The 44,688-nt window shown below is 48.6% G+C and carries 38 protein-coding genes and 2 pseudogenes; 36 read left to right on the forward strand and 4 right to left on the reverse strand.

Features of this window, described 5'->3' with window-relative positions; translation table 11 throughout:
• Window positions 1–182 precede the first annotated feature (182 nt).
• The 16 genes and pseudogenes from FYJ45_RS21790 to FYJ45_RS21845 all read left to right on the forward strand — a co-directional run bounded on the left by FYJ45_RS21790 (window position 183) and on the right by FYJ45_RS21845 (window position 14,846).
• Window positions 183–965, forward strand: a complete 783-nt coding sequence (locus FYJ45_RS21790) for a nuclease-related domain-containing protein (RefSeq protein ID WP_235930950.1) — start codon at window positions 183–185, stop codon at window positions 963–965.
• Window positions 966–1,004: 39 nt separating this feature from the next.
• Window positions 1,005–1,262, forward strand: coding sequence for an HRDC domain-containing protein (locus FYJ45_RS31025; RefSeq protein ID WP_276893417.1), 258 nt, complete (start codon window positions 1,005–1,007; stop codon window positions 1,260–1,262).
• Window positions 1,259–1,868: pseudogene (locus FYJ45_RS21795) on the forward strand (class I SAM-dependent methyltransferase). The gene FYJ45_RS31025 and the pseudogene FYJ45_RS21795 overlap by 4 nt, the downstream one beginning before the upstream one ends.
• A 62-nt stretch (window positions 1,869–1,930) precedes the next feature.
• On the forward strand, window positions 1,931–2,293 hold the full coding sequence (locus FYJ45_RS32350) for a phospholipase D-like domain-containing protein (protein ID WP_235930951.1): 363 nt from the start codon (window positions 1,931–1,933) through the stop codon (window positions 2,291–2,293).
• A pseudogene (locus tag FYJ45_RS32355) lies at window positions 2,220–3,486 on the forward strand (helicase-related protein); the annotation flags it as partial. The gene FYJ45_RS32350 and the pseudogene FYJ45_RS32355, both read left to right, overlap by 74 nt.
• Window positions 3,487–3,783: 297 nt before the next feature.
• Window positions 3,784–4,329 carry a hypothetical protein gene (locus FYJ45_RS21805; protein ID WP_154467212.1) on the forward strand — a complete coding sequence of 182 codons (546 nt, stop codon included), beginning with the start codon at window positions 3,784–3,786 and terminating at the stop codon, window positions 4,327–4,329.
• A gap of 50 nt (window positions 4,330–4,379) precedes the next feature.
• Entirely contained in the window at window positions 4,380–5,801 is a 1,422-nt protein-coding gene (locus FYJ45_RS21810; RefSeq protein ID WP_154467213.1) for an FRG domain-containing protein, read from the forward strand.
• Window positions 5,802–5,962: 161 nt separating this feature from the next.
• The gene (locus tag FYJ45_RS21815) at window positions 5,963–6,403 is read left to right on the forward strand and encodes a hypothetical protein (RefSeq protein ID WP_154467214.1); all 441 of its coding nucleotides are present in this window, start codon (window positions 5,963–5,965) and stop codon (window positions 6,401–6,403) included.
• 78 nt (window positions 6,404–6,481) lie between these two features.
• Window positions 6,482–7,564, forward strand: coding sequence for an alpha/beta hydrolase family protein (locus FYJ45_RS21820; RefSeq protein ID WP_154467215.1), 1,083 nt, complete (start codon window positions 6,482–6,484; stop codon window positions 7,562–7,564).
• A gap of 261 nt (window positions 7,565–7,825) precedes the next feature.
• Complete coding sequence (locus FYJ45_RS21825) at window positions 7,826–8,944, forward strand: type 2 periplasmic-binding domain-containing protein (RefSeq protein ID WP_235930952.1); 1,119 nt, start codon at window positions 7,826–7,828, stop codon at window positions 8,942–8,944.
• A 24-nt stretch (window positions 8,945–8,968) separates the two neighbouring features.
• Entirely contained in the window at window positions 8,969–9,544 is a 576-nt protein-coding gene (locus tag FYJ45_RS31035; protein WP_235930953.1) for a type 2 periplasmic-binding domain-containing protein, read from the forward strand.
• A gap of 76 nt (window positions 9,545–9,620) precedes the next feature.
• On the forward strand, window positions 9,621–10,535 hold the full coding sequence (locus FYJ45_RS21830; RefSeq protein WP_154467216.1) for an ABC transporter permease: 915 nt from the start codon (window positions 9,621–9,623) through the stop codon (window positions 10,533–10,535).
• Between the two features lie 57 nt (window positions 10,536–10,592).
• Entirely contained in the window at window positions 10,593–11,453 is an 861-nt protein-coding gene (locus FYJ45_RS21835) for a carbohydrate ABC transporter permease (protein ID WP_154467217.1), read from the forward strand.
• Window positions 11,454–11,492: 39 nt separating this feature from the next.
• Window positions 11,493–12,131, forward strand: a complete 639-nt coding sequence (locus tag FYJ45_RS31040; protein WP_235930954.1) for a glycoside hydrolase family protein — start codon at window positions 11,493–11,495, stop codon at window positions 12,129–12,131.
• On the forward strand, window positions 12,053–12,505 hold the full coding sequence (locus tag FYJ45_RS31045) for a glycoside hydrolase family protein (protein ID WP_235930955.1): 453 nt from the start codon (window positions 12,053–12,055) through the stop codon (window positions 12,503–12,505). The genes FYJ45_RS31040 and FYJ45_RS31045 overlap by 79 nt, the downstream gene beginning before the upstream one ends.
• Window positions 12,506–12,584: 79 nt before the next feature.
• Window positions 12,585–14,846 (forward strand): helix-turn-helix domain-containing protein, encoded by a 2,262-nt coding sequence (locus FYJ45_RS21845; RefSeq protein ID WP_154467218.1) that lies wholly within the window; start codon window positions 12,585–12,587, stop codon window positions 14,844–14,846.
• Between the two features lie 237 nt (window positions 14,847–15,083).
• Here the strand turns inward: FYJ45_RS21845 and FYJ45_RS21850 are convergent, their stop codons facing one another.
• Window positions 15,084–15,494, reverse strand: coding sequence for a DUF5684 domain-containing protein (locus FYJ45_RS21850; RefSeq protein WP_154467219.1), 411 nt, complete (start codon window positions 15,492–15,494; stop codon window positions 15,084–15,086).
• A gap of 255 nt (window positions 15,495–15,749) precedes the next feature.
• On the opposite strand from FYJ45_RS21850, the gene FYJ45_RS21855 reads away from it, so the two are divergent.
• The 6 genes from FYJ45_RS21855 to FYJ45_RS21880 all read left to right on the forward strand — a co-directional run bounded on the left by FYJ45_RS21855 (window position 15,750) and on the right by FYJ45_RS21880 (window position 20,668).
• A complete protein-coding gene (locus FYJ45_RS21855; protein ID WP_021634164.1) occupies window positions 15,750–16,148 on the forward strand; it encodes a hypothetical protein in 399 nt (132 codons plus the stop codon).
• A gap of 69 nt (window positions 16,149–16,217) precedes the next feature.
• On the forward strand, window positions 16,218–16,547 hold the full coding sequence (locus tag FYJ45_RS21860) for a CheW domain-containing protein (protein WP_154467220.1): 330 nt from the start codon (window positions 16,218–16,220) through the stop codon (window positions 16,545–16,547).
• On the forward strand, window positions 16,540–17,346 hold the full coding sequence (locus FYJ45_RS21865) for a CheR family methyltransferase (RefSeq protein ID WP_276893001.1): 807 nt from the start codon (window positions 16,540–16,542) through the stop codon (window positions 17,344–17,346). Before FYJ45_RS21860 ends, FYJ45_RS21865 begins: the two co-directional genes overlap by 8 nt.
• Before the next feature lie 110 nt (window positions 17,347–17,456).
• Window positions 17,457–18,629 carry a class I SAM-dependent methyltransferase gene (locus tag FYJ45_RS21870; protein WP_154467221.1) on the forward strand — a complete coding sequence of 391 codons (1,173 nt, stop codon included), beginning with the start codon at window positions 17,457–17,459 and terminating at the stop codon, window positions 18,627–18,629.
• Between the two features lie 39 nt (window positions 18,630–18,668).
• On the forward strand, window positions 18,669–19,826 hold the full coding sequence (locus tag FYJ45_RS21875) for an aromatic amino acid transport family protein (RefSeq protein ID WP_021634175.1): 1,158 nt from the start codon (window positions 18,669–18,671) through the stop codon (window positions 19,824–19,826).
• Window positions 19,827–19,852: 26 nt separating this feature from the next.
• On the forward strand, window positions 19,853–20,668 hold the full coding sequence (locus FYJ45_RS21880) for an alkaline phosphatase family protein (protein WP_154467222.1): 816 nt from the start codon (window positions 19,853–19,855) through the stop codon (window positions 20,666–20,668).
• Between the two features lie 31 nt (window positions 20,669–20,699).
• Here the strand turns inward: FYJ45_RS21880 and FYJ45_RS21885 are convergent, their stop codons facing one another.
• Window positions 20,700–21,560, reverse strand: coding sequence for an AraC family transcriptional regulator (locus tag FYJ45_RS21885; protein ID WP_154467223.1), 861 nt, complete (start codon window positions 21,558–21,560; stop codon window positions 20,700–20,702).
• A 277-nt stretch (window positions 21,561–21,837) separates the two neighbouring features.
• Between FYJ45_RS21885 and FYJ45_RS21890 the strand changes: the two genes are divergently transcribed.
• The 9 genes from FYJ45_RS21890 (at window position 21,838) to FYJ45_RS21930 (ending at window position 36,078) form a co-directional block, all read left to right on the forward strand.
• The gene (locus FYJ45_RS21890) at window positions 21,838–23,226 is read left to right on the forward strand and encodes a family 4 glycosyl hydrolase (protein ID WP_154467224.1); all 1,389 of its coding nucleotides are present in this window, start codon (window positions 21,838–21,840) and stop codon (window positions 23,224–23,226) included.
• Between the two features lie 120 nt (window positions 23,227–23,346).
• Window positions 23,347–24,885, forward strand: a complete 1,539-nt coding sequence (locus tag FYJ45_RS21895) for a response regulator transcription factor (protein ID WP_154467225.1) — start codon at window positions 23,347–23,349, stop codon at window positions 24,883–24,885.
• An 84-nt stretch (window positions 24,886–24,969) separates the two neighbouring features.
• Window positions 24,970–26,730, forward strand: coding sequence for a cache domain-containing sensor histidine kinase (locus FYJ45_RS21900; protein ID WP_154467226.1), 1,761 nt, complete (start codon window positions 24,970–24,972; stop codon window positions 26,728–26,730).
• A gap of 173 nt (window positions 26,731–26,903) precedes the next feature.
• Complete coding sequence (locus FYJ45_RS21905) at window positions 26,904–28,520, forward strand: extracellular solute-binding protein (RefSeq protein ID WP_154467227.1); 1,617 nt, start codon at window positions 26,904–26,906, stop codon at window positions 28,518–28,520.
• 83 nt (window positions 28,521–28,603) lie between these two features.
• Window positions 28,604–29,554, forward strand: coding sequence for an ABC transporter permease (locus FYJ45_RS21910; protein ID WP_021634186.1), 951 nt, complete (start codon window positions 28,604–28,606; stop codon window positions 29,552–29,554).
• 86 nt (window positions 29,555–29,640) lie between these two features.
• On the forward strand, window positions 29,641–30,540 hold the full coding sequence (locus tag FYJ45_RS21915; protein ID WP_021634187.1) for a carbohydrate ABC transporter permease: 900 nt from the start codon (window positions 29,641–29,643) through the stop codon (window positions 30,538–30,540).
• A gap of 43 nt (window positions 30,541–30,583) precedes the next feature.
• A complete protein-coding gene (locus FYJ45_RS21920) occupies window positions 30,584–32,560 on the forward strand; it encodes an alpha-galactosidase (RefSeq protein ID WP_154467228.1) in 1,977 nt (658 codons plus the stop codon).
• Window positions 32,561–32,606: 46 nt separating this feature from the next.
• Entirely contained in the window at window positions 32,607–34,568 is a 1,962-nt protein-coding gene (locus FYJ45_RS21925) for an alpha-galactosidase (RefSeq protein ID WP_154467229.1), read from the forward strand.
• A 523-nt stretch (window positions 34,569–35,091) separates the two neighbouring features.
• The gene (locus tag FYJ45_RS21930) at window positions 35,092–36,078 is read left to right on the forward strand and encodes a diaminopimelate dehydrogenase (protein ID WP_154467230.1); all 987 of its coding nucleotides are present in this window, start codon (window positions 35,092–35,094) and stop codon (window positions 36,076–36,078) included.
• A 193-nt stretch (window positions 36,079–36,271) separates the two neighbouring features.
• Here the strand turns inward: FYJ45_RS21930 and FYJ45_RS21935 are convergent, their stop codons facing one another.
• Window positions 36,272–38,905 (reverse strand): InlB B-repeat-containing protein, encoded by a 2,634-nt coding sequence (locus FYJ45_RS21935; RefSeq protein WP_154467231.1) that lies wholly within the window; start codon window positions 38,903–38,905, stop codon window positions 36,272–36,274.
• A gap of 580 nt (window positions 38,906–39,485) precedes the next feature.
• Between FYJ45_RS21935 and FYJ45_RS21940 the strand changes: the two genes are divergently transcribed.
• From FYJ45_RS21940 to FYJ45_RS21960, 5 genes are all read left to right on the forward strand, one after another.
• Window positions 39,486–40,472, forward strand: coding sequence for a reverse transcriptase family protein (locus FYJ45_RS21940; RefSeq protein ID WP_154467232.1), 987 nt, complete (start codon window positions 39,486–39,488; stop codon window positions 40,470–40,472).
• A gap of 109 nt (window positions 40,473–40,581) precedes the next feature.
• Window positions 40,582–41,019 carry a VOC family protein gene (locus FYJ45_RS21945; RefSeq protein ID WP_154467233.1) on the forward strand — a complete coding sequence of 146 codons (438 nt, stop codon included), beginning with the start codon at window positions 40,582–40,584 and terminating at the stop codon, window positions 41,017–41,019.
• A 123-nt stretch (window positions 41,020–41,142) separates the two neighbouring features.
• Window positions 41,143–41,898 carry a MerR family transcriptional regulator gene (locus tag FYJ45_RS21950; RefSeq protein ID WP_154467234.1) on the forward strand — a complete coding sequence of 252 codons (756 nt, stop codon included), beginning with the start codon at window positions 41,143–41,145 and terminating at the stop codon, window positions 41,896–41,898.
• 62 nt (window positions 41,899–41,960) lie between these two features.
• Window positions 41,961–42,695 (forward strand): ABC transporter ATP-binding protein, encoded by a 735-nt coding sequence (locus FYJ45_RS21955; protein ID WP_154467235.1) that lies wholly within the window; start codon window positions 41,961–41,963, stop codon window positions 42,693–42,695.
• The gene (locus tag FYJ45_RS21960) at window positions 42,682–43,425 is read left to right on the forward strand and encodes an ABC transporter permease (protein WP_154467236.1); all 744 of its coding nucleotides are present in this window, start codon (window positions 42,682–42,684) and stop codon (window positions 43,423–43,425) included. The genes FYJ45_RS21955 and FYJ45_RS21960 overlap by 14 nt, the downstream gene beginning before the upstream one ends.
• Window positions 43,426–43,469: 44 nt before the next feature.
• Here FYJ45_RS21960 and FYJ45_RS21965 read toward each other — a convergent pair whose 3' ends face one another.
• The gene (locus FYJ45_RS21965) at window positions 43,470–44,540 is read right to left on the reverse strand and encodes a methyltransferase domain-containing protein (RefSeq protein ID WP_207708443.1); all 1,071 of its coding nucleotides are present in this window, start codon (window positions 44,538–44,540) and stop codon (window positions 43,470–43,472) included.
• Window positions 44,541–44,688: the final 148 nt, after the last annotated feature.

Here is a 44,688-nt window from a genome sequence, read left to right on the forward strand (position 1 = left end):
TTTTGTTAGCTCATCATCCGTTAATGAAATTATGTACTTTTTAGGTCTTGCCATAGAAACCACCGCCGTTTCTTCTTAATTTACCAGAAATCAGCATGAATAGCCAGTACTAATTTAGCTAAATATCGTTGATACAGTACACTAGAAATTATTAAATAAATGCGTCTTACAAGGAGAAAAACATGTTTAACAGCCTAAAGTCTCCAATCTTTTTAAAATCAACCAGCAATGCAGAACTCCAGCTACAAAAACTTTATGAAATAGAGCCTAAACTAAACCCAGAAGGAAAAGCCCTGATACAGCAGGACATAAAATTCCTTGAATATGGTATTGCCGGTGAAAAGAATGTAGCATTTGAGCTGAAGAACAGCGGTATGCCAATGTACATACTTCATGATATTTATTTGACAGACGGAGATCTAAGTGCACAGATTGATTACATGGTATTCACTAGAAAGCTATGCTTTGTTATTGAGTGTAAAAATCTTTTTGGTAATATAGAAATTAATAGCACAGGTGATTTTATACGTTCGATGAGTGTGGGAGGAAAAATAAGAAAAGAAGGAATTTATTCTCCAATAACTCAGAATGAGCGGCATCTCCAGGTAATAAAGAAAGTAAAGGCAGAATCCAGAAATAATTTTCTGACAAAATTTCTGACAGAGCGATATTTCGACAGCTTCTATCACTCTGTTGTTGTTCTGGCGAACCCCAGGACAATTTTAAATGCGAAGTATGCCAAAAAAGAAGTTAAACAAAAGGTTATTCGTGCTGATCAGCTGATTTCCTATATAAAAGAGGCTAACAGTCAGTCAAAAGAATCAAATAGTTCAGATAATAATATGAAAGAATGGGCAGATTCCTTCCTGCAGCTTCATAAGGAACAAACTTGTGATTATACTGCGAAATATGAAAAGTATTATATTGCTAACCAGACATCAACAGTAGCAAGTGATCCGGTATAGACAGATGCGGAAACTACCAAAGAAATAACACCGAAGCCCGTGCTGTATAGAGCTTCTGAAGAAAAGATCGAGGATACAGAAATTTTCAAGGAACTAAAAGCTTACCGCCTTAAAAAGAGCCGCGAAGAAAACATCAAGCCATATTATATTTTCAACGATGCTCAGTTAAAAGAATTAATATCAAAAATGCCGGCTACTGGAAATGAATTACTCCTCATCCCCGGTTTCGGTGAAAAAAAGGTAACCCAATACGGCCCTGCAATTCTTTCAATCCTGGAAAGGTACCGAAAACAATGAATAACCAACACACCACTCAAACCCTGAGCTACTACAACCAAAACGCCGCCCAGTTCCAATTCCACCCAGTCCCTGGACTTTACCTCCGTACAGGACAAATTCCTTACCTTTTTACAGCCCCAGGCACACATCCTGGACTTCGGCTGCGGCCCTGGAAGAGACACGAAATATTTCCTGTCTCACGGCTGTAGCACAGATGCTATCGATGGTTCGGAGGAATTTTGCAGAATTGCTTCCGAATATACCGGAATCTCTGTAAAACAGATGCTTTTCAAGGAACTGAATGCATCAGAAGAATACGATGGCATCTGGGCCTGCTCTTCAATCCTTCATTCCACCTATGATGAGCTTAAGGATATTCTGAAGAAGCTTGCCCGTGCATTAAAAAAAGAAGGCATCCTGTATGCATCCTTTAAATACGGAGATTTTGAAGGAATGAGAAACGGCAGGTATTTTATCGATATGACAGAGGATAAACTGCAGAGAATATTACAGGAAACAGATGTATTTCAAATAAAGGAAAAATGGATAAGTTCAGATGTACGCCCGGGAAGGGATGATGAAAAATGGATGAACATGATTCTCGTAAAGAAAAACTGTATCTGATAGGCAGATCCAGTAATAACTTATGGACTGAGGGCTCAGAATACAAGGGCCGCGGAGCCAGTATGGGAGGAGACATTCCGGCCAACCATCTGCTTACATATTTGGAAAAGAGCATAAAAAGTGCGGACAGCATTGATATCATCGTATCCTTTCTGATGGAATCAGGCGTCCGGCTTTTACTTCCTGCGCTTAAAAACGCGCTGGACAGAGGCGCGGCAATACGCCTTCTTACCGGGAATTATCTGGGCATCACACAGCCCAGTGCCCTTACCCTGCTCAAGTACGAGCTGGAGACAGAGTCTGTGTCCATCTCTATCAAGAAAAGAACCGTTCCTTTCACCCAAATATGGCGTGGATTACTCCGGTCTGCCTGTAGTCAGGGGAAAATATTTGCAGAAGGATCTGGATATCAAGCTGATTGTTAAAGAAAGATGCGATCTGATTTATAAAAATTACAGAAAATATGGTTCGCAGCGCGCACTGGGCTTTTGCTGTTCCAGGGCACATGCGGAGAGGATGGCTGAGGAGTTCTGCGCGGAATGTGCCGGCATGTGCAGTGTACAGCGATGCGGATGGGAATTTTTCGGAAGATAGGACAGCTGCAATTGAAAAGCTGGAAAAAGGGGAGCTGAAAGTAATTTTTTCAGTGGATATGTTTAATGAGGGTGTGGATATTCCTTCTCTGGATATGGTGATGTTCCTGCGCCCCACGGAATCGCCGGTGGTTTTTCTTCAGCAGCTGGGCAGGGGACTGCGGAAGGAGGCAGGCAAGGAGTATCTGACGGTCCTTGATTTCATGGGGAATTATGAAAAAGCCGGGAATGCGCCGTTTCTTCTCAGCGGGGAGTCTTATTCCAGAGAGGCGGCGGAGAGGAAGGAGCAGAAGGATTTCGATTTTCCTCTGGATTGTGTTGTGGACTTTGATATGCGGCTGATCGATTTGTTTAAAGAAATGGCTGCCAGGAAGGAAACAAAGAAAGAGCGTATCCGCGGGGAATATTTTAGGATTAAGGAATTTCTTGGAGGAAAGGTTCCTGCGAGGATGGATCTTTTTACTTATATGGAGGAGGAAATATATCAGCTTTGCTTAAAGAATTCGAAGGAAAACCCCTTTAACCATTATCTTGATTTCCTGAAGGAACTGAAGGAATTAACTGATGAGGAATGGAGGCTTTCACAGGGGCCGGGATGGGAATTCCTTCATATCGTGGAGACAACCTCCATGTCCAAATCCTATAAAATGCCTATACTTCTCGCTTTTTATAATGATGGAGAGATTAGAATGGGAATTACGGAGGAGGATGTTTATCACAGCTGTAAGGCTTTCTATGAGAAGGACCAGAACTGGCGTGATATGGAAAAGGATAAAAATACAAGGGATTTCAGAAGCTGGGATAAAAAAAGATATGTCAGCGAGGCCCGGAAGAATCCGGTTCATTTTCTGAAGGAGTCGGGAAGCGGTTTCTTTGTGGATAGAGAGGGATTTGCGCTGGCTTTGAGGGATGATCTGAGGGATGTGGTGACGGAACCGGCTTTTGTGCAGCATATGAAGGATATTATAGATTACAGGACAATGAATTATTACAGGCAGAGGTATGAGAAGGGGGAACAGGGGTGAAAAAGAAAAATAATCAGCCGCTATATGATTTTGTATTTTATATTTCTGGTTGAGAGATTTTTTCCCGAAGGTATTGTTAATAATCTGATTTGCATTGCGTTGCTTATCTGGTTTTTGTATTATTTATTAAAGGCCTTTTCGGAAGATTCAAAAAGATTACTTTTATATGAAGACTATATTGAAATTATTGAAGGAATCCTGGAAAGCCGTAAGATATCAGAAAGTAACCAGATATTAGTAATTCATTAAACAATACCCAAAACCCTCATACAACAAATAACAAAGGAGCCCCACCAAATGAAAAAACAACTAAACCGCTACAAATTCGAAAAAATCTCCAACATGATGACCAAGGAGTTTGGAAAGATCGCCAAAGGTGAAGAAAATGCCTACGCAATGCTCTTTGCCCCCATGGAAGGAAACCTGCTGAAGCTTCATCGGGAAAACCCGGACAGAAACGGACGAAGGGCAATGGAGGCAATCCATGTATGCCTACTGCTCGTAGACGGATACCTGACAGATACGGAATATGATTTAAATGGATACCGCACCCCTGAAAACGAAGCCTTTGTCAATGGGCTGTTAATGAGCTTTGATCCCTTTACAAACGATGAGGTCAGGGAAGCCGCCGCAGGGTATTGGGATCTCACATCACCTTTAGATTTAAGGTCATATTTCAGGGAACCTGTCCTTTGCCTGCTGAGAATTGAGAAATCTATTGCATTATGGACGGAGGAAGGGGGCGCAAACGGCTATTTCGCCTATCTGGAACAGACAATCGGAGCAGTTACCCCCAGGGACCTGAAAATGAACTTTTCCGTTCAGGTAAAACAGCAGCCTTAAACCAAATATTCTTCGCACCAGATCTTCTCTGCTGAAAGCATGGTGAAAATATGGAAAAATACAAAGAAAAGCTGCGCAGCGACGCACAACAGCTGGCAGAATACGCCGATACCTCAGAATATCTTACCCGAGCCTTCTTCCATATCTTCGGGAAAAAACTTCTGGCGGAAGGCTACGTGGACTGCAGTTATATCTTGGGCGCTTTGGGAAAAGGCACCTATTATTCCCGCCTGAAGGCGCAGGATTCCGCTCTTTATACCCTGTATGCAGGCAGCTGCATTACCTCCGAAAACCTGGAAATCATGATAAATTATATGTCTTCCATCATCGGGACACAGGACAGGGAACTGACGCCTCTCGAAGAGGAAGCGCTGGTTTTCTGGATTTTTCTTCCCTATCTTGGGGTGTCAAAGCGGGAAAAACGTCTTGAGTATCTGAAAGCAGTTCTCAACCGTTTCATTCGGGAATGGGATGAAAAATACACCGATACCACCCCTCCTTCAGAAGAAAAACCTCCTTCAGAAGCAAAAGCAGCTGCGGAACCCTCCGTACAGAATCCGCTTCCCGAAAGGAACCTTCTGGAAAAGAACGGCGTCATATACGATGCCAATTCCTGTGAACTGGAGCTGATAGAAAACGTAAGCAGCTACGTAAAAGACATTTCCGACATGAGGCAGTCAAATACGAATCACATCCTCTATTTCCGAGGCCATTCCAGGCTATCCTACGAATTGCTCCCGGGAATCAAACGCAGCCGGAATTGGATGGTAAATGAAAACCGTATGTATCAGGAGCTTATCCTCCGCTGCACCCAGGATTTTGCGCAGTGCCAATCCCATCTGGACTATCTGGTGGAAATGCAGCATTACGGCCTTCCCACCAGGCTTCTGGACATTACGGAAAATCCGCTGGTTGCCCTGTACTTTGCCTGCTGTAGCAGCAGGGACAGTGTGGGGGAGGTGATCGTTTTGCAGACGGAAACAGCATCCACCAAATATGCCAGGAGTGACACGGCGGCCATTTTGGCTGCGATTCCGGTATTTGATTATGCTTTTCAGATAAAGCTGTATGAGTTATGCGTAAACGGCGTACCGGAGGAGCAGGACAGGGAATATCTCCAGTATGCGGCAAAACTGGCCGGAGAGGTAAAATCAAAGAATCCGGGCTTTGAGCCACGCATCAGAAAAAAAGACTTGCTCAGCCACGTATTTATCATGCCTCTGAGAAGTAATCCGAGAATTATGAAGCAGGATGGATCCTTTATTCTGTGCGGTCTGGGGGACGGCAGAGGGGAAGGAAACAGCCTTCGCACCCTGCGTTACCGGAATAAGTCGGGAAAGAAGCTTATTTTTATCGTGAAAAATAAGGAGAATATTCTCCGTGAGCTGGATTTGTTCTCTATTAATAAAGCGGCGCTGTTTCCTGAAATCGACGATGTTGCGGAATACATCAAGGAGAAGTATACCAAGTAGAAAAACAACAGGTAGAAATACACAAAGGGAAAATACATCAGGCAAAAATAAAGCAGTGTCTGACTTTTTATAACAGTATAAGTATCTCATATTTTGGGGCATCGGCTTCTGCGTTAACGGTTTAAAAACCGCGGAAACCGGAACAGGAAGGGGGACATAAGATGAAAGTGAAGCTTCTCACAGATCTGACAAGCTATAATCCCAAATTTACCAGGGATGCGGTGGGTGAATCAAATATGCATGAATACCAGCGCGAAGGCCAGCCGTGGAGAACATATGTGAACGTGAGAATAGAAGGAGACATGCTTCCGGTGGGCGTGGACGGCATGGAATGTCTGGATAACGATTACATCCGGATGAAAGCGCTTCAGAAAAAAATCGAGGAAAAAGAGCTTCTCCGGCAGCTGAAGGAAGCGGAAAAGGTCATTCATGCCATCGGTCCGGCCGGCGGAAACAAGGGAATATACCTGAAAACGCCCTGGGACAGTTCCCTGGAAAAACTGGCATCGGATAATCAGGAATGCTGCAGCATTCTGTCTTTCTGTGAGAAAAAGAAAATCAAGGTAACAGAAGTACTGCATTCAGAGTTATATAAATTATAACACGCATTCCTGTTCGGAACATGTTTCAATAAAAATAAGTAAGAAAAAAGGCTGCAAACAGTGGGAGGCTGCAAAAAAATGGGGAAAGAAGCAATAAAAATAGAACTTGAAAAACGTGCGCTGCCGGAGGTCTTAAGACTTGCGGACAGCACGGCGGTGAACACACCGGAGCTTTGGGGAAAGCGCCGGGAAGAAATCCGCGAAATCCTTCAGGAAGAATGCTACGGGAGGATGCCGCGTACGGGCTGGGAAACCGAGTGGGAGACGGTACAGGAGGATAAAAATGCGTTTGGAGGAAAAGCCGTACTACGGACAGTGGAGGTGCGGATCCATACCAATAGCCGCTATACTTCCTATCCGTTTCAGCTTGTACTGCCAAAAAATGTGCAGAAGCCGCCGGTATTTGTATATCTGACCTTCCTGCCTTTATCTTCGGATGAATTGATGGAGGAGATTACCGACAGCGGCTATGCGGTAGCCAGGGTTTCTTATCAGGATATTGCTCCGGATCAGGGAGACGGCTATACGAACGGCCCCGGCGCCCTGTTCCCCGGCAATGCATTTGACGGCTGGGGAAAGCTTGCGGTATGGGCATGGAGCACCAGCCGCATTATGGATTACCTGGTGGATTTGGAGGAAATTGACGGTAAGCGTATTGCTGTAGCAGGCCATTCCAGGCTTGGGAAAGCCGCGCTGTTGTGCGGCGCCATGGATGACCGTTTTTCCATGGTGATTTCCAATGATTCCGGTGCGGGCGGCATTTCTCTTTTCCGGGGAAAGGAAGGGGAGAATGTGGCGGATCTGTGCAGGAATTTCCCCTATTGGTTCTGCGGCAATCTGAAGAAATATGCCGGTGGGGAGACAAAGCTTCCTTTTGACCAGCATTTCCTGGCGGCGCTGGTTGCGCCCAGAAAGCTTTATGCCGCAAGCGCCGTGGATGATCAGTGGGCGGATCCACGCTCTGAGTTCCTGTCCTGCGCGGCGGTGACGCCTGTGTATGAACTGCTTGGGGAGAAGGGGCTTGTATGCGATAGCCTGCCGGAAACAGGAGATGCATTTCATGAGGGCAGTGTGGGCTATCATTTAAGGCCAGGCACCCACTACCTTGGAAGGGAGGATTGGAAGCTGTTTATGGAGTACCGCAGAAGGCATGGTGTATAACACAGGTAACCGGCTGGCTTTGGAAAAGGCCGTAAAATGCATTCGTATCAGATGAAGTAACTTTATTAATTTCATTAAAAAACAAAATCAAAGAAATCAAACAAAATCAGCTTTTTTGCAAACATACTGCATAAAAAAGCTGATTTTGTTTCTTTATAATTGTGCAAAAACAACATATACTGATAACAGCAGTAAACCAAACCAGACAAAGGACCGGCCGGACTTGTCAGGAAAATACAAAACAGGAAAGGGAGTTACATTATGCGAAGGAAATTATTATCCTGCTTACTTACAATAGCCTGTGTCAGTTCCATGCTTGCAGGCTGCGGCTCATCCGGGAATACATCAGGAGCAGCGGATACAGCTCCTGCAGAAAGCAAAACAGAGACTGTAGAAGGCACAGGAACGCAGGCGGCGGAGGAATCAGCTCCGGCCGATACATCGTCTGTTAACGCAACCGGAACCGTATATGATTTAGGGGGACTCAAGCTTCCCATCTGTGATCCGGGTTCCGTCTCTCTTACTTATATGGGAAACGATACATGGTGTGCGGGTGTCAGCTATAATGACGGAACAGCGGTTCAGAAGGAAATAGAAAACCGTACCGGCGTTCATATTGAATGGGATACGTACAGCAGTGATGTGGAAACCGTTCTTCAGACCAGGCTGGCATCCCTGGAGGGGCTGCCTGACATGGTGGAAATTCCACCCTTTGATTCCAATGTAGGCGTGGATACCTATTCCAGCAACGGTGTATTAATTCCTTTAAATGATTTGATTAAGGAATACGCACCCAATATCCAGGCTTTATTTAATAAATATCCGGCCCTGGAGGCCATGTGTACCTCTTCTGACGGTAATATCTACGCTTTGGCAGGCTGGTGGGGAGACATTAATGATTATGTTCCCGATTATCTTTATATCAGACAGGACTGGCTGGATAATCTGGGACTTGAGATGCCTGAAACGGTAGATGAACTATATGATGTGCTGGTTGCATTTAAAGAGCAGGATGCCAACGGCAACGGGAATCCTGATGATGAAATCCCGATGGCAACCAAGAATGGGATCAAACAGCTTTATTATCTGATGACCGGTTTTGGCTATGACACTAACTCTTTATGGTATACGGATGATAACGGTGAAGTGCATTATGCCGCTGTCGAGGATCAGTATAAGGACATGCTGGCTTTTCTGAATAAATGTTATTCTGAGGGCCTGATTTCAGATGATTTGGATGGCACACTGCTGACACAGAATATTACGGAGGATAAAGTGGGGATTGTATGTCACGACCCTGCTGATAATATGGCGTCCTCTGATGATCTGGCGCTGACAAGCAATCCGGAGTGTGATTATGAATTCATGCCGGTGCTTTAGGCAAATGAAAATGGTACGGCGCGGATGACAAAGCGAGGCCTGACCTGGCATTATTATGGCATTACATCTGCCTGTGAAAATCCGGAAACAGCGATACAGTGGATCGATTATGTATATGCAAGCGAAGACGGTCTGATGCTATATAATTATGGTATTGAAGGCATGTCCTATGAGTATGATGCGGACGGAAATATTCAGTTTACCGACCTTATAACCAACAATGAAACCTATACCTCTGCATTCTCCGCTCTGAGAAGCATAGGCGCATGGCCGACCTACTTTATTAATGACTCCGGTGAGGCATTTATGAAGATATTCGAAGGGACCAAGGTGGAAACCGCATGTAAGGATGCCTATGGCAATATGGAGGATCCGTTCCCGGAGATGCTGGGTACAGCGGAGGAGTCTGAGGTTTATACCAGTGTATGGCCTGATCTGTCCACCTATCTGGATGAAATGTTTACCGCATTTGTAATAGGGACGGAATCACTGGATAACTTCGATAAATATGTGGAAACCGCCTATAGCATGGGAATGCAGGATATCATTGATATAAAGGGCGCACAGTACGCAAGATATCAGGAAATTGTAGGGAAATAGCTGTCATGTGCCGTTTTAAGGAACAAAAACAGTAAATGCATAAGGGTGCGTGACGCGCCTTCGGAGAGGACAACAGATGAAAGCGTTGCAGACATTGCAAAAAAATATCAGACGGGATTGGATGCTGCTGTTAATCATTCTTCCGGGAGTGCTTTATTTCGCCATCTTTTGCTATGGTCCCATGTATGGAATCCTGATGGCATTCAAGGATTACAATATATCCAGGGGCGTTTTGGGAAGCCCCTGGGCGGGACTGAAGCATTTTAAGGAGCTGGTGAATTCAGTCTACTTTGGCCGTCTGGTAAAAAATACATTTATACTAAGCATTGAACAGCTGCTGTGGTCGTTTCCCATACCCATAGCCTTTGCTCTGCTTTTGAATGAGCTGAAGCACAGCGGCATCAGGCGCGTGGCGCAGACGGCTGCGTATCTCCCCCATTTTGTTTCCGTAGTTGTCGTGGTGGGAATCCTGAAGGACCTGCTGGCATCGGATGGCGGCGTGCTGACGCAGCTGCTCGCCGGTTTCAGGGTACGGCCTAAAAATTATTTCAATATTCCGGAAGCGTTCCGCACATTGTATGTGGGCTCCGGCGTGTGGCAGGAATTTGGTTGGAATTCCATCATCTATGTGGCGGCAATTTCAGGGATTGATCAGGAAATGTATGAATCTGCGGCGCTGGACGGAGCCGGAAGGTGGAAGAAACTTATTTACATAACACTCCCTTCTATTGCGCCCACCATAATTCTGCTGCTGATATTGAATATGGGAAACATGCTGAATATCGGCTATGAGAAGGTTATCCTCATGTATAACTCGGCTACCTATTCCACTGCGGATATCTTTTCCACCTATGTTTACCGGAAGGGGCTTCTGAATGCACAATACAGCTTTGCTTCCGCGGTTGGACTGGCTAATTCGCTGATTAACGTAATTATTTTGCTGGGGGCCAATTTCCTTGCGAAAAAAGCGACGGATACTAGCATATTCTGACAGAAAGGGCAGGGGCTGTAACAGGACAAATTTGTACAGTCCCTGGGACGGAAGGCTATGAACAGAAAAGAAAGATTTGTACCTTCGGATATTCCGATATCGATAGCAACAATTCTCATCATTATCATCACCTTATACCCGGTTATCTATGTAGTGAGCATGTCCTTCAGTGAACCTGCGCATGTGCTGGCAAGGGATGTATATCTGCTTCCCAAAGGCTTTTCATGGAAGGCTTACCGTATGATTCTGGATAATGCCACCGTGCTGCGATCTTTTGCAAATACCTTGTGGTATACGGTGGTGGGAGCGGCCACAAGCGTAACACTGACCGCAACGACAGCATTTGTATTATCACGGCGGAGGTTTTTTCTGCGCAGGCAGCTGTCTTTTTTGATGACACTGACCATGTTTATAAGCGGCGGCCTCGTGCCCTTGTATATTCTGGTGCAGAAAATGCATCTGTATAATACCAGATGGGCAATCGTCCTTCCCTACATTATCAGTGCCTACAATCTGATAATTACCAGATCTTTTTTTGAGTCTTTGCCGGAAGAAATGGCGGAGGCTGTAAAAATTGACGGAGGTTCGGAATGGACAGTCATGACAAAAATCTTTTTTCCGCTGTCTAAACCAATTATATCCGTACTGATCCTGTTTTACGGCGTGGGATACTGGAACAGCTATTTTGCACCATTGATTTTTTTGTCTAATGAGAAGCTTCAGCCGATTCAGCTTTATCTGCGCAGCATACTGATTACAAGCGAGGTACAGGCCTCCGGAATGGGGCTGGATGCGATATTGATGAATGAACAGATGAAATATGCGGTCATTGTCATTGCCTGTTTCCCGATTATGGTACTTTACCCGTTTATACAAAAGTATTTTGAAAAAGGAGTTCTGATTGGGGCTGTAAAATAACGGCCCCTAAAGCTGCGGCAGAAAAAGGAGGAAGAACTGATGCATATCAAAGCGCCGGAAGGAATGAGCAGTGCAGAGCGTATTGCTTTTTATGATTGCGAGGAAAATATAAAATATTACCAGTACGGAACGTCGGCAGGCTGGAAAAAATATGAACATAATCCTGTTTTTGGTGGAATATATGAAACCTGCTTCGATGTCTCGCTTTTATTGGAAAAGGAAGGTACCTTGCAGCAGGTATTTAAAATGTGGTTTTCCTGGCGTCCGAAAAAGGCTATCGGCTATACGGAAAGCAGTGACGGTATTCACTGGAAGGAACCGCAGGTAGTATTGGCGCCGGTTCCCGGTTCTGAGTGGGAAGCGGATGAAATCAACCGTCCCACGGTCATCAAACATAATGGAAAATATATGATGTGGTATTCAGGGCAGATGAAGCCCTATCTGGAGGACGGGAGGTCCGTATTGGGTTTGGCGGTAAGCGATGATGGGATAAACTGGGAGCGAAGAGAATTACCTGTGATGGAGCCGGATCAGGCATGGGAGCTTCAGGCTGTCATGTGCCCCACGTTATATTCGATGAAGAGGAAGCTCGCTTTAAAATGTGGTATGCTGCAGGCTGCAACCATGAGCCGGATGCCATCGGCTATGCTTCAAGCCATGACGGCATACATTGGGTGAAGTTTGCGGGAAATCCGGTATTGGAAAAGAACCCGGATTGTCTGTGGGAGCAGCATAAGGTAGTGGCGCCCTGCGTTGTCAAGGAAAAAGGTTGGTATTACATGTTTTATGTGGGACATTTGCACGAAGAGCGGGCCCAGGTAGGGCTGGCCAGATCGGCGAATGGCATCAGCGGCTGGGAACGGCACCCGCAGAATCCGTTAATTTGCCCGACACAGGGGGAATGGGACAGTGTTGCGGTTTATAAGCCTTTTGTTCTGAAGGTGGGGAATAAATGGATGATGTGGTATAATGGAGCGGCATATGAGGAACCAATATGGGTGTTGGAGCAAATTGGCCTGGCCGAACTTGACGGACCGGAGCTTTTTGGCTAAACTCCATAAGATATGCGGCTTAAAGCAGAAGACAGCAGGCGGGGAAAGTGCGCGGCAAAACGCAGGGATGGGAGTAAATATGATAAGAGGCAGAAAATATCAGGCAAAGCATAAAATGTTTGTTTCTTATATTTGCATACCGATTGTTATTCTTACGGTTATATCCTGCCTGTTTTCCTTTGTTTATTATCGGATTTCAAGGGAACGGGTGCTGGCCTTTGAAAATGCGATTGCCGAAAACGTGGACAGCGAACTGAAAAATATTATGGATAACCTGCTTAGATCATCGGCGCAGTATTCCATGACGCCCTGGGTGACCAGGCTGAAATATATGCAGAAAACACCGTGGCTCATGGAACGCAATATCACAGCCTCGGATATTTCCGACTACGCGAGCAATCTTTCCCTGACGGAAATTAACGACAGCATGGTGGAGTCCATTTATATTTATTACAGCCTGGGCGGTTTCGGAATCAGCAGCATCGGCAGGGTGGGCTGGAAGGAATACGTAAATATTTACCAGATCGAATGCAGGGATACGGCGCTGCTGTCGGGTTCCAGGCTGGCGCAGAATAATCAGAAAACGATCAGTCACAATGCCAGCCTGATGAAAAATGGGAAACGAGTGTCTGGTTTTTTCATGCTTCAGACCATTCCCCTGGAAAATTCCTATTCCGGGGAGGTGAATATCCTGTTCTTCGTTCCCTATGAAAAAATATGTGCATATATTGAAAATTTCATGGATGACGGAACGGAGAGCTTTTATCTGACGGACGGAAGCCGGGTAGTTTATGCAAAGGATAAGGAAAACAGCCATTTCCGGATCGGCGATTCCGTAGAAAGCTTAAAATACGGAGGGAAAGAATATCGGTACTGCGGAGAACTGGGCGCTTATACGGCAGAATATACAAAGTATGGTATGGATATCGGTATTGTGCAGATTCTTGACAACAGCTTTCTGGAGAGAGACTTTTCACTTTTTGCAGAATGGCTGATTATGGGATATCTGGTTCTGCTTATACTGATTTTTCTCGTGTCTTCAAGAATGACCAAGTACAGCTATCAGCCGCTGGAACACATAATGAATATGCTGGTGGAGGAGGATCATGAGGGCAGCAGCATCAATGAGTATCAAATCATTGAAAAAGCGCTGGAGGAGCTGGACTCCCAGAAAAAGCGGCTGGAGGTAACGGTATTCGAACAGAACCCTCTGATTGAGCAGTATATTCTCCATACATTGCTTTGCTCCAATAAACCACAGGCCAATGAAGTAAAGTATGTGAATACCATGCGGCAATATTCGCTCTATCGCTGTCTGGCGCTCAAGCGAAGTCCGGAATCCGGACAATATATTAAAGAAATTGATACATGTCTGGCAATTTATCCCCAGATTCATGCCGCATTTGTTGAAGAGGGAAATTATCATATCTGGGTTCTGAGCTACGCTGAAGAAAGTCTGATGGAGGAAATTACGGAATTCCTTGCCCAGACCTTTGAGGATTCCGGCTATAAGGATGCGGCTCTGGGCGTGAGCCGGGTACATGAGAACATTCTTCATATTTTATCTGCCTTTAATCAGGCGGTGAGGGCTTTAGAATATCATTTCTTTTATCCCGATAAAAAAGTGATACGTTTGGAAGAGGATCGGATTGAAGAGCGTGATCAGAACTGCGTGGCCTTTGAAGTACCTGCCCTGCAGCAGGAAAAGATATCGGAAGCTGTGGAGACACTGCATGCGCAGCAGCTGTTTGATGCATACCAGGGGATACTTCTATATAATTTTGAGACACGGTTTCTTCATAAAGAGGCTTATTTCGCGGGAATTCATAAGCTGAATGACATGATTCTTGGACTGTTCGGAGAGAAAAAGCAGGGCAATCTTATTGAACAGATAGAACTGCTGGAGCCGGAAAGCTTTGCCAGCCTGGAAAGCTACCTGCAGACCTTCCGATTGAAAACCTTCCGTCTGATGGAACAGTGTGTGGCCAAGGAAAATCCGGTATATTACGCCAGAAATCAGATGATCCGCCAGTATGTGGAAGAACATCTGACGGATGCCAATCTTTCTTTGAATGAAACCGCACGGGTTATGCATTATACTTCCACCTATTTTGGAAAGTATTTTAAAGAGCAGTTCGGATGTACCTTCCAGAAATATGTGGCTACCAAACGGATAGAATGTGCAATCCGCTATCTGCGGCAGAAAAATATGAACGTGCAGGAAATTGCTTTGAAATGCGGATTTACCAATGATGTGACATTCCGGCGTACATTTAAGATGTATGTGGGGGTAACCCCCTCCCAGTTTGAAAAAGAACAGGGTGATGATGAGGTGAAATGACTGGTTTGGTATTGGCTGTGATGATGATATACAGAAGTTTCTCCGGTATCGAAATAAAGCCTCCATCCCGGCTATGAAGAAACCAGACAAATCCTGAATTACTTTCTTTCGGTCAGTGCGGTAAATGCGCTGACCTGCTGAATGGTTACATAGTAACAACACAAAAGGGAAAGACCCCCCGCATCCCGCGGCCGTCCTTTCCCTTTCTTAACGTCAATCATTACAACGGCTCAGCCATCAATCCTGCTTTCCCAGATAAACCGATCCCCCAAACCCAAGCATCAGAAGGAAAATGGGCCTGAGGAAGAAAAGCCCGACGGTGAAGCCCACGCCGTGGCCGAAGGCTTTTGAAAGCTTGTACAGCTGGACAATCATCAGCACCGTGGCCGCCAGGGAAACGAGAGAACCCAGCAGGGAGGGCAGAACCTCGCCAAGAGCGGTGCAGAGGATGTAAATCCAGAAGATTTTCGTATCCCAGGTGAACTTATAACAGGTATAAGTATTATAGATGGGAATGATTGACTTCCAGCCCGGCTCGTTTGCCTTTTCGTACATTTTCCAGCCTGCGGCGAGGATGAGAATGTACCATACCACGGACAGAACCACGCCGGTAAGGCCTGTTGTTTCATATAAATACTGAAATTGCATGGATAAAACCCCCTGTTCCGGACGGCATGGATACCGTCCTTTTTTATAGTATATTCTATCACGTATCTATTGGATTTGTAATACAATTTGTTCATATAATTTCACACTTAATTTCATGCAGTGCTTGAGTTTTTAACTCCGATAAAGTATTATTAGAATAGTATCAAAAAAACAGGAACGGCTGACGGAAATTTTGGATTCTCCGCAGTCCGGTTTGCAGACGGCTTTGACAGTCCAAGGCGGAAAGGAAATAAAATGGACGATGTGGATAACAGTTATCTTTTATTCGTTTCGGATGGTCTCTTTTTTTTGCTGCCGGTCTGCTGTCTGGACCGGGTGATGGATGCAGAAAAGCCGGAAGAGGAGGCGGAGGCGGCGGAATGTAACATACTGGCAGGGGCTTTGGGCGGAAACGGCAAGCGCAGGTACCGCATCCTGCTGCATAAGGAAGCGTCGGAAGAGAAGCTGTTGCTGCCGGCTGATGACATAATAGATCTCAGGGAAATCAATGATGAACAGATTTTAGAATTAACGGAACCGGTTCTGAATGAGAGGAACCGGTATTTAATTGCCGTTGCAGTAACCGAAACGCAAGAGGGAAGAAGGATTCCCGCATACATCCTGGATCCGGCCTGCCTGTCAGGAGAACAATAGAAGAATCGGTAAAAAGGAACTAAACATATATAAGCCAATAGGAATGAATAAAGGAACGGCGGGGGAACTATGGAATACATAACGGCACAGGCCGGGAAAAAGATGCTCTGTATAGAGAAGGAGCGGGTCGAAGCTATCCTGATGAAGCCGGAAATATGGCGTGTCCCGGATGTTTCGGAGGAAATTTTGGGAATTGCGGTATATAACGGAAAACTGGTGGTCTATTATCGCTTTGACTGTAAACAGGAGGCGCTCTGCGGTATTCTTGTCAGGGACGACGGCGGAGGGGTCTATGGAATTGCCGCGGCGGCGGTTGGGGAAGAAGGTCTTTCCCGGGAGGAGCTGGAGCCCGTAATGGCGGGAACCGTAAACGGGGTATGGGAGAAGAAGAGTGATTAGGCTGAGGGAAGAGGAATTCTCTGATATTGTGAATTACATGCGTGAGGCATACGGTATCAACCTGGATAAAAAGAAGGTTCTGATAGAATGCCGTATGACAAAGCTTTTGGAAAAAAGGGGACTTAATTCCTTTGGGAAATACCTGGATATGCTCCATCAGGACAGGACAGGAGATATGGCCGCGGAAATGGTCAACTGCCTGACGACAAATTATACTTATTTTTACAGGGAGCCGGATCATTTCAGGCTGCTGCAGGAACGGATCCTGCCGAAGCTTATGGAACGCAGGCAGTATGGCGGACTGGATATCTGGAGCGCTGGCTGCTCCACCGGAGAAGAATGCTATACCCTGGCCATGGTGCTGGAGGAATGCCGCCGGCCAAATAAATACATGGGAAATATACGGCTCCTGGCGACGGATATTTCAGGGGATGCCCTGGATAAAGCGCAGAAGGGCCAATATCCGGCCAAGGAACTGGAAAAGCTTCCACTGGAATGGCAGAAAAAATACTGTACGCATGTTGATGACAGAACCTTTCAGGTAAACGAAGAACTGAGATACAGAATACGCTTTGAAAAAAGGAATCTGCTGGAACCGCGCCCGTTTCTTGGATCTGGAGAAAAACAGGGACAACGTGGAGAAATCCTGCCTGCCGGAACCGCTGAAACGGTGGAAAGCCCCGCGGATATGGGCGATTCGGGTATCTGGGCGGGAAAGGAAATCTGCAGGCATGAAAAGGAAATCCTTTTTGTAATAGATATGGAGAAAACAGTGGAGGGCCTGATAATCTGCCAGTAAGGAAAAGCAGGAAAGTTTGAAAATATTTCCAGATAATGTGTAATACTATTAAAAGAGCGCGGCAGACAGGAAACGTCCTTTCTGCAAACAAACAAGTTAGGAGGAATAATATGCTTGAAGTGATGGAAGAAAAAGCAATGATACAATTTCTGGAAAAGTTTACAGACTACCCTTTCCTGGTGCGGTTCCAGGAGCATGAATACACTATTGGTGAGGGAGAGCCGTCCTTCACCGTTATTTTCAGAAATCCCATCCCTGTTTCCCGACTGATGACGAGTACGTCGCTGGCGCTGGGGGAGGCCTATATGGATGGCGAGCTTGAGATAGAAGGCGATCTTTACCAGGCGCTGGATCATTTCCTGGGTCAGATGGGAAAATTCTCAGCGGATCAGCATGCGCTGAAGAAGCTTATCCATACCTCTACCTCCAAGAAGAATCAGGAGAAGGAGGTCACCAGCCATTACGATCTGGGAAATGATTTCTACAAGCTGTGGCTGGATGAAACACTGAGCTATTCCTGCGCTTATTTCCGCAGTGAGAACGACACCCTGTACCAGGCGCAGGTAAATAAGGTGGATTACATTCTGCAGAAGCTGTACCTGAAGGAAGGCATGACGCTTCTGGATATCGGCTGCGGCTGGGGGTTCCTGTTGATTGAGGCCGCAAAAAAATACCATATTAAGGGCACCGGAATTACCTTAAGCAAGGAGCAGCACAGGGAGTTCCGGGAGCGGATAGAAAAGGAAGGGTTACAGGATTATCTGACAGCTGAGCTGATGGATTACCGGGATCTGCCCGCCATGGGGCAGAAATTCGACCGTGTGGTCAGCGTAGGTATGGTGGAGCACGTGGGGCGTGAGAATTACCATCTGTTTATAGACTGCGTGGAAAAGGCGCTGAAGGACGGCGGCCTGTTCCTGCTTCATTTTATCAGCGCCCTGAAGGAGCATCCCGGAGATCCCTGGATAAAGAAGTATATTTTCCCGGGCGGTGTGGTTCCCAGCCTGCGGGAAATGATTTCCTGCATGGCGGATGATAATTTCCATGTCCTGGATGTGGAGAACCTGCGCCCTCATTATAACCGGACGCTGCTTTGCTGGGAGCATAACTTCAGGGAGCACATGGAAGAGGCGGAGCAGATGTTTGATGAAAAATTCCTGCGTATGTGGGAGCTTTATCTGTCCTCCTGCGCGGCAACCTTCCATAATGGAATCATTGATATCCATCAGGTGCTGGCCTCTAAAGGCGTTAACAACGAGCTCCCTGCCGTTCGGTGGTATTGAGCGCAGGATAAGCGGGCGGTTAATGGAGGGATAGTGGTTATGAAGGAAATCAGGAGTGAATCGAAGCTCACTTTTTTTGAGGCAACAAGCATTATTGTGGGGCATGGAGTGGGATCCGGTATTTTGTCGGTGCCCTTTCTTGCGTCCAGAAACCGTTGGTATGATATTCTCTGGATTATCCTTTTGGTGTATGGGATTAACCTGGTGATGCATTTTATGATAGCGGAGCTGTCCTACAATAATGGCGGGGCACAGTTTATTAAGTGCTTTGAGAAGGAGCTTTTTGTGGGCAGGATGAAAAAGGCGGCGACCTGGTTTGCCTTCGGGCTGCTGGGCTTTTCCGTGGTGGTGAACGTGAGCGGGTTTATTGCCGGGGCTTCGGCTGTCTTTGAGGCCTGGTTCGGCCTGCCGTCCGCGGCGGGGATGCTGCTTTTCTATGTGCTTGCGGCGAGCGTGGTTTATATTGGTATGAAGCTGGTGGGAATCTGTGAAAAAATCGCGGTATTCTCCATGGTGGGGGTTATTGGTATTCTGTTTATCGCAACTTTGATTTCCGATGTCAGCCCTCTGCCGGCCAGTTTTGTTTCTGCTTCCAATCTGCTGGCGCTTTACAGCATGGTATCCTTCTCTCTTTCCGCGGTGATGTCCGTGCCGCAGGTGGTAAAGGGGCTGAATGGGGACAGGAATCAGATTATGGGTTCCATTGCGGCAGGTACGGGAATCAATGTGGGGCTGATTCTGCTGATTACCTTTATGACGCTTCTGGGGGCGGGCAGCGGGGTGACGGAAAACGGCGCGCTGGTGGATCTGTCCCTTCATCTGGGCGGCTGGGTGAGTATTATCGGATATATTTTCTCCCTGCTGGCTCTTGCCACATCTTTCTGGGCCAATACACTGAACCTGCGTGATATCGTAAATGAGCAGACCGGCTGGGGTGTGAAAAAGAGCTGGCTGGCCGCTTCCCTTCCCTGTCTTGTTATCGCGCTTATCGGCGTGGAGAGCTTTGTGGGCTTTACCAGGCTGGCCGGTGTGGTGCAGGTGCTGACGGGAATCGGTATTATCATTGCTTATAACCGTTCCAGAAAACATGAAGGGAGCAGTCTTATCTGCGGAAGGCTGGGGACCATACCGTTCCAGGTTATTGTGGTGGTCAGCTCCCTGCTGTCCACTATAGGATCTTTGCTTGCGGTTTCGTAAGAATTATTAAGCGGGAGGACAGGATAATGGCCGGATTGAATGAAATCTGCATTACACAGACGGCGGCAACGGTTTTAGCCCTGCTGGGTGAAAAAAAGGGGGCGGAAATGGCGGAGCCTGACAGGCGGGTGCTTGCACAGGCGGAAAAGCTCTATGGCGCGGGGGGCTGCGATCGTGTCTTTATGTACCATCCGGATGCGGTGGCGATGTGGATTTATGAAAAATACAGGGCGCATTTTGCACAGCTGGAAAAGCGGGCGGCGCTCAGGCTTCCCATGCGTTCCGTTGTCCCGCCGGTCACGCCGGTGGCCTTCGCTTCCATGTACAGCGGGCTGCAGCCGGCGCAGCATGGGATTATGAAATATGAGAAGCCGGTGCTTGGGGCGGAAACTGTTTTTGACAGGCTGCCGGAGGCAGGGAAACGTGTGGCGGTTATTTCCACGCAAGGGGACAGTATTTCCCTGATTTTTCTGGAAAGGCAGGTGGATTATTTTATCTATCCCACAAAACAGGAATGTAATGAAAAGGCGATGGGGCTGATTGCTGAGGATACTTACGATCTTATCGTTCTGTATAACGGGGATTATGATTACTATATGCACCGCAGGACGCCGGAAGGAAAACGGGCGCTGCAGGCTCTTGATGAGAATATCGATACCTGGTGCGGCATTTACGACAGAATCAGGGACTGCTGGAAGGGACACCGTACCGCGCTGGCCTTTGCCCCGGATCATGGCTGTCACCGGATGCTTGGCTTCCTTGGAACCCATGGGAAGGAGGAGCCTTGCGATATGAATATCATGCATTTCTACAGCTTTCTTCAGGAGCAGGCGGAACCGTAGGCTGCTTTGGCGGCATCGGAAGCTTTGGCCGCTACTGTTGCTCCGGCGGCTCCTTATCTGCAGCAGACTTCCGAAATTCCCTGGGAGAGACACCATAGGCATCCCGGAAAACCCGGGAAAGGTGCGCTGTGGAGGTAAAACCGCATTTTTCCGCAATCTGGCTGAGGGGCAGCCGGGTGTCCAGGAGCAGCTGGTGTACCTTGGAAAGCCTGACGTTGTATAAGTATTCCAGGAAAGTGGCCCCGGTGGCGCTGCCAAACAGGCGGCAGAAATGGTAACGGCTCATATGGACCAGCCCGGCCGCGGCATCCAGGGTAATGTTTTCCTGATAATGGGTATTGATATAATGGATAACGGATACGATTTCAGGCTGGATGCTTTTGCCGTCCAGAGTATCCTGGGCGCCTGCGTCCTCCAAAAGCTCACCCAGCAGTACCAGCAGCTGCAGGATGACGGAGCAAAGCAGCTTTTCTGCAAGAAAACCGCTTCTGTTATGGCAGGCATCCGCTTTCTTAAAATGTTCCAGCACTTCGGCCGCCTGTTCGTCGGATAAATGCAGCACACAGGAATCCAGTTTATGAAGCAGCAGGCGTGTTTCCCCTTCGGTAAGCAGGGAATGCAGTACCGGAACGGGAAGATTGATAATATAACGCTCGTAGGAGTCGGATTCCCGGCTCTCCGTATAATGAATCTCAAAGGGCTTGAGGATATACAGATCCCCCGGCCTCAGGGTATAGCGCACATCGTTCAGAATCAGGGTCCGATCTCCGGATATCTGCAGGTAAATCTCATAGGTGTCATGATAATGCTGTACCTTCATATCACTTTTTTCCGGCTTCCGGATATATTCCACCAGAAATTCTTCATAGGGCTCAAAGGCTGTGTGAAGCATCCTTTTTTCCTCCTGGAAAACATACTGGAATGCAGATTTTTTATTTTTCCGGCTGTCAGCCGCATTGCCGAAGCATGGGGAAGCCGGATAAACTTTTACATCCGTATTATATAACCCCAAAAAATAAAGAGCAATATCTGAACGGTTCTTTTATAAAATAAGCATTTATTTTGCTGTATTCTTATTTCTTGCGTGCTAGTATAATGCTATCGGACAGTAAGTGCGAAGCGGTTGGGCAGTTACTGAACAGTGAGAAAATATTTGGAGGATGAGTATTATGAGGTATACGAACAACGGAGCGGAGGACATTAAAATCGCCTATATCGGGGGAGGCTCCCGCGGCTGGGCATGGGGGCTTATGAGCGACCTGGCGGCTGCACAGGATATGAGCGGCAGTGTATTCCTGTATGATATCGACAGGGAAGCTGCGGCCAGAAATGAATGCATCGGCAACAAAATGAAGGACTTGAAGGAATGCAGATCCGCGTGGAATTATAAAGCGGTGGAAACTATGAAGGAGGCGCTGACAGGGGCGGATTTCGTAGTGATTTCCATTATGCCGGGCACCTTTGACGAAATGGAAAGCGATGTCCATGCCCCGGAAAAATTCGGTATTTACCAGTCTGTTGGGGATACCACGGGACCGGGGGGCCTTATGAGGGCGCTGCGCACGATACCGATGTTTGAAGAATTTGCCGCAGCTATCAGGGAATACTGCCCGCAGGCCTGGGTCATCAATTATACCAATCCCATGACGGTATGCGTGAAGACGCTGTACCGCGTATTTCCCAAAATCAAGGCCTTTGGCTGCTGCCATGAGGTATTCGGAACCCAGAAGCTTCTGGGCCTGGCGCTGGAGGATATCAAGGGCATCCAGGGGGCGCAGAGAGAGGATATCCGGGTAAATGTGGTAGGAATCAATCATTTTACCTGGCTTACGGCAGCGCAGTATAAGAATATGGATCTGTTCCCCATCTACCGGGAGTTTGCATTGAAATACAGGGATGAGGGCTTCGGGGAAAAGGCGGATGAAAACTGGCTGAACCGTTTCTTTGACAGCCGCGAGCAGGTCAAGCTGGATCTGTTCCTTAAATACGGCGCGATTGCAGCGGCGGGCGACAGGCATCTGGCGGAATTCTGTCCCGGCTCCTGGTATCTGAAGGATGAAGAAACCGCACATTCCTGGGGCTTTAAGCTGACCCCGGTATCCTGGAGGAAGGAAGATCTGAAGAACCGTCTGGCCAGGAGCGAGCGGCTTTACAAGGGCGAGGAGGAAATGACGATCAATCAGACCGGTGAGGAAGGGGTGCAGCAGATGCGTTCCCTGCTGGGCCTGCGCGATCTGGTGACCAATGTGAACATACCCAACTGCGGCCAGATTCCCAACCTGCCGCTGGGCGCCGTTGTGGAAACAAATGCGCATTTTAGCGCGGACTCTGTCCGGCCTGTATTTGCCGGGCCGGTACCGCAGAGCGTGTACCCGCTTGTAAGCAGGGTATGCGGTATTCAGGAAATGACCGTGGAGGCTGCCATGGGCCGGGATCTGGAGCTGGCGTTCCAGGCCTTCTGTATGGATCCCAATATGGAGCTGGGTCTTAAGGATGCCAGAATATTGTACAACACAATGGTAGAAAATACTGCGAAATACCTCACAATGTACCAGTAAGACAGGTTTGCCGGGGGTTTCCATCTTGTTAAATCTCCCTTTTTTCAATATAATAAATGCAGCGGGAAGCCATGGTGTTTTCCATGAATGTCAGTTGCGTTTGTGCGGGGGGGATAAAAAATGTATAGTCTGCTGCTTGTGGATGATGAAAGACTGGAGCTGGAAACCCTGAGGGATTATATTGCCTGGGAGAAACTGGGCTTTGACAGGGTATATACGGCAAGAAGCGGAAGGGATGCCTATGATAAGGTACTGCGGCTGAAGCCGGATGTGATGATTACCGATATACATATGCCGGTAATGAACGGAATTGAGCTGGCTAGGCAGATGTATGCGGACGGATGTACCACGAAGGTGGTGTTCCTGACCGGTTATGATGAATTTGAGTACGCCAAGGCCGCCCTTCAGGTGGAGGCCGTGGATTATATCCTGAAGCCGTTTTCTTTTGATAAAATCAGGACAGCTATGGATCGTGTGAAGGAGCTTCTGCATAAAGAGGAGCTGCTGAAGAAGTCTGTCAGGGTGTATGGGAAAAGGCTTTTATGCAAGGTGATTGATAACGAGGGCGAGTCCGGCAGGGAGGCCTGCCGGCAGTTCCTTGATATCTGTGAATGGGATAAGGAGGAATGGTTCGGGCTTGTTACCACCAAGGCCTGCCCGGAGGATTATATCATGGAACAGGTGGAAAACAGCCTGTCCGAGGTGGTGTATTCCATTCGGGGGGGTAAAAAGGGTACCTACTATCTGGTCCGTTATTTCGTGGATTTCAGGGAATCCGCAGAACGTATCTGCGCCAGGCTGGAAGAACTGGGGCTGCATACCTGCGTAATTTTTTATCCCGAAAAGCTGTCCGTGGATCAGCTTTATGATGCGGTCCGGTTTCTGGAGGAACTACGGGAACGCGCCTTTTATGTGCCGGGCGGAAATGTAATAAGCGCCAGGCAGCTGGAGGAGCAGGTAAAGCTTCTGGAAGGGGAGGAAGAAAACAGGGAGGTATCCCGCCGGATACTGGGAGAAATGAAGGAGCTTCTTCATACCCAGTGCCTGGAAAAGAAGGCGGACAGGCTGGAAGTTTTTTTACTGGAATATTTTGATAAACTGAATAATAACCCAAGAAAATGTTTTTATATCCTGGAGGAAATGAGCTTCTTTTTGTCGGAGATTTATGATGCTTGTGCGGCCCGGAAGAAAGAGGCGCGGCTTCCCGGAAAACCGGAATTGAAAGCTGCCGTATATCAGGCGCTGAATCTGGAGGAGCTTCGCAGGTTTTGTTTGGAAAACGGACTGGAAGGAATCAGGAGGCTGGGAGACAGAAAAGCGGAGGAGAGCCGGAAATACGAGCATGTGGTGAGCTGTGTAAAGCAGTATGTGGAGGCACACTACGGGGATTCCATCTGCGTGGAGGCGCTTGCTTCAGATATCGGGCTGAGTCCGAACTATGTCAGAAGCCTGTTTAAGGAGAGCGAGGGAACCACGATAAATGAATGGATTGTGGAATTCCGTATGGGAAAGGCCTGCGCGCTATTAATGGACAGGCGGCTCAAGGTAAAGGAGATCAGCCGGATGGTAGGCTATGAAAACAATTCTTATTTCTGTTCGGTATTTGCCAGACGCTTCGGTGTGTCTCCCAATGAATACCGGCTGGAAATACTGGGGTGAGCGGATGCGGCTGTTTCATGTCTGTACCTTGATGAGGATACGGAGGGAACAGCCGTTTTTTATATACGTAAGAGGAGTTAAAAAATGAATAAGCTTAAAATGACATTAAAAAACATCTCCCTGCGCTGGAAGTTCTTTTTCGGTTTTCTGATTACCTCCCTGGTGCCCATTGTGGGCTTCGGCGTCTATGCTTATACGAATACGGAAAAAATTCTGCTGGAACAAAGCTATGGCAACATGGAGGAAAACCTCGCCAGGGCCAGCAACAACATGGATATGGTTCTGGATGGCTATGAAAGCGCTTCCTCACTGATATTCATGAATAAGCAGGTCCAGGATCTGATTTCCGTGGACTTTACCAATTATGGGTATGAGGATCTGTACTACTACCTGAAGAACTATTTCGGTACGATGATGGCGATCAATTCGGATGTGAACACTTTTTCCATTTATACCACCAATCAGACGATCGCCCAGGATTATTATTTTATCTATAAGGTGACGGAGGAAATCGAACAGGAGGAGTGGTACAGACGCGCCAGGGCGGAAAATGGAAAGTCGGTATTTATGCGGGGCGGAGTAAATAAGGACGGAAATTATGTGTTTTACCTGGTGCGCTCACTGGATTATTACAGCTATGGAAGCCTACGGAATGTCCTGCGCATGGAGATTGATGAGAAGCATCTTCTGGGTGTGATTTCCGAAGTATCCCGGGATGATGAAATGATGATTCTGGATGAGGAAAATCATGTGGTATCCTGTGCGGACAAGTCCCTTACTGGGCGTTCCATCTATGACATACTGGAGGGCTATGAGGGAGAAATCGGGAATAACAGGCGTGATACGGCGGTTTATGACGGCAAGGAAATGCTGGTCAGCTCCGTAACAAGCCCCCAGGGTTGGAAAATACTTTCCCTTGTTTCTGTTCCCATGCTGGAAATGAATATCCGTACCTCCGTGAAGAACGTCATAATGTTTGGACTGCTGGCAATCGGAATGTCACTGGTCTTTTCCGCTATTATTTCCATACTCATTACACGCAGGATCAAGGAGCTGACAAAATCCGTGGAAAAGATGAAGGACGGCGTATTCGGTGAAAGAATTGAAGACGGAGGCAGAGATGAGATCGGCATTCTGGCGGAGGTTTTTTCCGACATGAGCCTTATGGTGAAGCATCTCATTAAGGATATTTATGAAAAGGAGCTGATTCGTAAGGCGGCGGAGCTGAACCTGCTTCAGGAACAAATCAACCCCCATTTCCTGTACAATGTCCTTTCCTCAATTACCTCCATGGCCATACGCAGCGGGAACTCGGAAATATCCGATATGGTGGATCATCTCGCTTTGTTTTACAGGATTTCCCTGAATAAGGGGAAAAATATCCTTACGGTAAGGGAGGAGGTGAAGCTCCTTGAGAATTATCTTGAAATACAGAAGGTCCGCTTCGGCGATGCCATTCAGATAACCTGTGATCTGGATGAGAATCTGATGGACTGTCTGATTATCAAGCTGATACTCCAGCCCATTGTGGAAAATGCGATTCATCATGCAATGAAGGATGAAACAGAGGTCCTTCATATTGCAGTCACGCTGAAGCAGGAGGCGGATTATATGGTATTTACCATCATAGATGACGGGGTGGGGATGGATGAAAATACCGTAAAGGAAATCAATTCCGAAATCCGGACTGCGGTGAGGGGCTTTGGGCTGAAAAATGTTTCCATCCGAATCCAGCTGCAGTATGGGCAGGACTACGGGGTAAAAGTGTACAGTAAAATAAATGAAGGAACCCGGGTTTTAATAAAACTGCCTATTGTCCGGAGCGGGGAAAAAGATAAACTGTAAAATTTCAACACATATTGTTATATTTTTATATAAATATTCTCCGAAAGGTATAAAAATGTGTAATTTTTATATGGAGTGTTAAATTTTAATATGTATGTATCGTTAAAAACGACGTATTATAAGCACGTAAAAGTTATTAATTGTACATATCTTACAGAGAAGGAGAGGTTACTATGAAAAAGGCTATAGCAATGTTTCTGACCTTGGCAATGGGAGTTTCCATGCTTGCCGGCTGCGGAAACAGCAGCACAACAACAGCGGGGGGAGAGAGCGCGGCAGGCGCAGCGGAATCTGTGGCAGACAGCGGGGAAACGCCTACGCTCACTTTTTTCGATAAGAACTCGGGTTCCAAGCAGTTTGACGATCCCGTAGCTCTTGAACTGATGAAACGGACCGGAATCAATATCGAGGTAGTGAACCCGACGGGAGATCCTGCGGAGAAGCTGGCGCTTATGCTGGCCGGCAAGGACTATCCCGACATTGTACTGATGGACAGGGGAAGCGATATTGTAAACAAATATATTGAAGCGGGGGCGCTTGTTAACCTGACGGATTATCTCGATCAGATGCCTAATGTCAAGGAGATGTACGGTGACACCCTGAAGAAAACGAGATGGACTGACGGACAGAACTATTATTTATCCAACTGGTATGGAATGGATCCCGACCCGGTAAGCGGATTTATTCTCAGATACGATATCATGTGTGAGCTGGTGGGCAAGGAAAGGGCGGACAGTGACGAACCCTTTACCACATCTGAAATCATGGAGGTATTCCGCCAGTATAAGGAAAAATATCCTGAGGTTGACGGGAAAAATACCTTTGCACTGACCCTTGGGGACGAACAGGACAGCAAGGGAGCCATCCTGGGCATGTATGGTATGAAAACCTATTATGAAAAGGACGGAAAGCTTTACTGGGAAATCAGAGATCCCAGATATCTGGAAGCCATGCATTTTATCAACGGTGTTTATGAGGAAGGACTCCTGGAGAAGGAATGGGTTTCCAACAACGATGAACTGTTTAACCAGAAGCTGTCAACCGGAAATATTCTGGGATACATCGGTGCATACTGGGCTGCCTGGACCGCGAATTCCAGCCTGAACAGCACCGTAGGACCGGATGCCAACTACCTTGCCTATAAAGTGGTTCCTGATGGCTATGATCCTGATAAGACAACACTGGGCGGGCGTTCTTCCCTGGGCTGGGATGCCATTGCCATTACCAATAACTGCAAGAACCTTGACGCCGCCCTGAAATTCATCGACTATTGCGCAAGCCAGGAGGATCAGGATCTGATGTTATGGGGAATCGAGGGCGTGCACTGGACAAAAGACGGTGACACCTATGTGCCCAACGAAGAAATTCTTGACGGACTGCAGAACAATCTGGATAAGACCCGTGAAGAGACCGGTATTACCAGATGGACCTGGTTTGTAAGAAATGCCTCCACCCATAAAGACGGTTCTCCCAGCCGTATGCAGATGTCCAGAAAAGACATTACAGCGACCTGGGCGGATAAGAATCTGACCAATACCTATTGGGATACCGCTGAATTTGACAATCTGATTCCTACAGGAAGCGATCCTGTAGCCCTGAAGGCACAGAAAGTCCAGGATATCATCAAGCAGGCTTATCCAAAGATGATTAACGCGGCATCCCCGGAGGAAGTGGATAAGATTTATAATCAGATGCTCGCTGACTGCGAAGCCGCAGGCCTGGAAGAGGTAGAAGCGAAAATCAATGAAAATTACGCAGCGCGTATGGAAATCTGGAATGCGGATAACTAGGACAGCCGGTACTTATTAACATAAGAAGCTATTGGAAACGCGGTTTAAACAAACCGCGTTTCTTAAAAAAAGGGGGTATTAATATGGCGAAAAGTGCTGCAGTGAAGCCGCCTAAAAAACCGCTGAAAAGCAGACTGTGGAATCAGAGATATTTGTTTTTGCTGATGCTGCCGGCCGTTGTCTGGGTTGTATTTATATGCTATGCTCCAATGACCGGGCTTTACATGGCCTTCACAAACTATTCGCCCACAACGGAAGGGTATTTCCACGATCTGCTGGGAGCGCCGTTTGTAGGGGTGGACTGGTTTGAATATTTCTTTCAGAACGATTTTGTAATGATTATGCGCAACACGCTGGCTACCAGCCTTCTGACTCTGCTGTTTTCCTTCCCGGCGCCTATCCTGATCGCTATTTTCCTGAATGAGGTGCGCAGTATGCGGATGAAAAAGTTCGTGCAGACCGCATCCTATCTTCCCTACTTTATTTCCTGGGTTATTGCGGCGAATATTTTCCTCACCTTCCTTTCGGGTGACGGTGTGGTAAACGATATCCTTCAGTTCCTTCATTTTACGGATGAGGATATCCTGTTCTTCCAGAAGGGGCCTTATTTCTGGTGGATCATTGCAATCGCCAATACATGGAAGGTCATGGGCTATAACGCCATCATCTATCTGGCGGCGATTTCAGGCATAGATCAGGAACAGTATGAAGCGGCGGAGGTGGACGGCGCCAACCGGGTGCAGCGGATTATTCACATCACGCTTCCGGCAATCAGGCCTACCATCTGTATTCTGTTGATTCTCGCCATCGGAGGAATCCTGAATACAGGCTTTGAGCAGCAGCTGCTGATGCAGAACGATTCCATCCTGAATTATTCGGACGTGCTTGATACCTACGCTTACCGGTATGGTATGAAAAACGGGATGTATTCCTACGGCACCGCAGTTGGCCTGTTTAAGTCCATTGTATCGTTTATCCTGGTGCTGAGCGCCAATTCAATTACGAAGAAGCTGAACGATTCGGCACTGTTTTAAGGGAGGACGAGAGTTTGAAGGTTCCCTTCAAACTACTGATTAATGCTGTATTGCAGGCAAGCCTGTGATATGCAGGGGGTAAGAACATGAAAAATAGAAAAATCAGACATAGAAGCAAGGAAGACTGGATTCTTGATATCCTTAAGGTTATCGTTCTCTCCGTGGTTACTATTATTACGGTATATCCGTTCTGGAATATTTTTATTATTTCTATCAACGATGCCACGGATGCCATCCGCGGAGGGCTGTATTTCCTTCCCAGAAAGCTGAGCTTTTCAAGCTATATGGAAATACTCACCAAGAAAACATTCCTTGGCTCCATCAAGGTGAGCGTGGCAAGGACGGTCATCGGAACGCCCATAGCAGTGCTGGCAACCTCCATGCTTGCCTATTCACTGTCCAGAAAGGATCTGGTAGGGCGTAAGTTCTGGAACCTGCTGTTTATTTTCACCATGTATTTCGGCGGCGGGCTGGTTCCGTACTATATGGTGTTAAAGGGGATTCACATGCTGAATACCTTCTGGGTATTTATTTTCCCGCTGATGATGAGTGTATACAATATGATACTGGTAAGATCCTATGTGGAATCCATGCCGGAATCCCTGTTTGAGGCGGCGAAGATAGACGGCGCCACGGATCTGACCGTATTTTTCCGGCTGGTGCTGCCGCTGGCGAAGCCGATTCTGATGACGATAGGTTTGTTTGTGGCGGTCAACCAGTGGAACTCCTGGTTCGACGCTTACCTGTATACATCGTCCCAGAGCCTGAAACCCATGCAGTCCGTGCTGGTGGAAATCCTGAACCAGTATCAGACGGGAGGGAGTGTATCCCAGCAGATGTCAAACGCGAAATCCGGAATGACGGTGACGCCGGACAGCATCCGGATGGCTGCAACCATGGTGGCGACCATACCGATCATTATGGTATATCCTTTTATCCAGAAATATTTTGTCAAGGGAATTATGCTCGGAGCGGTTAAGGCCTGATTAAAAACAGGCATTCGGACGATGTTTACTATGGGGGTTAATTATGGTTTATAACAGGGGAAATGATAAAATAAATATATGCCTGGATCAGGAGAGCGGCACTTATTCACTGGAGCTTCAGGGGGGAGCTCTTAAGGATATGTGCGCGGCCGTCAGGCTTAAGGACGGAAGGCTTTTAAAAACCACAGATCTGTGGAAGCATGAAATATCGGAAACACAGAGCGATGAAGAGCCGGGGCGCTGCCGGAAGGTGTGCTTCCTCCATTCCGGCGGTCAGGAGTGGAGACTGGTCCAGGAATTCTGTATTTACGCAGACTTCCTGACCGTATCCGCCGCGCTGCTTGGCAGCCGGGAAACACAGAGCAACTATATTGCGCCGCTCTGCCCCGGAGAGGAAGGAAAACTGGATATGGAGGAGGACATCCGTTTCCTGTCCGCGCCCTTTGACAATGACAAATGGGCAAAATTCGTGGATTATCCCATCCAATATGCCCGGATGTCCTATGAATTCACGGCGCTTCATGAAGAAAACAGCGAAGCGGGGCTGGTTTTGGGTTCCGTGGATCACGATCACTGGAAAACAGGCTTTCTGGCGGAAACAGAAGAAGGAAGCGGCGTAACAGGCATCCGCGCGGTTTGCGGCGCGGCGACGGAGGATACCAGGGATCTCAATGGCATAGCCCATGGCTATGTGCACGGGATGAATATAAAGAGCGCTCGTATTTTCGTGGGGTACTTTGATTCCATCCAGGAGGGCCTGAAGACCTACGGGGCCTGCAATGCGGCAATCCGGCCTGCGCTGCCCTGGAAGGGGCCCGCGCCCTTTGGCTGGAACAGCTTTGCGGCGCTGATGCCTTTGATTTCCTTTGAAAAGTACAAAGAAGCCAGTGATTTTATGAAGAGCATCCAGGAAACGTTCCACGATGCAGACGGCACTCAGTATATTGACTATGATGCGGGCTGGGAACGTTTTACCAACAAAATGCAGGAAACCGTGGAATATGCCGGGGCAAACAACCAGAAGGCAGGCGCTTACTTCTGCCCTTTCATTGTTCTGGAGCCCTGGTTTGACAAAGAGGTTCCGGGCACGGGAGGAAATTATCTGTACCGGGATCTGATGCTGCGGGATGAGCATGGAGAGGTGCTTCCGCCGGTGGACGGACTTTATTCACTGGATGCAACCCATCCCGGCGTGCTGGAATATATGGAATATGTGACCGGAAAGCTGATACAATGGGGGTACAGGTTGGTAAAGACAGATTTTACGGGCCATGGCTGCCGGGAGGGTGTATTCTATAATAAAGACATTACCACAGGGGTGGAGGCTTACAATTACGGAATGAGCCATTTTGTAAGATGCCTTTCTGAGGAAAGGGCCGGTTATCCCATTCTTATCAGCCTTTCCATTGCCCCGATTATGCCTCACGGCTACGGCCATGCCAGAAGGATTTCCTGTGATTCCTTCGGGAGCCTGGATCAGTCGGCTTATCTGAATAACTGCATCACCTATTTATGGTGGATGAATGACTGTTTGTACCGCTTTAATGATCCGGATCATATCGTTACCTATAAAACCTATGACAAGCATACCACGACGCCGGAAGAGGGTATTACCCGTATGAATACGGGAGTTATCTGCGGCGGCCTGATGCTTGCCAGCGATGATTACGGAATGCCTGCCGCCCGTGAACGTTCCCGCCTGGTGCTTACCAATGAGGAGGTAAACGCTGTGGCCAGAAAAGGCGGAGCCTTCCGCCCCGTATCGGGCGCACGGGGAGAATTTGCGGCGGATGTATTTATGAGGCAGGAGGAGGACGCGGTACTGGTGGGAGTATTTAACTACAGCCTGTCGGACGAACGCCATATGGAAATCCCTCTGGAAAAGCTGGGACTTTCCGCCGGGGAAAGGTATACAATAAGAGATCTGTGGAGCAGACAGGAAACAGAGGCTGACAGCGGAGTTATCAGGGTTTCTTTAATACCCGCACAGTCAACCATTCTGAGAATCACAAAAGGATAAGAAAAAATAATGCCCGCCTGAGCGGACAGATGGGAGAAAATTAAGTATGAATTGGGAAGGCCTGATTTTAGACGAGGAAACCGGACGCTTTACCCTTCGCTTTGCAGGAGGGGAATGCAGGGATTTATATGCGCAGGTAAAGCTGCAGGACGGCACCTGCCTGAAAACAACGGATATGAAGCTGCATAAAAAAAGGGAGACGGAGGTTACCACCGAAATAGGAAGCTGCCGCAGGGCGGAGTTTGTGCATGAGGACGGAGGCAGGATACAGCTGATACAGCAGTTCGACCTCTATGAAGAATACATGACCATCCGCCTGACCGCAAAAAGCCCTGATACAATCACCACTAACTGCATGACGCCTGTCTGCGGCCATGGAGAGCAGCCGGTCCTTTCTATGGAAGGAGAAGAAATCCGCTTCCTCTCCGCCCCCTTTGACAACGATAAATGGGCAAAATTCGTGGACTATCCGGTAAAATACTCTTCCATGTCCTATGAATTCACTGTAATCCATCCGAAAGAAGCCGCGTCCGGCCTGGTTATGGGCTCCGTGGATCACGACTGCTGGAAGACCGGCTTTTCCGCCAAAACCGACAAGGACGGAAGCATTGTGTGCCTGGAAGCGATCTCCGGCGTAGCAACGGAAGACACAAGGGATCTGGACGGCGCCAGACACGGATATCTTACCGGGAAAGAGATCAGCAGCGCCCGTATTTTCCTGGGCTGGTTCAAAGATTTCCAGTCCGGCCTTGCGGTATATGGAAAAGCCAATGCGGCGATCCGTCCCGCCCTTCCCTGGAACGGCCCTGTAATCTTCGGCTGGAACAGCTGGGCAGCCCTGATGGGCAAGGTATCCTTTGAAAAATATAAGGAAGCCTGTGACTTTATGAAATCCATCAAGGATACCTACCAGGGATCGGATGGCAAACAATATGTAAACTACGATGCGGCGTGGGGCCGCTTTACCAACAAAATGCGCGACTCCGTGGCCTATGCGGAAGCAAACGGCCAGGAACCGGGAACATACTACAGCCCCTTTATCACCCACGAACACCAGTTTAAACAGGAAGTGCCCGGCACCAACGGAAATTACCTGTTTGAAGACCTTCTCCTGCGTGACGAAGACGGAAAGATCCTTCCCCAGATAGACGGCCTGTATTCCCTGGATCCCACACATCCGGGCACATTGGATTACATCTCCTATGAAACGGACAACATCATAAAATGGGGCTTCCGCAGTGTCAAAACCGACTTTGTTGGCCATGGCTGCCGCGAAGGCGTATTTTACAACAAAGAAATCACCACCGGCGTACAGGCCTTCAACTATGGAATGAGCCATTTCACAAAATGCCTCTCCGAAGAACGGGCAGGCTACCCCATTTTTATCAGCCTCTCCATCGCGCCCATAATGCCGCACGGCTACGGACACGCCAGAAGAATATCCTGCGACGCCTTCGGAAGCCTGGACCAGTCAGCCTACCTGAACAACTGCATCACCTACCTCTGGTGGATGAACGACTGCCTCTACCGCTTCAACGACCCGGACCACATCGTAACCTACAAAACCTACGACAAACACTCCACCACCCTGGAAGAAGGCAGGACCCGCTACCACACCGGCGTGATCTGCGGAAGCCTGATGCTCACCAGCGATGACTACGGAATCCCCGAAGCCAGGGAGCGCGCCAGAACGATCCTGACAAACGAGGAAATCAACGCCATAACCAGAAAAGGCGAAAGCTTCCGCCCTGTTTCCGGAGCCGCCGGAGAATTCGCCGCCGACACCTTCGTCCGCAAAGACGAGGATGCCACAATAGCCGCAGTATTCAACTACAGCCTGTCCGACGAGCGCCTTGTAGAAATCCCCCTGGAAAAACTGGGCCTCACCCCCGGACACCCCTACAAAATAAAAGACCTCTGGACCAAAAAAGTAACAGAACCCCAGTCCAACACCCTCCGCCTCACCCTGCTGCCCGCACAATCCACAATCCTGAAGATCTACCAATAAATCAACACAAATAGTTTATGACATTAATATAAAAATGACTGTGGATCCCCCACCTGCAGAATATCACTACAGTTACGGGATCCACAGCCCTTTTTCCCCCAAATCCTTTATCCCACTATTTAGTAGTGGTATTCAATATTCTTCCGGCCAGCCAGTGAGGTGCCAGCCATGTTCGGTCCCAGGGCGGGGGCGGCGGGGAGTGTTTACAGAACCATTGGAAAAAACGGTGATGTTTCTTACTGCCCCGAAAGGCCAGGATTCCGCCGCCCCTAGCGGCTTGTCTGACGAAGACAGCAGACGCCAGTCGCTGTCTGAGGAGTTCCAGCCGCGTTGGCGAAATCCTGGCTTTTCGGGACAGTTAGAAACACCCCGTTTTTGAGACTGGCTCAGTAAACACCCCCGCCGCCCCCGCCCTGGGACCGAACATGGCTGGCACCTCACTCCTCCCCCGCCAAAAGAATTATGGAATTTCCCTCCCAATTATGTTAGGATGATAAAGAAAATATTTCAGAGGAGGATTCAGATGAGCATAAGAATTGGCATATTAGGCTATGGAAACCTGGGCAGAGGCGTAGAATGTGCGATTAAGCAGAACCCGGATATGGAACTGGCGGCAGTATTTACAAGACGCGCGCCGGAATCCGTCAGGATTCAGACACAGGGCGTTCCTGTCTGCAGAATTGAAGATGCGGTGCAGATGCAGGATAAAATCGATGTCATGATTCTCTGCGGCGGAAGCGCCACGGATCTGCCTGTGCAGACACCTGAGTTCGTGCAGTATTTTAATGTAATAGACAGTTTTGACACCCATGCGAAGATCCCGGAACACTTTATGGCTGTTGACGAGGCGGCGAAGAAGAGCGGAAAGGTAGGCATCATTTCCTGCGGTTGGGATCCGGGTATGTTTTCACTGAACCGCCTGTACGCAAACGCGGTACTCCCGCAGGGTAAGGATTATACCTTCTGGGGCAAGGGTGTCAGCCAGGGACATTCCGATGCCATCCGCCGGATTGAAGGGGTAGCGGATGCAAGGCAGTACACCATTCCCGTGGACGAAGCGCTGGCCAGCGTTAGAGCCGGAGAAAACCCGGAGCTGACCACCAGGCAGAAGCATACGAGAGAATGTTTTGTGGTAGCGCAGGAAGGAGCGGATAAGGCGCGTATTGAAGAAGAAATCAAGACGATGCCCAACTATTTTGACGAATACGATACCACCGTACACTTTATCAGCGAAGAGGAAATGAAGCGGGATCACAGCGGCATCCCTCACGGCGGCTTTGTCATCCGCAGCGGTAAGACAGGCTGGAATGAGGAGTTTGGGAACGTGATTGAATACAGCCTCAAGCTGGATTCCAATCCGGCCTTCACTTCTTCCATACTGGTGGCTTTTGCAAGGGCGGCATACCGTCTGGCAGAAGAAGGACAGTCCGGCTGCAGGACAGTATTCGATATCGCGCCCGCCTATCTGAGCGCAAAGAGCGGTGAGGAACTGCGCAGAACCATGCTGTAAGCAGAAGAAAAAGATACATGAAAATTGCCTGGATACAGGCCGGATGGCCTGAAAAAAGGGCGCGGAAATTACTAAACCCGGAGGATTGATGAATCTTCCGGGTTGTTTTTTTGAAGTATGATACCATATATAGTGAATTTGTTCTTTTTTTCTGTATCCCCGGTTTCTGCCATGCGCCATGTTTCCTGTCCTTTCAGAAGCAGGAAGTGTCTGGTCCGTCCGGGGTATGGCAGGATGGATTTTGGGGTTTGCAGATTCGGTTAGCCCTGTGCGGAGGATGGGGCCTGCGGCGTACCCATCTGGCATAAAGGGTGATATCTCCGGTACTGCCCTGGGGGATTACCGTGACCTGTCTGCCTCCCCCGGGAGCATTATACCAGCCGGAAAAACGGAATCCGGTGCGCTCTCCGGGTGGCAGCAGCCGGATATCAGGAGAGACGGCCGTATAGGATTCCGGATTGGGATGGGAGCTTCCCTCCAAATTTTCATAGCGGATAGCATATACAATGGGAATCAGCCAGACCTGCGTCTGATTTCCGTTCAGCCTTATTTCCCAGCCATCGAAATCCTGAGGCGGTTTCCGGAAGGCATCGGCGTCCTGCTGCGTAAGAGTGGTATGTGGGGGAGTGCCTTCTCCGGCAATGACAGGCTCTCCCTCCGGATTGGGTGATACATATCCGGAATTGTCCAGCTGTATTACGGACCCGAAATCCAGGCTGCCCTGAAGGAAGACCACGGCGTCACGATCTTCAATATAAAAACCATTGGTTATATCCCTCAGCCCTTCAATATAGAATTCTCCATTATTATAAATTCCCGGCGCATAGGACGAGGCCCGGTTCTCCCCGCCTTTGCCCAGCGAGGCCTGGTTCAGCTTATAGACCTGGGAGCCGATATCGTTGTATATTCCGCCGCCCACCCCCGCCTGATTCAGAAAAATGTCACCGCCTGTAAGAATGGCTGTGCTGCCGCCGTGGTTCCACAGGCCGCCGCCCTGTCGGCGGGCCGTATTGGAGTGTATGCTTCCGCCCGACATATCCAGCATGGAGCCCTCCGCCAGGCTGACGCCGCCCCCGGACTGCAGGGCGCTGTTCCCTGAAATATCCGTTCCCGGCCGGATAAGAAGCCGCCCCGGAATACAGCAGATGCCGCCGCCGTGACCGCCGAAACTATTTTCTTTGGCACCGGCCCGGTTATTTTGGACGAGCACTTTGCCCTGAAGCGTAAGCGTTCCGTTTGCCGTATTGCAGTAAATACCGCCCCCGTTGCCGATACGGCAGGTATTATTAGTGACGGAGGAGGCATCCGTAATCAAAAGGGATGCGCCGCCTCCTCCGTTCCAGATGGCGCCGCCGCTGTTATTGATAGCTGTATTGCCTGAAAATGTGCTGTTTTCCACGGAGGTATCCAGCGTCCCGCTGCCGGAAAAGAGGCGGAGGGCGCCGCCCTCGTAACCGGCCGTATTGGAGAGCAGCCTGGAATTTATAAAACGGACGGTTCCGGTGCTGCCGTTGCTGTAATATATGGCGCCGCCGCTGTTGCCGGCCTCATTTTCCGCAAAACGGCAGCCATCCGAGAGAAAAAAGGTTTCGGCCTCACTTCCCAGGAGGATTGCGCCGCCGCTGCCGGAGGAGCGGTTGGAAAGGAAGCTGCTGTCGGCGGCAGTGAAGGAACAGGCGGACAGGCCGGCGTACAAAGCGATGGCCCCGCCGGAGGCCGAGGCCTGATTTCCCTCCAGCAGACAGCTTTGAAGATGGATTTCGGAGGGGTGTGCCAGGGAGCGGTTCTGAAGCCACATGCCGCCGCCGCTGCCGGAGGCGTCGGTGGTGGCTGTATTTTTTATCAGGCTGCTGTTTTGGGCGGAGAGGGAAAAACCTGCGTCGGAAAGCAGATAAAGCATTCCTCCTGTACCGGCCGTATTTTCCCTGAATACAGTACCGTCGATGCTGATGGAGACGGGCTGCAAAACCGCTGTCAGACAGACTGCACCGCCGTTATTGGAGGCCCTGTTTGCCGATATCGGAGACGTGGTGGATATTTCAAGCCGATCTCCCGCATTGGCGCTGTAGAAGTAAACGCCGCCGCCATGATATGCGCTGTTCCCGGCAAGCAACATGCTTCCTGTAAGCTTCAGAAGCGAGGATGCCGCCCCGCCGCTGCGATAGCCGGAAAAAAAGATGCCGCCGCCGGAGGAAGAAGCGCTGTTCCCGGTAATCCTCACCTCATCGCCTATGGTCAGGGAAATGCCTGCGCCCGATGTGAGGGAATGGCAGCAGATGCCGCCGCCGTTTGCCGCCGAATTATCCGCAATGACTGCGTGATCTGAAAACTCCATACGATCATTGGAGGTCCCGGGAAACATGGCGGCAGCGCCTCCGGAGGTTTTGGACACACAGCCTGTAATCCGGGAATTGCCATTCATTACAAGTAAATTGGCCAGGGTGGGGGCAGCCTGCAGACAGACGCCGCCGCCTTCCGCCGCAGAATAATTGTTCCGCAGGATACAGCCGTCCTCCAGATAGAGAGAGCCGCCGTTTACGCAGATCAGAGAACGGTTGGCGCTGTCGGATGCGGAATGGGCAGCCATATCCCCGTCCAGAATAATGTTGTTCAGATGCAGGGAAGCCCCCGATGCGACACGGAACAGGTTTTGGCTGTAGCCGGCGGCTTTCGTCAGAGCAAAAACATCCGGGAAAAGACTGCTTATGGTAACGTCACGGCCGACTTCCAGTTGTTTTGTAACAGGGATGTCAGCCGTCAGCTGAATGGAAGGGTCTGTTCCGGCAAGCGCTGCCGAAAGTTCGGATTCATTGGAAACCTGTGCCATAGGATATCACCTTTTTTTACATAATACCCTATTGTATGCAGGAGGCGCATAAAAAGAGCCAGTTTCAGGGGAAAACAGAACAAGCAGGAGGAGTGCCCGGAATGGTTTCAAAATAGAGCAACGGCCGAAGCCCGGGGCGTGAAGTATAATGATGGCGAACTGAGCAGCAGATGTAAAACAAGATGGTAAAACCTGACGGACTGTGCTAGAATAAAACAAAAGCCGGCCGGCAGCATATCCGGGAAAATATTTTCCGGCCTGACGGGGAGTCCCCGCCGGGAGTTAGAAACAGTGGGCATGCAGAATACTGCATGCAGAATCCTGCACCCGTAATCCGCTCCAAAGTACATCCGCACACTTCCGTGTGCACACCGCCTTCGGCTGTACATTTCCGCAGCTTACGGTATCGGTGTATTGTGCCGTCCGGCTTATCAAAGCTATAAGCAGCGCGTGAGGATAAAAGAGGAACTGCATGGGATGCTCATATGCGGTTCCTCTTTTTGATTTTACCGTGAAAATATTTTCCATGCTGTCAAGTATTTTTATTGTCCCTGTTTTTACGAAAGGAGGAGGCTCCTGTATGTCAAATTCGCAGCTTTGGAAATACTGTACCAAAGAACAATGCCAGGACTTTATCCTTTCGTTGGATCTTGTCCCTCACAGCGCCGGTATGAGCAGGGAAAAGCAGCTTGCCTGTCTTTATATGCTCAGCAACCGTGGAGTGGAGAATTACCATAAGGAGATTCTGACAAAAAAGGATGGCGGGACAAGGACGCTTATGGTTCCCTGCAGCCTACTGAAGGCCGTGCAGCGCAATATCCTGCACCATGTGCTGGAGCAAAGGCCCGTATCGGACTGTGCCAGGGCCTATCGGAAAGGCACGGACATCCTGGCCAATGCCGGGCCGCATACCGGGAGAAAGCAGGTGCTCAAGCTGGATATCAGCCATTTTTTTGACAGCATTCTCTTTCCCAGGGTTATCAGCGCCGCCTTCCCGGATACGCTGTTTCCTCCGGCCGCCGCCGCGCTTCTGGCAAACCTGTGCTGCTGCCGGGAACGCCTGCCCCAGGGCTCTCCGGCTTCCCCGGCCATCTCCAATCTGGTGATGCGACCCTTTGATGAATCCATGAGGCGCTGGTGTGAAGCGAGACAGATCGTATACACCAGATACTGCGATGACATGACCTTTTCCGGAGATTTTGATCCCGCCGCTGTTTATCATAAGGTAAAAAGCTATCTGGAGGCGATGGGATTTTCCTTAAATGAAAAGAAAACAAAGCTCCTGAAGGACGGCGTACGCCAGAGTGTGACGGGAATTGTGGTCAATGAAAAGCCCCAGGTCTCCAGGGATTACCGTAAAAAACTGCGGCAGGAGATCTATTACTGCATGAAATATGGAGTAACAGGGCATCTTGAAAGGCTGAGGGAGAAGACCGGGAATGCGGTGGAGGAGCAGAGGTATATATGTTCTGTCCTTGGAAGAATTCAGTTTGTGCTGCAGGTGAATCCGGAGGACAGGGAATTTGCGGAATACTGCAGGATATGGAAAGAGCGGTTTGTAAAATAATCGGAAAAGGCTACAGCAGGTGCAGGGGAAAATGAGTATTTAATTCAGGCTGTTATAAAGGCCACGCAGTATTACGGCGGGCCGTAAATATAAAAGGAGGGTATTTTTTATGGAAAAACAGGTTAAAGGGGTGGCACATGCAGCATTTAATGTGTCGGACATGGATAAGGCGGTTCAGTTCTACCATGATGTTTTCGGCTTTGAGAAAGCGTTTGAGATGGCGCATCCGGTGACAGGGGCCCCGTGGATTGTATACCTCCATGCCGGCGGCAGCCAGTTCATCGAATTATTCTACGGAGGGGTTAACCCTCAGGAATATAAGGACGGCAACATCGGTTATTCCCACATCTGCTTTGAGGTTGAGGATATTAACAAAACCGCGGAGCAGATTGTAAAGGCGGGAGCCGTACTGGATTCGCCCGTGTCCCAGGGGCTGGATAAAAACTGGCAGTGCTGGACCCATGATCCGGACAACAACCGGATTGAACTGATGCAGATGGAGGAAGAATCCCTGCAGAACCAATTCTTAAGAGAACATAAACTGTGACGGAAGGGAAAACCTGATGCGGCGCGTCTGCTGCATCAGGTTTTCTGCTCCTCCCGGAAACCCTCCATTATAACACCAGACTGTTCCGGTTATGCTAAGGTAATACCGTAAGGAGGCGCTGCAATGAATACCTACAGGACATCGGAAGTTGCTGAAAAAATCGGGATACATCCCAATACGGTGCGGCTGTATGAGGAGCTGGGACTGATTCCCAGGCCCCAAAGACAGGGCAACGGCTACAGGGTTTTTACCGATCTGCATGTGGAACAGTTCCGTCTTGCCAGGCTTGCTTTTCAAATTGAGGTAATGCAGAATGGGCTGAGGAAAAAAATAATTCATATGGTAAAAGTATCCGCCGCCGGAGATTATGATACGGCGCTGGAGCTTACCCGGGAATATATAGACCAGGTCAAAACTGAAATTGCCAATGCGGAAGAAGCTATTGAAAGCGTAAAACAGATTTTCCATGGGGAAAGCAGCGGGAACACCTGCTTTTTAAAACGCAAGGAGGTGTCAGAACAACTGAATATTTCAATGGATACCCTGAGAAACTGGGAAATAAACGGCCTCCTGACTGTAAAACGAAGAAAAAACGGGTACCGGATTTATACGGAGGAGGATATCAGACAGCTGAAAATCATCCGCTCCTTAAGATGTGCGAATTATTCCCTGGAGGCTATTTTATCCATGCTCAGCCAGCTGGCCGAAGATCCGGATCTGGACATAAGAAAAGCGCTGGACACACCGAGACCTGATGCGGAAATCATCGCGGTGTGCGATAAGCTGATAACCTCCCTGACGTCTGCAGAGGAAAATGCATGTCAGATGCTTTGCATGCTGCAGAATATGAAAAGAAGGTTCGGAAAACCCTCCAGTTAACCACCAGTGTTTGCTCCCGTGCTATCCTTGTCCCTGTAAAAATACGAAGAGGAGGCAATGATATGCAGGAAGTAATCAAGGTGGAACAGCTTACCAAATCCTATGGCGCCCTCCGGGCGGTTGACGGCCTGAGCCTGTCTGTGGAACGCGGCATGGTATTCGGGCTGCTTGGCGCAAACGGTGCGGGAAAGTCCACAGCCATTGAATGTATGCTGGGCACGAAAAAGCCGGAAAAGGGAAGCGTCACCATATTGGGAAGCAGCCCCACGGCGGACAGGAAGGCGCTTTTTGAAAAAACAGGCGTTCAGTTCCAGGAGAGCAATTATCAGGAGCAGATCAGAGTGGCGGAGCTGTGTGAGGTAACTGCGTCCCTGTACCGGAATGCATCGGATCCGGCGGCGCTGCTTCAAAGATTTGGGATTGGGGATAAAGGAAAAAGCCTGGTAAAGGATCTGTCCGGCGGACAGAGACAGCGGCTTTTCATCGTTCTCGCGCTTATTCCCAATCCGGAGGTGGTCTTTCTGGACGAACTGACCACCGGCCTGGATGCGAAGGCCCGCCGGGAGGTATGGAAAATACTTTCCGATTTGAAGGAAAAGGGCCTGACCATCTTTCTGACCTCCCATTTTATGGACGAGGTGGAGGTTTTGTGCGATCGTATCTGCATTTTGAAAAAGGGAAAAAGCGTCTTTTATGGAACAGTTTCCGAGGCGGTGGAAAAAAGTCCCTGTGAGAAGTTTGAGGATGCATACCTTTGGTATACGGATGAGGAGGAAACGGCCCATGAAAACATTTAAAGCCATGCTGAAAACTGAACTGAAGCTGTCGCTGCGCGGGATGGACATGGTCATTTTTGCGCTTTGTGTTCCGCTGGTGGTCCTGGTTATTCTGGGAATCATTTATGGCGATAAACCTGCCTTTGAAGGCGCCGGATACAGTTTCCTGGAGCAATCCTTCGGTGCGCTGGCTGCAATTTCCATCTGCGCCGGCGGTGTTATGGGCCTGCCGCTGGTAATTTCGGATTACCGCAGCAGAAAAATACTGAAACGATATAAGGTAACCCCGGTCAGCCCGGCCATGCTGCTGTTTGTGCAGGTGACAATCTATACTCTCTACGCCGTGGTGTCCCTGCTGTTGCTGTATTTTGCGGCCGCACTTTTCTTCGGATATAGGTTCCGCGGATCGGTGCTCAGCTTTGCCGGAGGCTATCTGCTGGTGCTGGTGTCCATGTTCAGCATCGGCATGCTGGTGGGCGGGGTTGCCCCGAATACCAAAATGGCGGGGGTGATTGCCAGCATTCTGTATTTCCCCATGTTGATTTTCTCCGGGGCTACCCTTCCTTATGAGGTAATGCCTGCGGCCATGCAGAAGGCAGCGGATATTCTGCCGTTAACGCAGGGAATCAAGCTGCTGAAGGCCGCTTCCCTTGGGCTGGGGGCGGAAAACGTGCTGGTGTCGGTGATTGTGATGGCGGTGATTGCTGTGGTTTGTATTGGCGTAGGAATCCGGTGGTTTCAGTGGGAATAGGGCATTGCCCTGTTCTCCAAAGTTCTTTTTTGTTCAAATCCTGGTTAGGATGATTTTCTCGCTTTAATGACAAAAACCGTGGGCAGCATCAATGCCTTTCTTCCAAAATCATCCTCTGCCACCATTGCTTTTTCTCTGTCGGTCTGTTCCGTCAGCTTTTCGATGACAAAGCCGTTATCGGCCAAAGCGTTAATGTACGTACTCAACATACGGTTGGACAGCATAATCTCCTTGTCACTCATTTCAGCGCGATACCATTCTTCATTAAAATAGGAATTACTGAAAATAAGTCTGCCGTTTTCCACCGAAACACACTTATGTATCGGATGTGACCAACCGAAGACGAATACGCCGTCTTTTTTTAAATAGGAATGGATATTCTGAAAGGTTTTGTCCAAATCAGTAGTCCAGCCTATTCCGTAAACGGAATATACCAAATCAAAATAATCAGCTGGCAGCCCGCATTTATCCTCCATGGGGGAGCAGACGAGCTTTGCATTGATTTTGTGCGCTTCAAGAAAATCTTTCGTGCGTCCAAGCTGACGTACAGATATATCCAGCCCCCACAGTTCTGCCGCCCCATTATCAGCGGCATATTTTAATGAACGGCCGTTGCCGCAGCCAATCTCAAGAACTTTTTTCCCGGAAAGATTTCCAAGCAGATGCAATTTGTCTTCTGAGGGGAAAAAACTGCCCCAGTCCGGCAGGGCAGTCGCCCCCAGGAACTCACTGCCTATTGTGCTCCAAAACTCATTATTTGTTTTATGCGCTTCGGAAACCTCCATTTCCACATTATCCACCTTACCTAAAACCCTGCCGCCGACAATGTTCTTTTTCATTATCTCCGCTTCTTTTGCAAGCGCCATCATATTTTCCTCTGCTTTCTTTTTGTAATCAGCATCGGTCAGCCTTTCCCCTGAAAACAATTCGTTAAGATCTGTTTTCAGAACTTTACAAACCGGCTGCATCAAGGATAATTCGGGCATTCCGTTGCCGCATTCCCATTTGCTTACGGTTTTGTCGCTGATGCCAAGAATATCAGCAAATTCGCGCTGGGTTAAATTCTGTTGCTTTCTCATTTCAGCAATAAATCTGCCTGTTTTTACCTGATTCATGCCGACACCGCCTTTCTTGGAAGGATAGTGTGAAAGAAAGTAGAGGAAAACCATAAATGGACGCACTTGAATAAGCTGTCTAAGGCAGGCAACTTTTTGAAGTGTTATAGAGTTAGGAAATTAGATCAAGAAGCTAATGGTTCATCAG

Origin of the sequence: Eisenbergiella porci (assembly GCF_009696275.1) — a bacterium.
GTDB classification, from domain to species: domain Bacteria; phylum Bacillota; class Clostridia; order Lachnospirales; family Lachnospiraceae; genus Eisenbergiella; species Eisenbergiella porci.

Bases quoted from the DNA above. Each gene is read 5' to 3' on its own strand.
- FYJ45_RS21915 (WP_021634187.1), top strand. From the start codon at position 29,641: ATGAAAAATAGAAAAATCAGACATAGAAGCAAGGAAGACTGGATTCTT.
- FYJ45_RS21870 (WP_154467221.1), top strand. From the start codon at position 17,457: ATGCTTGAAGTGATGGAAGAAAAAGCAATGATACAATTTCTGGAAAAG.
- FYJ45_RS21845 (WP_154467218.1), top strand. From the start codon at position 12,585: ATGATAAGAGGCAGAAAATATCAGGCAAAGCATAAAATGTTTGTTTCT.
- FYJ45_RS21810 (WP_154467213.1), top strand. From the start codon at position 4,380: ATGGAAAAATACAAAGAAAAGCTGCGCAGCGACGCACAACAGCTGGCA.
- FYJ45_RS21790 (WP_235930950.1), top strand. From the start codon at position 183: ATGTTTAACAGCCTAAAGTCTCCAATCTTTTTAAAATCAACCAGCAAT.
- FYJ45_RS21960 (WP_154467236.1), top strand. From the start codon at position 42,682: ATGAAAACATTTAAAGCCATGCTGAAAACTGAACTGAAGCTGTCGCTG.
- FYJ45_RS21910 (WP_021634186.1), top strand. From the start codon at position 28,604: ATGGCGAAAAGTGCTGCAGTGAAGCCGCCTAAAAAACCGCTGAAAAGC.
- FYJ45_RS21875 (WP_021634175.1), top strand. From the start codon at position 18,669: ATGAAGGAAATCAGGAGTGAATCGAAGCTCACTTTTTTTGAGGCAACA.
- FYJ45_RS21825 (WP_235930952.1), top strand. From the start codon at position 7,826: ATGCGAAGGAAATTATTATCCTGCTTACTTACAATAGCCTGTGTCAGT.
- FYJ45_RS32350 (WP_235930951.1), top strand. From the start codon at position 1,931: ATGGGAGGAGACATTCCGGCCAACCATCTGCTTACATATTTGGAAAAG.
- FYJ45_RS31035 (WP_235930953.1), top strand. From the start codon at position 8,969: ATGACAAAGCGAGGCCTGACCTGGCATTATTATGGCATTACATCTGCC.
- FYJ45_RS31045 (WP_235930955.1), top strand. From the start codon at position 12,053: ATGTGGTATGCTGCAGGCTGCAACCATGAGCCGGATGCCATCGGCTAT.
- FYJ45_RS21920 (WP_154467228.1), top strand. From the start codon at position 30,584: ATGGTTTATAACAGGGGAAATGATAAAATAAATATATGCCTGGATCAG.
- FYJ45_RS21860 (WP_154467220.1), top strand. From the start codon at position 16,218: ATGGAATACATAACGGCACAGGCCGGGAAAAAGATGCTCTGTATAGAG.
- FYJ45_RS21830 (WP_154467216.1), top strand. From the start codon at position 9,621: ATGAAAGCGTTGCAGACATTGCAAAAAAATATCAGACGGGATTGGATG.
- FYJ45_RS21855 (WP_021634164.1), top strand. From the start codon at position 15,750: ATGGACGATGTGGATAACAGTTATCTTTTATTCGTTTCGGATGGTCTC.
- FYJ45_RS21945 (WP_154467233.1), top strand. From the start codon at position 40,582: ATGGAAAAACAGGTTAAAGGGGTGGCACATGCAGCATTTAATGTGTCG.
- FYJ45_RS31040 (WP_235930954.1), top strand. From the start codon at position 11,493: ATGCATATCAAAGCGCCGGAAGGAATGAGCAGTGCAGAGCGTATTGCT.
- FYJ45_RS21895 (WP_154467225.1), top strand. From the start codon at position 23,347: ATGTATAGTCTGCTGCTTGTGGATGATGAAAGACTGGAGCTGGAAACC.
- FYJ45_RS21835 (WP_154467217.1), top strand. From the start codon at position 10,593: ATGAACAGAAAAGAAAGATTTGTACCTTCGGATATTCCGATATCGATA.
- FYJ45_RS21950 (WP_154467234.1), top strand. From the start codon at position 41,143: ATGAATACCTACAGGACATCGGAAGTTGCTGAAAAAATCGGGATACAT.
- FYJ45_RS21930 (WP_154467230.1), top strand. From the start codon at position 35,092: ATGAGCATAAGAATTGGCATATTAGGCTATGGAAACCTGGGCAGAGGC.
- FYJ45_RS21890 (WP_154467224.1), top strand. From the start codon at position 21,838: ATGAGGTATACGAACAACGGAGCGGAGGACATTAAAATCGCCTATATC.
- FYJ45_RS21965 (WP_207708443.1), bottom strand. From the start codon at position 44,540: ATGAATCAGGTAAAAACAGGCAGATTTATTGCTGAAATGAGAAAGCAA.
- FYJ45_RS21820 (WP_154467215.1), top strand. From the start codon at position 6,482: ATGGGGAAAGAAGCAATAAAAATAGAACTTGAAAAACGTGCGCTGCCG.
- FYJ45_RS21880 (WP_154467222.1), top strand. From the start codon at position 19,853: ATGGCCGGATTGAATGAAATCTGCATTACACAGACGGCGGCAACGGTT.
- FYJ45_RS21805 (WP_154467212.1), top strand. From the start codon at position 3,784: ATGAAAAAACAACTAAACCGCTACAAATTCGAAAAAATCTCCAACATG.
- FYJ45_RS21925 (WP_154467229.1), top strand. From the start codon at position 32,607: ATGAATTGGGAAGGCCTGATTTTAGACGAGGAAACCGGACGCTTTACC.
- FYJ45_RS21905 (WP_154467227.1), top strand. From the start codon at position 26,904: ATGAAAAAGGCTATAGCAATGTTTCTGACCTTGGCAATGGGAGTTTCC.
- FYJ45_RS21850 (WP_154467219.1), bottom strand. From the start codon at position 15,494: ATGCAATTTCAGTATTTATATGAAACAACAGGCCTTACCGGCGTGGTT.
- FYJ45_RS21955 (WP_154467235.1), top strand. From the start codon at position 41,961: ATGCAGGAAGTAATCAAGGTGGAACAGCTTACCAAATCCTATGGCGCC.
- FYJ45_RS21935 (WP_154467231.1), bottom strand. From the start codon at position 38,905: ATGGCACAGGTTTCCAATGAATCCGAACTTTCGGCAGCGCTTGCCGGA.
- FYJ45_RS21900 (WP_154467226.1), top strand. From the start codon at position 24,970: ATGAATAAGCTTAAAATGACATTAAAAAACATCTCCCTGCGCTGGAAG.
- FYJ45_RS21885 (WP_154467223.1), bottom strand. From the start codon at position 21,560: ATGCTTCACACAGCCTTTGAGCCCTATGAAGAATTTCTGGTGGAATAT.
- FYJ45_RS21815 (WP_154467214.1), top strand. From the start codon at position 5,963: ATGAAAGTGAAGCTTCTCACAGATCTGACAAGCTATAATCCCAAATTT.
- FYJ45_RS21940 (WP_154467232.1), top strand. From the start codon at position 39,486: ATGTCAAATTCGCAGCTTTGGAAATACTGTACCAAAGAACAATGCCAG.